The 57,671-nt window shown below is 25.6% G+C and carries 42 protein-coding genes (2 of these 42 running past the window's edge); 14 read left to right on the top strand and 28 right to left on the bottom strand.

From position 1 onward, the window contains the following. The 4 genes from BUB01_RS09410 to BUB01_RS09395 form a co-directional block, all read right to left on the bottom strand. Nucleotides 1–14, bottom strand: the 5' portion of a protein-coding gene (locus tag BUB01_RS09410) for an ABC transporter ATP-binding protein (protein ID WP_072986457.1). Its footprint begins 928 nt before the window's first position; only the first 14 of its 942 coding nucleotides appear in the window; the start codon lies at nucleotides 12–14; its stop codon lies beyond the left edge, outside the window. 271 nt (nucleotides 15–285) lie between these two features. Next, nucleotides 286–1,536, bottom strand: a complete 1,251-nt coding sequence (locus BUB01_RS09405; protein ID WP_072986456.1) for a sensor histidine kinase — start codon at nucleotides 1,534–1,536, stop codon at nucleotides 286–288. Continuing rightward, nucleotides 1,533–2,264: a LytR/AlgR family response regulator transcription factor gene (locus tag BUB01_RS09400; protein WP_072986455.1), complete on the bottom strand. Its 732-nt coding sequence runs from the start codon at nucleotides 2,262–2,264 to the stop codon at nucleotides 1,533–1,535. The genes BUB01_RS09405 and BUB01_RS09400 overlap by 4 nt, the downstream gene beginning before the upstream one ends. A gap of 102 nt (nucleotides 2,265–2,366) precedes the next feature. Beyond that, on the bottom strand, nucleotides 2,367–3,074 hold the full coding sequence (locus BUB01_RS09395; protein ID WP_072986454.1) for an accessory gene regulator B family protein: 708 nt from the start codon (nucleotides 3,072–3,074) through the stop codon (nucleotides 2,367–2,369). Nucleotides 3,075–3,322: 248 nt separating this feature from the next. Between BUB01_RS09395 and BUB01_RS09390 the strand changes: the two genes are divergently transcribed. Then, nucleotides 3,323–3,586 carry a hypothetical protein gene (locus BUB01_RS09390; RefSeq protein WP_072986453.1) on the top strand — a complete coding sequence of 88 codons (264 nt, stop codon included), beginning with the start codon at nucleotides 3,323–3,325 and terminating at the stop codon, nucleotides 3,584–3,586. 159 nt (nucleotides 3,587–3,745) lie between these two features. On the opposite strand, the gene BUB01_RS09385 is transcribed toward BUB01_RS09390, so the two are convergent. After that, a complete protein-coding gene (locus tag BUB01_RS09385; protein WP_072986452.1) occupies nucleotides 3,746–4,447 on the bottom strand; it encodes a DUF1361 domain-containing protein in 702 nt (233 codons plus the stop codon). A gap of 450 nt (nucleotides 4,448–4,897) precedes the next feature. On the opposite strand from BUB01_RS09385, the gene BUB01_RS09380 reads away from it, so the two are divergent. Continuing rightward, entirely contained in the window at nucleotides 4,898–5,449 is a 552-nt protein-coding gene (locus BUB01_RS09380) for a Uma2 family endonuclease (protein WP_072986451.1), read from the top strand. Nucleotides 5,450–5,652: 203 nt separating this feature from the next. Here BUB01_RS09380 and BUB01_RS09375 read toward each other — a convergent pair whose 3' ends face one another. The 12 genes from BUB01_RS09375 to BUB01_RS09320 all read right to left on the bottom strand — a co-directional run bounded on the left by BUB01_RS09375 (nucleotide 5,653) and on the right by BUB01_RS09320 (nucleotide 25,468). Further along, a complete protein-coding gene (locus BUB01_RS09375; protein WP_072986450.1) occupies nucleotides 5,653–8,208 on the bottom strand; it encodes a hypothetical protein in 2,556 nt (851 codons plus the stop codon). Nucleotides 8,209–8,341: 133 nt separating this feature from the next. Next, a complete protein-coding gene (locus BUB01_RS09370) occupies nucleotides 8,342–10,027 on the bottom strand; it encodes a M56 family metallopeptidase (RefSeq protein WP_072986449.1) in 1,686 nt (561 codons plus the stop codon). A 15-nt stretch (nucleotides 10,028–10,042) separates the two neighbouring features. Then, complete coding sequence (locus BUB01_RS09365; RefSeq protein ID WP_072986448.1) at nucleotides 10,043–10,417, bottom strand: BlaI/MecI/CopY family transcriptional regulator; 375 nt, start codon at nucleotides 10,415–10,417, stop codon at nucleotides 10,043–10,045. A 150-nt stretch (nucleotides 10,418–10,567) separates the two neighbouring features. Further along, nucleotides 10,568–11,542 carry a Kelch repeat-containing protein gene (locus BUB01_RS09360; protein WP_072986447.1) on the bottom strand — a complete coding sequence of 325 codons (975 nt, stop codon included), beginning with the start codon at nucleotides 11,540–11,542 and terminating at the stop codon, nucleotides 10,568–10,570. A 487-nt stretch (nucleotides 11,543–12,029) separates the two neighbouring features. After that, on the bottom strand, nucleotides 12,030–12,560 hold the full coding sequence (locus BUB01_RS09355; RefSeq protein WP_072986446.1) for a CDP-alcohol phosphatidyltransferase family protein: 531 nt from the start codon (nucleotides 12,558–12,560) through the stop codon (nucleotides 12,030–12,032). Nucleotides 12,561–12,763: 203 nt separating this feature from the next. After that, nucleotides 12,764–15,316: an ABC transporter permease gene (locus BUB01_RS09350; RefSeq protein WP_072986445.1), complete on the bottom strand. Its 2,553-nt coding sequence runs from the start codon at nucleotides 15,314–15,316 to the stop codon at nucleotides 12,764–12,766. Nucleotides 15,317–15,328: 12 nt separating this feature from the next. After that, the gene (locus BUB01_RS09345; RefSeq protein ID WP_072986444.1) at nucleotides 15,329–16,009 is read right to left on the bottom strand and encodes an ABC transporter ATP-binding protein; all 681 of its coding nucleotides are present in this window, start codon (nucleotides 16,007–16,009) and stop codon (nucleotides 15,329–15,331) included. 452 nt (nucleotides 16,010–16,461) lie between these two features. After that, entirely contained in the window at nucleotides 16,462–16,653 is a 192-nt protein-coding gene (locus BUB01_RS09340; protein WP_072986443.1) for a hypothetical protein, read from the bottom strand. Between the two features lie 207 nt (nucleotides 16,654–16,860). Then, nucleotides 16,861–19,404: an ABC transporter permease gene (locus tag BUB01_RS09335; protein WP_072986442.1), complete on the bottom strand. Its 2,544-nt coding sequence runs from the start codon at nucleotides 19,402–19,404 to the stop codon at nucleotides 16,861–16,863. A 12-nt stretch (nucleotides 19,405–19,416) separates the two neighbouring features. Next, entirely contained in the window at nucleotides 19,417–20,097 is a 681-nt protein-coding gene (locus BUB01_RS09330; RefSeq protein WP_072986441.1) for an ABC transporter ATP-binding protein, read from the bottom strand. A gap of 320 nt (nucleotides 20,098–20,417) precedes the next feature. Further along, the gene (locus BUB01_RS09325) at nucleotides 20,418–22,943 is read right to left on the bottom strand and encodes an ABC transporter permease (RefSeq protein ID WP_072986440.1); all 2,526 of its coding nucleotides are present in this window, start codon (nucleotides 22,941–22,943) and stop codon (nucleotides 20,418–20,420) included. A 1,295-nt stretch (nucleotides 22,944–24,238) separates the two neighbouring features. Further along, a complete protein-coding gene (locus BUB01_RS09320; protein ID WP_072986439.1) occupies nucleotides 24,239–25,468 on the bottom strand; it encodes a hypothetical protein in 1,230 nt (409 codons plus the stop codon). A gap of 978 nt (nucleotides 25,469–26,446) precedes the next feature. Between BUB01_RS09320 and BUB01_RS09315 the strand changes: the two genes are divergently transcribed. Both BUB01_RS09315 and BUB01_RS09310 read left to right on the top strand, forming a co-directional pair. Beyond that, nucleotides 26,447–27,589 carry a DUF6688 domain-containing protein gene (locus BUB01_RS09315; RefSeq protein WP_084108589.1) on the top strand — a complete coding sequence of 381 codons (1,143 nt, stop codon included), beginning with the start codon at nucleotides 26,447–26,449 and terminating at the stop codon, nucleotides 27,587–27,589. Nucleotides 27,590–28,584: 995 nt separating this feature from the next. Next, a complete protein-coding gene (locus BUB01_RS09310) occupies nucleotides 28,585–28,911 on the top strand; it encodes a hypothetical protein (RefSeq protein ID WP_072986438.1) in 327 nt (108 codons plus the stop codon). Between the two features lie 392 nt (nucleotides 28,912–29,303). Here the strand turns inward: BUB01_RS09310 and BUB01_RS09305 are convergent, their stop codons facing one another. From BUB01_RS09305 to BUB01_RS09295, 3 genes are all read right to left on the bottom strand, one after another. Then, nucleotides 29,304–30,788: a glycosyltransferase gene (locus tag BUB01_RS09305; RefSeq protein ID WP_072986437.1), complete on the bottom strand. Its 1,485-nt coding sequence runs from the start codon at nucleotides 30,786–30,788 to the stop codon at nucleotides 29,304–29,306. 242 nt (nucleotides 30,789–31,030) lie between these two features. Then, on the bottom strand, nucleotides 31,031–31,258 hold the full coding sequence (locus BUB01_RS09300) for a DUF2922 domain-containing protein (RefSeq protein ID WP_072986436.1): 228 nt from the start codon (nucleotides 31,256–31,258) through the stop codon (nucleotides 31,031–31,033). Between the two features lie 120 nt (nucleotides 31,259–31,378). Further along, a complete protein-coding gene (locus BUB01_RS09295) occupies nucleotides 31,379–31,597 on the bottom strand; it encodes a DUF1659 domain-containing protein (protein ID WP_072986435.1) in 219 nt (72 codons plus the stop codon). Between the two features lie 229 nt (nucleotides 31,598–31,826). Between BUB01_RS09295 and BUB01_RS09290 the strand changes: the two genes are divergently transcribed. After that, entirely contained in the window at nucleotides 31,827–32,828 is a 1,002-nt protein-coding gene (locus BUB01_RS09290) for an acyltransferase (protein ID WP_072986434.1), read from the top strand. Between the two features lie 433 nt (nucleotides 32,829–33,261). Here the strand turns inward: BUB01_RS09290 and BUB01_RS09285 are convergent, their stop codons facing one another. The 4 genes from BUB01_RS09285 to BUB01_RS09270 all read right to left on the bottom strand — a co-directional run bounded on the left by BUB01_RS09285 (nucleotide 33,262) and on the right by BUB01_RS09270 (nucleotide 35,951). Beyond that, nucleotides 33,262–34,173: a TraB/GumN family protein gene (locus tag BUB01_RS09285; protein WP_072986433.1), complete on the bottom strand. Its 912-nt coding sequence runs from the start codon at nucleotides 34,171–34,173 to the stop codon at nucleotides 33,262–33,264. A gap of 218 nt (nucleotides 34,174–34,391) precedes the next feature. Continuing rightward, the gene (locus tag BUB01_RS09280) at nucleotides 34,392–34,925 is read right to left on the bottom strand and encodes a DUF2812 domain-containing protein (RefSeq protein ID WP_072986432.1); all 534 of its coding nucleotides are present in this window, start codon (nucleotides 34,923–34,925) and stop codon (nucleotides 34,392–34,394) included. Nucleotides 34,926–35,073: 148 nt separating this feature from the next. Next, nucleotides 35,074–35,604: a DUF2812 domain-containing protein gene (locus BUB01_RS09275; protein ID WP_072986431.1), complete on the bottom strand. Its 531-nt coding sequence runs from the start codon at nucleotides 35,602–35,604 to the stop codon at nucleotides 35,074–35,076. A gap of 20 nt (nucleotides 35,605–35,624) precedes the next feature. Next, a complete protein-coding gene (locus BUB01_RS09270) occupies nucleotides 35,625–35,951 on the bottom strand; it encodes a PadR family transcriptional regulator (protein ID WP_072986430.1) in 327 nt (108 codons plus the stop codon). Nucleotides 35,952–36,200: 249 nt separating this feature from the next. Between BUB01_RS09270 and BUB01_RS09265 the strand changes: the two genes are divergently transcribed. Together BUB01_RS09265 and BUB01_RS09260 are read left to right on the top strand one after the other, a co-directional pair. Then, a complete protein-coding gene (locus BUB01_RS09265; protein WP_072986429.1) occupies nucleotides 36,201–36,680 on the top strand; it encodes an SPOCS domain-containing protein in 480 nt (159 codons plus the stop codon). Next, nucleotides 36,674–37,600, top strand: coding sequence for a DUF11 domain-containing protein (locus tag BUB01_RS09260; RefSeq protein ID WP_072986428.1), 927 nt, complete (start codon nucleotides 36,674–36,676; stop codon nucleotides 37,598–37,600). The genes BUB01_RS09265 and BUB01_RS09260 overlap by 7 nt, the downstream gene beginning before the upstream one ends. Before the next feature lie 226 nt (nucleotides 37,601–37,826). On the opposite strand, the gene BUB01_RS09255 is transcribed toward BUB01_RS09260, so the two are convergent. After that, nucleotides 37,827–41,246, bottom strand: coding sequence for a hypothetical protein (locus BUB01_RS09255; RefSeq protein WP_072986427.1), 3,420 nt, complete (start codon nucleotides 41,244–41,246; stop codon nucleotides 37,827–37,829). Nucleotides 41,247–41,658: 412 nt separating this feature from the next. On the opposite strand from BUB01_RS09255, the gene BUB01_RS09250 reads away from it, so the two are divergent. Then, on the top strand, nucleotides 41,659–49,734 hold the full coding sequence (locus tag BUB01_RS09250; protein ID WP_072986426.1) for a DUF7507 domain-containing protein: 8,076 nt from the start codon (nucleotides 41,659–41,661) through the stop codon (nucleotides 49,732–49,734). A gap of 166 nt (nucleotides 49,735–49,900) precedes the next feature. On the opposite strand, the gene BUB01_RS09245 is transcribed toward BUB01_RS09250, so the two are convergent. Beyond that, nucleotides 49,901–50,458, bottom strand: coding sequence for a nucleoside 2-deoxyribosyltransferase (locus BUB01_RS09245; RefSeq protein WP_072986425.1), 558 nt, complete (start codon nucleotides 50,456–50,458; stop codon nucleotides 49,901–49,903). A gap of 353 nt (nucleotides 50,459–50,811) precedes the next feature. On the opposite strand from BUB01_RS09245, the gene BUB01_RS09240 reads away from it, so the two are divergent. From BUB01_RS09240 to BUB01_RS09215, 6 genes are all read left to right on the top strand, one after another. Beyond that, on the top strand, nucleotides 50,812–51,552 hold the full coding sequence (locus BUB01_RS09240; RefSeq protein ID WP_072986424.1) for an ABC transporter ATP-binding protein: 741 nt from the start codon (nucleotides 50,812–50,814) through the stop codon (nucleotides 51,550–51,552). A gap of 34 nt (nucleotides 51,553–51,586) precedes the next feature. Then, nucleotides 51,587–52,411, top strand: coding sequence for an ABC transporter permease (locus BUB01_RS09235; protein ID WP_072986423.1), 825 nt, complete (start codon nucleotides 51,587–51,589; stop codon nucleotides 52,409–52,411). Between the two features lie 23 nt (nucleotides 52,412–52,434). Further along, nucleotides 52,435–53,202, top strand: a complete 768-nt coding sequence (locus tag BUB01_RS09230) for an ABC transporter permease (protein ID WP_072986422.1) — start codon at nucleotides 52,435–52,437, stop codon at nucleotides 53,200–53,202. Between the two features lie 26 nt (nucleotides 53,203–53,228). After that, the gene (locus tag BUB01_RS09225; RefSeq protein WP_072986421.1) at nucleotides 53,229–53,912 is read left to right on the top strand and encodes a response regulator transcription factor; all 684 of its coding nucleotides are present in this window, start codon (nucleotides 53,229–53,231) and stop codon (nucleotides 53,910–53,912) included. A gap of 19 nt (nucleotides 53,913–53,931) precedes the next feature. After that, nucleotides 53,932–55,362 (top strand): HAMP domain-containing sensor histidine kinase, encoded by a 1,431-nt coding sequence (locus BUB01_RS09220; RefSeq protein ID WP_072986420.1) that lies wholly within the window; start codon nucleotides 53,932–53,934, stop codon nucleotides 55,360–55,362. 243 nt (nucleotides 55,363–55,605) lie between these two features. Beyond that, a complete protein-coding gene (locus tag BUB01_RS09215; RefSeq protein ID WP_072986419.1) occupies nucleotides 55,606–56,475 on the top strand; it encodes an AraC family transcriptional regulator in 870 nt (289 codons plus the stop codon). Nucleotides 56,476–56,755: 280 nt separating this feature from the next. On the opposite strand, the gene BUB01_RS09210 is transcribed toward BUB01_RS09215, so the two are convergent. Beyond that, nucleotides 56,756–57,562 carry a hypothetical protein gene (locus BUB01_RS09210; protein ID WP_072986418.1) on the bottom strand — a complete coding sequence of 269 codons (807 nt, stop codon included), beginning with the start codon at nucleotides 57,560–57,562 and terminating at the stop codon, nucleotides 56,756–56,758. A 13-nt stretch (nucleotides 57,563–57,575) separates the two neighbouring features. After that, nucleotides 57,576–57,671: the 3' portion of a prenyltransferase/squalene oxidase repeat-containing protein gene (locus BUB01_RS09205; RefSeq protein ID WP_072986417.1), read on the bottom strand. 1,647 nt of this gene lie beyond the right edge of the window; 96 of the gene's 1,743 nt are visible here — the last part of the coding sequence; its start codon lies off the right edge, out of view; it ends in the stop codon at nucleotides 57,576–57,578.

Here is a 57,671-nt window from a genome sequence, read left to right as displayed (position 1 = left end):
TTTACAACTTTCATAATCTATATCCTCCTGATTTTCACCAAGCTTTGGTGTTAATTTCATCTTCCATGATTTTATTATATAAAAAACCTTCTCCACTATTTAGTGGAGAAGGTAATATGTTTTATATTACTTTAGTCATATATCAGTTTAATTTAAGTTACTTTTTACAATATAACCTATTTTTACTTATCTTTTAAATCTGTTTATATTTATATTTTTGCCTTTCATAATTTATAATATTCTTCCATTAATTAATATAAATTTATACCTATTAGTTAAATTTCTTTACATAATTATTTCAATAATAATAACATCTTCATCTATTTCAATAGTGATATCACCATTCAATCTTTTAATAAGCTTTTGTACATTATATAACCCAAACCCCCTATTTTTTCCCTTTGTTGAATACCCTTTTGCAAATATTTCCGATACATTTAAAATCTTTATATCTTTAACTGTGTTTTTAACTGTTATTCTATATTTTTCTTTACCACTTAACATTATTTCTTCAATTGATAAATTAACTCGCTTTCTTTCACTAACCTCTGCTGCTTCAATAGCATTATTAAGTAAATTACTAAGCAAAATAACAAGCTCTGTATTATCAAGCTTTAAGTTTTTGATATTTGTATTTATACTATACTCAAACTTAATACCTTTAACATCAGCTTCGCAAGTTTTACTATAGATTAAAGATTTTAAAACATGATTATCTAAATACATTAACTTAGCCAAATGATCATGATTTTTTGTATTCTTTATATATCCTTTTACCAAATCTCTAATTTCATCATCAGCTGAAACCTCAAGCATTGTATATATAATGTTTAAATGATTTTTGTACTCATGTTCTGTAGCTTTTAAGCTTTCAAAATACTGCTCTAAAATAGGATTGTACTGATTTTCGATTTCTAAAGCCTTTTTTAACCTAATTTCTTTTGTTATATAACTTGTTGCAATAATATTTATAACTATTATTGATAAAGCTGCAAAAAATAAACATGTCATTTCTATATTCTCAAAATTTATTTTTTTACTTATATATTGAAAAATAAATAATAATAATAAAAAATTAAAAATAGGCAGTGAATATATTTTTATATTATCTAAAATTTTATACTCTAATTCTACTATAAAATCTTTAATAAATAATTCTGTAATTATGCCAATAATTGTAAGAGATAAAATTAAAATCAAAGTTAATCCATAACCTGAAGTATCAATTTTAAAAACCCCTGCTATTATCCCTACACCCGCTTCTGCTACCAGCATAATTACAACACAAATAAGAAGTCTAATTATTGTCTCATTAATATTAGCTTTATATATAAGCTTAAATATAAGTATTATAATAATTATTGATGTTACTAAATTAATTATATTAGAATCTACAAAACTAATATACTCACTTTTTATAGAGCAAATTATTGCTATTATCAAGTTTATAATACAACTTCTTACATTTACTTTTTTAGATATAATACTATAAATCATCACCATAGCAAATATTTCAATATAAGAATTTATATTCACGCTTTTTTCTCCCAGGCATTAAAGACATTCTCAATATAATTTGCAGAAGCTTGCGCTACCTTTTCTATTCCTGAAAAAGTAATATCCCAACTTCTTGTATAATTTTTTTCTATTTTATTTATATATTTTGTATTTACTATGTATGATTTATGAGACTGAAGAATTGTATCTGATTTTATTTCATTTAATATCTTACCTAAAGATAATCTTTTACATATTATTTCACCCTTGGTAGTGTGTATTACACATTGTCTACAATAATATTCTACAAATATAATATCATCATGATAAACTTTAAAGCTTAAATTATTGTCTATAGGAATTATAGTATAAGCTTTATTATCTTTAGAAGCTTGTATACCATCACTCTTATAAAAAGTATTTATAATCTTTTTTATATCATTTACATCATAAGGCTTTATTAAAAAATCATAACAATGAGTGCTCTTAAACGCATCTACTATTTGAAACATTTGACTTGTTATAAATACTACTCCTTTTAGTTCGTATCCATGTATTTTCCTTATCTCTTTTACTAAATCAACACCTGACCCATCAGGTAAATTTACATCTACAAAAAACAAATCAATTTCATTTTCTTTTATTATTTTCCTAGTGTCTTTACAACTATATCCACTTAATACACTAAGATTAGGATAATTTTTCTTAATTATTTTTACAAGATTTTCATTTTGTATAATTTCATCTTCTATTATCAAAATTCTCATTATATCACCCTAAAATATTATAGCATGGTAAGCCAAAATAGTATATATTTCTATTTTAAGATTAAAAAGGTATTTCTAAATATTTTTAGAAATACCTTTTTATTATTTATCTTCTCTTACATCTAATGGTAATTCGATTTCTTCCCACCATATTTCACACTTTACATTTAAAGAGGCAGCACCTACAATTAATGCCAGTGTCATCAAATGATTAGTAAGTCTTTTTTTACAACCTAAAAGTCTCATTTTAATAACCACTCCTTCTTTTTTAATATATTCATAAATTATATAAAGCGAAGTTAATAATGTAGTATTAATATAGGAATCATTATTACTCTGTACTGTAATAGCTAGAACAAGTATATATATTAATATTACCTTTAATTTTATTTTAAAATTTTGATTTCTATTTCCTTCTGCCACCAATTTTGTTTTATACTTTACAGTTAATAAAACATATATTGTTATTAGGCTAATAACAACTTGTCCAATAATGTTTATCCTTGAAATATTAGATGATATTAAAAATATACTTATATAAAATATGCTAGTTTTGACAAAACAACTAACAAAACCTTTACAATGTCCTCCACCTATTCGTCTTCTTATTCCAACTATTAAAGCTGTTATAATAATAAACTCTGGAACTTTGTGAAATAAGATTGAAATTAACAATAAAGAGGTAAATTTTATTCCTTCTTTAACTATGACTTCTATCCCATACCTAATTCTATCAATTTTATATTCATCTGTTATATTATTTGCTTTGGCTATAAAATCTGTTATCTTTCTTACAATTTTAAGTATCAAAATTTTCTCCCCTTTTATCTACTTACATATACCATACTATATTTTATCCACAAAATGTAAACTTTTGTATGAAAGTGTTTATTTCGTGTATGAAATTGCTTTATTATGTATAGTTATATATAAAACATTGAATAACGTTAATTTCATACATTAAATTGTAGCTTTTATACATTTTGTAACTCAAATTATATTTATAGAGTTATACTTGTCTTGTTTAAGTCAATTATCTTATTTAGGGGAGTTCATCTATGTGTGTTGATAAAATTAAAATTGAAGAGAAGTATTATTTAATGTTATATCCAAAAGATTACTCAAAAATTATAAATAGATTATCCCTAACTCTAGATAGTTTAATTTTTGTGGAAACCTATCCCAAAGCGTATCTTGAAGATATAATCTCAAACATTAAATTTCTTTTCAAAAACACACTTCAAATTACTTCTGAACTCTTCTTTATTGAGACTGTAGATAATACTATAAATATATATAAGTATTCTCTACATAAAAAATAATTACTTTTTCTCAAAATATCCCCGTGAAAAAGACTAAAAGAACTTTTAAAGTTTCTTTTAGTCTTTTCATATTATAATAATCAATTTTCAAAATAGTTCTTTAACAAATCCAAAACATAAAATAGCTAACAAATTTACAAAAAATTAAGCCAGTCTTATCTAATTGTCTTCATCCCTTATCATATAATGAGCTAAATAAAACATTAAACATATGAATATACTTAATGCTGCAAAAAATATGGTAAACTGAAATGCCCTTAAATTTAAATTTGATATAACAAACTTTATTAACCCAAAAGGATTTGTAACTATATCCCAAGAGTTAAACCTTATAAACCTTCCTAGGTAAATAGCATATCCAGCTAGTATATTAACCACTATAGCAAAAATTATAGACACCTTTTTACCAATTTTATCTTTTATCCATCTATAGATAAGCATTAATGAAATAAAGCCTAAAGCTGTACTTAAAAATGTAGCCATAGATATAGTTAGAAATTGATTCCAATCTTTAAAATCATAATTATAAATTACTTTTTCAAAGTCATAACTAGAGGAACTTGGATCAAAACTATAAAACTTTGCTAAGCTTAAATGTATATAATCTGTAATAACATATATTGAATTTGGATAAAATATCATCCATAAAAAGCCTTCTATGTAAGAAAAAATCCTTACTACTCTTTTCTTGCTAGAGTTTCTCTTTAAAAATCCTATTGCAAATAAAAGAGGTATCCAAGCTAATATAACATTCCATATTAAATAAACTGTCTTATTATCTTCAATTAATAATTGAACTCCAAAATATAATAGAGTTATCAATGCTAAAATATTTCTTCCGTTTTTTATATTCTTATTCATAAACTCTCTCTTTCTTATAAAATTAACTTGTCTATAATTTTATCGTAAATTAACTTCTATTAATTTAATTATTTTTAAACATAACAAACATTATTAAAGTATTACAAATATTTGTGTAAACATTTTTACAAATATAATTAAAAATATTTAAATGTAATAACTATGAGTATATAACTTTTCCAAAACACCAATATAACCTTATATATTTACATTAAGTAAACCTACAAATTTTAAATTTAGTTAATGTGAACTTAAGTGGAATTCTAAATCTTTGATTTAATTAATTGAACTTACTTATTCGAATACACATGAAAAGGAGTTTCCCTAAAATCTATTTCTTACTTAGATTAAATCTCCTGGTTTTATCATAATACCTATTATTAAATGTTTCTTATTTGTCAATAATATTATATAATATTATTAAAATATATTAGATTTAGGAGGTTATGTATGGAACCTATAAGAAATGTCTTTATTACACCAGACGAATTTGAAGAAATTCAAAGTAAATATGATGGTATTTGTGAATACTTAAATGGAGAAATTTTATTTAGTTCAAGAACCTCCCAAAATCATAACAGAATAGTTAGAAGAATCTTATCAAAGCTTGATATATTTTTTGATGGAAGTAAATGTGAGCCCTTCGCCGAACAAATAGAAGTTATATTTAAAAATGAATCAGAACAATATAGATTTCTTCCAGATATTTTTGTTATGTGCGAAGATGCTAAAACACTAGGCGAAAGTTTTATTTCATCCCCTAAAATAATTTTTGAAGTAGTTTCAGAAAAATATTCTGATAATGATTATTTTATTAAAGCTCGTATATATCAGAAATTTAAAGTGCTTGAATATAATATAGTTGAACCAAATGGTTCTATAACTCAATACAGCTTAATAGATAATGTATATAAAACACCTAAAGTATTTAATAAAGAAGATACCTACATTAGTACAGTTTTTGAAAATTTAAAATTTAATCTTTCAGATATATTCAAATAAGGGGCTGTATCAAATTGAACATTTTTGTTCAATCTGATTAGCCCTATTTTTTTATTTTAGATTATTTTATTTAAACAAATTTATGTAATTATTGTTAAACAATTTATTTTAAATCAACTATAATTTTATATTTTTTATTGAATATAATGAAAAAGATGATCTAAGACCTAATCCTTAAATCATCCTTTAAATTTATTTTTATCCTATTTTATATTTAAAACTTTTACTTCATTTGTAGGTTCACCAGCTCCAACATCAATAGATCCTCCAATTAAAAATACCTTGTTATTTAAAATTGTTACAGAATAATCAGAATATCTTAACATATCATAATAAACAACTTCCCATTTATCTTTGGTCTTATCATAAAGTTCTATGGTATTCCCAATCTTATATAATTTATTATTTAAATTTACTAATGAATTGTCAAAATAGTATCTATTGTGTGCAATTTTTTGATTTAGAAGTCCTTTATCCTCTAATTTATTGGTTACTACATTGTATGCTTTAGTAACTTGTGAATCTACTCCAAAACCTTGTAAATCTCCAATTATATATATTTCATCATCTAAGGTTTCAATCGATTTTAAAGGCCCTATTTTAGGTATTTCAAGTTTAGTCTTTATCTCCTTTTTTATTGGATTATATTCTTGTATAATACCTTTTTCTGTTTCTACTGTACCTCCACTCATTAAATAAATTTTATCTTTGTAACTTATTGCTTTAAGAGCAATTGCTGGTTCTAATTTGTCATATTGTAGTTTAAAACTATTATCTATAGGATTATATATATATATTTTCCCAGCTGTTTGGTCAATTGCATATATTTTTTTCTCATGCCAAACAGTTACTGAAATATCTATTCCTGAAGGAATGTTACCTTTAATTGTCCATTTATCAGTATCAGGATCATATACTTCTATTGAGTGTGTATCTCCAGTATCGCCTCCCATAGCATAGATCTTATTATTAAAAGTAAATACTATAGGATTAGCTCTCTTAACTTGCATTGTTTGTTTATTCTCAAAAGTAGCCCCTTCTATATTTTTTGTATAATTAGAAGTCTTATAATTGGCATATAATGTAATGCTGCTATTATCTACTGGCTTACTTGGTAAACTATTTACACATTTAGCTAATTTTTTCCCATTTTCATCTACCAAACTAAAATCCTTAACAACTAATGGATTTCCAACTTTATTATCTTTTACTGTAATATAAAATTTCTTACCTTTATCTAAATTAATATTACTATATAAATTTAAAATATTGTCATAATCTATAGTAAAGGTTGCATCTACAGCATCATATCCTCCATCAAATGCAACTCTACTTTCACTAGTTAGTGCATCTATTTTATAAATTTGCTGTGGATTTGAAGATTCTAAGTCAGAAATCCCTAATTCAATATTAATTTGTGACCTATCACTATGATTTAATGTAAATTGGGCCATAACTTTTGGTGTTGTTTGATTTCTAACTGTAATAAAAATAAAACTATTATCAAAAATACTTTCTCTACCCTCACTATTTACTACTCCTTTTACTGAAGAAACTTTATTAAAAGCATCATATGAAACCCAATAAAATCCGTCTTTCCCAAATTTCTTGCCCCTACAATTTGCTACTTTAAATGCACCTTTTTCACCTTCTTGAACCTTATTATCGTTATTAATATCTACCCAAATATTATCATCATATCCTACTAATATCATAGAGTTAATTCCATCAACACCATTCATACTAGTTGCAAGCTTCATCCCTACATATTTATTATCCTTATCAGTAGTTTTATCATCCTTAGCTTTAGCATAGTTCCAAGAATAAATATGAGTACCTACATTAATGACGTATCCATTATTTAATAATTGTTTTACATTATTTAAACTAGAATCTTTAGGTCCTTTTATAGCCGTCTTATCAGATCCCTTTCCAATTGTAGCTATTCCAACTTTATCTATTCTATACTTTGTTGCATTTCTCCAAATATCTCCATTAGTACACCACTCTAAATAATTTTTACTATCTAAAATATCACCATCATAAGGAAAATCACTCCATAATGCACACCCATGTTCTTTTAATATTCTATAGTTATCTATATAACTTGATTGTAATGTACTACCTCCATTAGATAAATTATATGTCCATCTTGGTGACATTTTATTATTATTTAATGAATTTTTTGTGTTCCAACCATTCTGCAATGCCTCCATATATGTCATTTGATAATAAGTTGTAGCAAAAGAATAACTTGAACTTATAAAACCTTGAGATCTTATCTCAGGAAACGCATCCCTTTGACTATTATCTACAAAATCTGGAAGCTCTTCACTTTCTAATGGTTGTATACTTGCATAATTATTAGAAATACTTCTTTTATTATCTCCTTTGTAATCAGTATATTCAACAATATCATTCCCTATATTAGGCAAATTTTCATCCTTATTATCATTTCCCTTATAATACTTATTAGGAACTATTTTAGTTGGCACTATTACATTTTGTTCCATCCACTTTTTCTCTTCAGGTTTTAATTCTTTATTTTCTTTTTCTTTAAAACCTGTCCTATTTATATTCTTCTTAACTATTGATATAGGGTTGTCATCATCTTCTCCCTTATTCTCGCTTGTAATAAATTTTCTATTACTTATATTCTTATTCTCCATTGTTTTTATATAATTTGAAATAAATATATTAGTTACTATAAAACTACAACCAATTAAAACAATGAAAAGTATTTTATTTAATCTTTTCATTTTTTTCCTCCACAAGATATAAGTTATTGACTCTACTATTTAAAATTTCATCAGATTGATTTTTCTTAATTCTTTTCTAATTAGTAATTAAAAATTGTCCTCAATGATAACTTTCCAAAAATTAAAAGTTACTTTAACGTAAAATTTCCAGTGTTTCTATAACATTTTCTGCTTCACCAACCATCTTATTAAATTCCTTAAAATCTGGACTATTCTTAGTTGGACCCTCACCTTTATTTCTACCTATAATATATCTTATATCTCTAGCTTCAAAAGTATTATTTATTCTTTTAGATACATTTTCAACATTTTCTTCATCAATATCATCATTTTTTTCAGTTATATAAAAAATACATTCTTTTTTATCGCTATTTTTTGATTTAAAATATACCTTTACACCATAAGGATAATCTTTATTCTGTTCTTCTATTACATATTTATCTTTCCATTCACTTGGAAATCTCATTATAAAGCCTAACTTTCCATTTGAATAAAACATATTTTGACTACTTTTATTAGTATTAGAGTCATCATTATTTGATATCTTATTGTCTTCTTTTAAATCTGCTTTATTAGTATCTGTGTTAGGTTTTTCATCTTTTATTTTAATAGATTTTTTTGTTTTATCTTTTATATCTATATTTGCATTAGAAGGTTTCTTATCCTCCTTAAGTGCTTCTTTTAATTCATCATCATATAACTCTGAAGCTCTTGCTATTTGCTTATCTGAAATTCCACTTTGGGTAACTTTTTTATCCGTTAAAAGAATAAGAAGTGTAGCTACAGTTACTAAAATTATTAAACAAATAGTTCTTTTTCTTGTATTTTGAAATCTAGGTATCATTATTATTCTTCTTTTTAAAGCATTTTTGTTAACAATAGAAGCCATACCAGGTGTCGTTAATTCTTTTCTGTTATTTGAACAAAATTCTGCTAACTTTATTAGTATTTCACCATACTCTATACGTTCATTTTGTTTAAGATGTTTCATAGCAAAGAAATCACAACATAATTCACAGTCTTTTTTCATTAAGAAAAAGCATAGCCAGACTATAGGATTAAACCAATGCATAATCACTACCAAAGTAAAAACCCAATTAAATATTAAATCTTTTTTATTATAATGAATTAATTCATGTAAAAATATATATTTAAATTCATTATTTGAAACAGTATTCTTATAGTCTTTTGGAATTAATATTTTAGGTTTTATCACAGAAATTATGCATGGTGTATTTATTAGGTTTGTAAAGTAAATAGGTATACTTCTTTTAATTTTAAGTTCATCTTTTACTACCTGTAAAATTGGTAGTAATTCATCATCTGACTCTTTGCAATAAGCCTTTATTTTATGAAGAAATATAACATAAGAAAATACTATATAACTTAATAAACTTAAGCCAATAATTAACCAAGTTATCGCAAACAAATTAGCACCTTTAAAAAACTTTATAAAAATAGATTTACTCTTAATAATTTCTTTATATTTTTCTTTCGTATCTTCTGAATTTGCATTATTAATGGTAGTTGGTTGATCCCCACTTTTATTAATATTTGAGATTTCATCTTTAACCTCTTTAAATACTGGTTTATTTGAAATTGTAGATACATGCTTATTATAATCCAAATTAAATATACTAAAACTACTCGAAAATGAAACTGGAACTATAAGTCTAATAATTATTAAAAGCCAAACATAGTAATGCCAAGAAGCTGGCAATTTGTTTTTAAAGAGTAGCTTTATTACTATTACTATTAAAGCAACTAATGCTGCTGTAACAGAAATATTTGTAATAAAGTTAAAAATAACTTGAAGCATTCTCCTATACCTTTCCTATTCTTTTTTTTCTTTTAATATTTGTTTAAGTTCATCGATTTCCTTTGAGTTTAATTTCTCTTCTTTAAGAAAATTAGAAAGTAGCATATTTATTGATCCATTATAAATTTTTTGTAAAAATGACTTTGTTTCATAATTACTAAGCTCTTCCTTAGTATAATTAGGATAATAACTATAAAAGTTTCCTACTTTTTCAGCAGTAATTGCTTGCTTTTTAACAAGTCTACTTATAAGCGTATGCACAGTCTTTGGATTCCAATCATTTGTTTTAGATACTTCCTCTATAATTTCAGTGGATGTCAAAGGATTTCTGCTCCACAGGACATCTATAACAATCCATTCAGCGTCAGAAATACTAGGATAATTTTTCATAAAAAGCCTCCTTAAAATTTATATTACATCTGTAGTATATTACAAATACAGGTAATTTACAATTGAAATCCTCTAATATTTGTATATAACTTCATTAAAAAAATGATCTAAGCTATAAAACTTAAATCATCTATTGTACATATTTTATTTCTATTTCAAATTTAAAGCTTTTACATCATTTGTTGCACCACCTGCACCAATATTATTAGTTCCCCCAATAAAAAACACCTTATTTTTAACTGCTGTTAGTGAATAACCAGAATATTTTATTACATCAGAATAAGTAGTTTTCCATTTATTGTTGATACTATCATAAACCTCTACATTTTCACCAATTTTATATAGCTTATTATTTATTGTCATTAGACCTCCATCATTAAGAGGTTTAGTTAATGATGCTTTATCCTTTAATATATTTTTTATTGGATTATATGCCTTAACAACTGTTTTATCTGTACCAAAACCATTGAATTCTCCAGTCATATATATATCATCCCCTAAAGTTGCAACTGATGCTATATATCCTACATTAGATACTTCAAGTTTTGTTTTTATATTTTTATTTATAGGATCATATTCTTGTATAGTACACTTTGTTACTTCTACTGAACCCCCTCTTATTAAATAAATTTTATTGTTGTAACTTGTAGCTTTAATATCATTATACTCCATCTTATCTAATTTATCATATTCTACTTTAAAACTACCATCTTTAGGATTATATAAATATACCTTGCCTTGAGTAGCATTGAAAATATAAACTTTATTGTTTTGGCAAACTGATGTTAAAATATCGCTGCCTTTAAAAGGTGCCTTTCCTTTAACTACCCATTTATTAGTTTTTACATTATATTCTTCTATAGTATCGATATTCTTTTCAGTTGTATAGTCTACTCCCGCCATTGCATATATCCTATTATTATAAGTAAATACCAATGGATTAGTTCTTTTTTCCTTCATTGATTGTCTAGTTTCCAAAATAGATGCTTTTTTAACTTGATTATAATTAACTGTAACTGCTTTATTATTTTCTATTGTTTTTGCATAAGTTGGAATGCTTAAACCACCTCCTATAACACTAAAAGTAATCACAGCAATAGCAACTTTTTTTGGAATATTTTTCATAATATTAACCCCCATATTTTTTTAATTTATATGACTTTTTGACGCCGAATTCATCCTACAAGTGTAGGATACTACAAATGTAGGATGAATGTCAACTATTTTTATACATTTTTTAAAAAATATACAAAATATCTTTAATTACTTTTTTAAACCAATATATTGAATACATTTTTGATTAATAAGTTTAATTTAAAATTACAATAATATTATTAAATTAACAAAAAATATAAGGCCATTGGTAAACTTTAAATACCAATAGCCTGTTTTTCTTTTGTGTTTCAAATCACTATTTTACAAAAAAATAGTTTTGATACGGCCCCTTATTTTCTTAAGTTAAATATTAAGTTAATATGTTTTCTAATTAACAAATATTTGTGTAAACATATTAGTAAATATTTTAGTCTTTCTCTAGTTTAATTATTTATTAAAAAATTAAGCTCTATCAATATAAAGTCTCTTATTTAAAATTTCATTTTTAGAATACCACTCATTTTAGTAACAAACTTTTTTTATCTATTCTCAATTCTTTAGAAAATACGTTAATTAATAATTCTTCAATAGCAGAAATACCAGCAATAATACAAGTTATATATATAAGTACATCTAATTTGAAAAAAGCAAGTAATATTGGAAATATAAACAATATAAATCCTGTAATCTTATTTGCATAAGTATGAAGCATCTCAAAAGTTTTATATTTTATTAATATCAATATAACTGATGCTATTTTTATTATTGCTATTATTACTATCCAAATAATAATTTCTAATGTTGGATTTATTATTGGATACAACTTAATAATTAGTACAACTATTATCACAAAATCTGCAATAGAGTCTATATTATCACCTAATTTGCTTACAGAGTTGGTTTTTCTTGCTATATATCCATCAATAACATCGCTAATTCCACTAAGAATATATATTGTAAAAAATAATATACTTAATGGCTTTACCCAATACAATATAAATGCAAAAACAATTCTCGAAATTGATATACAATTTGCTATTGACTTCATTATATCACCTCTAAAAATATAACCTTCTTATTCTATATAAGATTAGTATTACATGCCATCATCAAACTATTATAATATAATTTTATTCATAGTATTAATCTTTTAAAAATGCTTATTGATTTTTTGATTTTATTATTAACAAACTTATTATAAAAATAAAAACAATAATGTAAACAGTATAGTATACACTATTGTTTTCTTTATTAATTTTCTCTTATAGCATCTATAATACTATCTTTCTTAAGCCTTCCAAGCGGTATTAATGCTGATATATAACCTATAAGCATAACAGCTACTAATGATATTATTATATATTTAATTGGGAAAGTATAACTAAAACCTATCATTACTGTCATTGCTTTATATAATAGATAGCTTAATATTGTTCCTATTATTGATCCTATTACTCCACCATATACACCAAATAGCATACCTTCAAGTGTTATCATATTTTTAACTTCTTTATCTGTCATACCAATTGCTTTAAGTCCTGCAAGCTCTCTTCTTCTTAATATTATATTTGTAGAAACCGTATTTACTATATTTACTGAACTTATTAATGATATTACTGTAATAAAGCCCATTAAAAGTATTTGCATTTGAAGATTTGCACTTTCTCTGTTTTTAGACTCTGCAATTTTATTTGTATATCTTATTCCAGAATTTTGTTCTTCTATAGCTTTAAGCTTTGTGTCTACAGTACTTTCGGATGTTTTATCCTTTAAGATTATAGATAACTTATCTACATATATGTCATCTTTATTATCTTTGTTAGCTTTTAAAATCTTATCCTTATCCTCTAATCTAGATATTACCTTCATATCATCAAATCCTAAAAAGTTTTCAAATGGAGTTACATCCATAATTGCCTTAACCTTAAGTTTTATTACATCTGAATCTTTAAAATTGTCTTTTTTATTAACCTTTTTTTCTCCTTCAATATTCTTATTTGCATTTTCAGGATTTCCAACTTTAGGTATATTTATAGAACTAGAATCTACTACTATTTCATCTCCAACACCTAACTTACTAATTGGACTATTTATAACTTTTCCTTTCTTATCAATAAAGAACGTATCTCTAATTATAATAACCTCGTTTTCTCCTAAATTATCTATACTTCCTTGTTTTACATAAGCTTTACTTGCACTCATTTTATCTTTATTATAAAAATCAATATCTAAATCAACTAACTTTTTGTCTTCATTATTTAACTTCGCATTTTCAAATTTTTTATTTGTGTTTTTTACAATTTCAGGTATATCAGAATCTTTAACTAATGCTTTTGATTTTATGATTGGTGTATAAGCTGTATAAACCTTAGAAACTTCATCTATATTATTTACTTCCTTTATTACATTTTCATTTATACCCTTCTCTCCATAAATTTCAAAGTTAACTTTAGTATCTTCATTGTCCGCACCTCTAAAGTTTTTTGTAAAATCCATAAATGATGAAAATGTTACAAATAAAATAACACTTATAGCCATAGATATTGTACTTAAATAAAATCTCTTCTTACTTCTCTTTACATTTTTAATTGCCATTACCTTGTGAATTTTAAATACTTTGCTAAGCCACTTCTTACCTTTCTTCCCTTTTTCCTTATTTATTAAAGTACTATTGCTTATAGCAAGTAATGGTGATATCTTACCTGCTGCTCTTGCAGGTAAAAATGCAGATATATATATTGTTGCTAATGAAACTACTGTACTTATTATTATAACCTTTGGTTCTATTATAACTTGTAGTCTATTAAATCCATCTGTACCTGGCATTTTAGAAAATATAAAAGCTACTATATAAAGAGCTAATGCTCCACAAACTAAGCCTATTGGAACTGATATAATTGACATAACACTAGCTTCTCTAAACACAAGACTTCTCATTTGCTTTTTAGTTGTCCCAATTGCCCTTAAAAGTCCAAATTGTGTCATTCTATCAGCAATACTTATATTAAAGGCATTATAAATTACAAATATAGTTGCTATAACTACTATTCCTATAATTATTCCAGCCACAATACTAATAGCATTATTAATATCATCCTTATCTAAGCCACCTGTAAGTACTAATAAATGATTATTAGTTTGTATATTTTCTTTTCCATACGAGTCTCTAGCATCTTTTATGAACTTTTTAATATCTGCACTATCTTTAAGTTTAATAAGAATTTTTGATTTTTCGCTAGGATTAGATATATAAGTATATGCATTTGCACATCCACTAACTTGAGCATCTCGTCTATTTTCAAGTATACCGCTTAATCTATATTTTTTAGTAGTATTGTCCTTATCTGTTACACTTATTTCATCTCCAATCTTTACAGGCTTTTCTAAAAACTTTAAAACCCATTTTTCAATAGCTATCTCATCATCTTTAGTAGGAAAATTCCCCTCTAAAAGCTTAGACATTAAAATCTTAAAACTTTCATTATCAGATTTTATTACTTTTATTTCCTTATCTTTTATAAATGGAACGCCTTCCTCTGGCTTATCTAAAAGTCCATAACTATCTATCATAGACTTATCTTTAATATTATCTATGTTGTATTTTCTAGCATTTACTATAGCAACATGGTAATCTCCATATATATTTTTTGTATCTTCAATCATTGAATGCCTAATAGTTGATATAAACATACCTATACAAGATATAAGTGCAACTGATAGTATTATTCCTATCATAGTAAGTATTGTTCTTTTTTTATTTTTCTTTAAATACCTTGAACTTAAGGTTTTATAACTACTTATCAAAATAATTCCCTCCTATGCCATATATTTATCACTAAGGATTTGTCCATCACATATTGTAATAACTCTATCTGCTTGCTCTGCTACTTTTAAATCATGTGTTATAAGTATAAGAGTTTGATTATACTTTTTAGCTGTAACCTTTAAAAGCTCTACAACCTCTCTTGAATTCTTACTATCAAGATTTCCTGTCGGCTCATCAGCTAATACTATTGAAGGCTTGTTTATAAGTGCTCTTGCAATAGAAACTCTTTGTTGTTGACCTCCTGAAAGTTCTGAAGGTATATGATTTTTCCTATCCTCTAATCCAAGCATCATGATTATTCCTGCTAAATACTCTTTATCAACCTTTTCATTATCTAAAAGTGATGGTAATGCAATATTCTCTTCTACATCAAGTACAGGAATTAAGTTAAAGAACTGAAATATAAAACCTATATTTCTTCTTCTAAATATACTTAATTGATTGTCATTAAGCTTATAGATACTATCATTATTTATTGTTACAGATCCTTCTGTTGGTCTATCAAGTCCTCCTATAAGATGAAGTAAAGTAGATTTACCAGAACCAGAAGCCCCTACTATAGCTACAAATTCTCCCTTATTTACTGAAAAGCTAACATCATCTAATGCTTTAACTAAATTGTCACCTTTTCCATAATATTTTTTTAAACCTTCTACTTTTAATATTTCCATATATTAAATCCTCCTTATAACTCATAATTGTAATTAACCTTTTTAAAGCACTCATCAAGCTATACTTAAATTATAAATATAATAATATAAACAAACCATTACCACACTCTTACAATTAAAGTAGTTATCTTACAATTTAGTCATAAAAGTCTTTTGTTATTTTATCATCACTTTACTCACCTAAATAGATAAAAATAGAAACAACAATGTAAACATATTAGTATACATTATTGTTTCTATTTTGGTTTTTATATTTATTTCACAATAACCTTTTATAAACTTTATAATAACATTCATTATCAAGCTTTTGTTATAACTGGCTTTCCTTCTGAATCCAGCTATTAAATATAAAAGATCTCATAGTAAACAAAAGAGGTAAGCAGGCTAATATAACATTCCATATTAAATAAACTGTTTTATAAACATTAATATAAACATATTAGTAAATAAATTTATTTTTGCTTTAATTGGACTTTCTGTTTTTTACTTACCTCATAAAAAGCAATTATAGGTATCATCATTAAACAAAATTTTCCTATTGGTTCTGATAAATTCATATTAATAGATTTCTCTACTGTACAAGCTAAAACTTGAGTTAAAATTCCTCCTAAAAATAATCCTCCATAAACTACACCTTTTTTCATAATTAAAATCTCCTATCTATCATTTATTTTTGTTTTCCTTAACCTTATGTCTTTATTATAAGAGACCTAGCTTAATTTATTATTTTATTAACCTTAATTCTAGTTTAATTATTTTGTGAAATTAATGAAGTATGTTACTAATAACCAACTACAAAAACAAAAACAATAATGTAAACATCTAAGTATACATTATTGTTTCTAATTTTATTAATCTTCTCTTATGGCTTCTATAATATTATCTTTTTTAAGTCTTCCAAGAGGTATTAATGCTGATATATATCCTATAAAAATAACAGCTATTATTGCTATAACTATATATTTTATTGGGAAAATATAATCAAATCCGAGAAGCCCTGACATCTGTTTATATAATAAGTAGCTTAATATACTTCCTATTATTGATCCTACTATTCCTCCATACACTCCAAATAACATTCCCTCAAGGGTTATCATATTCTTAACTTCTTTATCAGTCATACCAATTGCCTTAAGTCCTGCAAGTTCTTTTCTTCTTAATATTATGTTAGTAGACACTGTATTAACTATATTTACTGAACCTATAAGCGCTATTACTGTGGTAAATCCCATTAAAAGTATTTTCATTTGAAGCTCTGAACTTTGCCTAGCCTTATCTTCTGCAATTTTATTAGTATATCTTAAACCAGTATTTGCTTCTTCAATCGCCTTAAGCTTTGAATCTACACTACTTTCATAAGATTTATCCTTTAATACTATAGCTAGTCTGTTTACAGATATATCATTCTTATTAGCTTTATTTGCCTTTAAAATTTTATCCTTATCTTCTAATCTAGATATTACCTTTATATTATATGGAATCATACCATCTTCAAATGGACTTACATCCATAACAGCCTTAACCTTAAGTTTTATTACTTCAGAATCATTAAACTGCTCCTTTTTAGTCTCTTTCTCCTTATTTTCTTCACCTGTCATACTAGGTACTTTTATAGAATTAGAAGCTATTACTATTTCATCACCAACTTTTAAATCAGTTACTGCTCCTTTAAATAACTTACCTTTTTCATTAAAAAATATGTTATCTCTAGCTATGATAACTTCATTTTCTTTTAAATCCGCTATACTTCCTTCTTTAACATAACTCTTACTATCACTCATCTTATCTTTATCATAAAAATTCATGGATAAAGCAACATTTTTCCTATTTTCTCCATTAAACTTTACATCTTCAAAAGTTCTATCAGCTTTTTTTAATAAATCTGATATTTTATTTTCTTTTATTAAAGCATTAGAATCTACTGTTGTATAACTTTTATTAATCTTAGAAATACCATCTATATTATTTACTTCTTTTATTATATCTTCACTTATTCCCTTATCAGAAATTGCTCCAAGTTCAAAATTAACTTTGTTTTCTTCATTAGTAGGTCCTACAAATGTATTTGTAAGATCCATAAAAGATGTAAAGGTTACAAATAAGGTAACACTTATAGCCATAGAAATTGTACTTAAATAAAATCTCTTCTTACTTCTTTTTACATTCTTAATTGCCATTACTCTATTAACTTTAAATATTTTATTTAGCCATTTTTTGCTTCTCTTATTCTTTTCCTTAGTTATTAGAGTACCATTATTTATTGCAACTAAAGGCGATATCTTTCCTGCTGCTCTAGCTGGTAGAAATGCTGATATATATATTGATACTAACCCAACTAGTGTACTTATAATTATAACCTTAGGTTCTACTATAACAGCTAACTTACCAAGTCCTTCTGAGCCTGGCATTTTAGAAAATATAAATGCTACTATGTAAATAGCTATTACCCCACATAATAATCCTATAGGTATTGCTATAATTGACATTACTGTAGCCTCTCTAAGAACAAGATTCATCATTTGCTTTTTAGTAGTTCCAATTGCTCTCAAAAGTCCAAATTGTTTCATTCTTTCAGCAATACTTATATTAAAAGCATTGTAAATTACAAATACAGTAGCTATAGCAACTATTCCTATAATTATACAAGTTGCAGTAATAAGCGCATTATTTGTGTTATCATTTTCTGATTCCCCTGTAAATCTTAATAAACTATTATTAGCTCCTACATTGTCTTTTCCATATTCATCTTTAAGCTCTTTTATAAATGCTTTTTTATCTACATTGTCCTTAAGCTTAATCATTATTTTTGTTTTTTCACTTGGCTTATCTATAAGCTTATATGCATTTACAGTTCCGCTACCCTGTGCATTATTTCTGTTTTCAAGTATTCCTTTTAATATATAAGTTTTAGTATTTTTATTTTCATCTGGTATACTTATTTCATCTCCAAGCTTTACAGGTTTATCTAAAAACTTTAAAACCCATTTTTCAATAGCTATTTCATTATCTTTAGTAGGAAAAGTTCCCTCTAAAACCTTAACCCTTGATAGCTTAAAGCTTTCAGCATCTTCTTTTATTAATTTTATTTCCTTGTCTTTTATAAAAGGTATACCTGGTTCATTTTGTTCTGGCTTTTCTACTAGTCCAACAGTATCTACCTTAGGATTACTTTTAAACTTGTCTATACTGTTTTTCTTAGCATTTAATATAGCAACATGATAATCTCCAAGTCTATTTTTAGTTTCTTCTAATTGTGTATTTTGTACAGTTGAAATAAATATTCCTATACAAGATATTAATGCTACTGATAGTATTATCCCTATCATAGTTAATATTGTTCTTTTTTTATTTTTCTTTAAGTATCTTGAACTTAAAGTTTTATAATTATTTATCAAGTTAAATCACCCCTATGCCATATATTTATCACTAAGAATCTTTCCATCTGATATTGTAACAACTCTATCTGCTTGCTCTGCTACCTTTAAATCATGTGTTATAAGGATAAGAGTTTGATTATATTTTTTAGCTGTTACCTTTAAAAGTTCTACAACTTCTCTTGAATTTTTACTATCAAGATTTCCTGTTGGTTCATCAGCTAGTACTATTGAAGGCTTGTTTATAAGTGCTCTTGCAATAGAAACCCTCTGTTGCTGTCCTCCTGAAAGTTCAGAAGGTATGTGATTTTTTCTTTCCTCTAATCCAAGCATCTTTATTATTCCTGCTAAATACTCTTTATCAACTTTTTCATTATCTAAAAGTGATGGTAATGCAATATTTTCTTCTACATCAAGTACAGGAATTAAATTAAAGAACTGAAATATAAATCCTATATTTCTTCTTCTAAATATACTTAATTGGTTATCATTAAGATTATAAATACTATCATTATTTATGGTTACAGATCCTTCTGTCGGTCTATCAAGTCCTCCTATAAGATGAAGTAAAGTAGATTTACCAGAACCAGAGGCACCTACTATAGCTACAAATTCTCCCTTATTTACTGAAAAGCTAACATCATCTAATGCCTTAACTAAATTATCACCTTTTCCATAATATTTTTTTAAACCTTCTACCTTTAATATTTCCATATGTTAAATCCTCCTTATGTTTTCAAACTCTACTCTCTGTCTTAGAGCTTGTTCCCAAGCTATATTTAGATTATATCCATTCTTTATGGTTCAAACCATTAATATTAACTTACAAATATAATTATTATCTTACAGTTTAGTCATAAAAGTATTTTATCACCACTTTACTCAATAAAGTTTATCAAAATAAAAACAATAACGTAAACATTTAAGTATACATTATTGTTTTTATTTTGATTTTACTGAGATTATTTCTTTACTATAAAAAGTTATACTTTAACTTGTTACTTTTTAGCCTCAAATTTAGTTACATTGTTTTATTAAATGTCTTTTATAGTTTCTATAATATTATCATTTTTAAGTCTTCTAAGAGGTATTAAAGCTGATATATAACCAATCAAAATAACACTTATCATTGCTATAACTATATATTTAACTGGAATACTATAATTAAAAACAACCATTCTATTCATTTGCTTATAAAGTAAATAGCTAAATATACCCCCAAGAATAGATCCAATTATACCTCCATAAATTCCAAATAACATTCCTTCAAGTGTTATCATCTTTTTTAATTCCCTACTTGTCATTCCTATAGCTTTTAAACTTGCAAGTTCTCTCCTTCTCAAAATTATATTAGTTGAAACTGTATTTACTATGTTTAATGAGCTTATTAATGTTATTACAGTTATAAATCCCATTAAAAGTATTTTAATTTGAAGGCTAAAACTCTCATTTGCTTTAGTCTCTTGTAATTTATTTGCATATCTTATTTTTGAATTGCTAGCTGTTATATCACTTAATTTTTCATCAACTTGCTTTTCAAACGATGTATCTTTTAAAACTATAGATATTCCTTGTAGCTTAATTTTTTCGTTAGCTAATTTTTTTCCTAACATCTTATCCTTATCTTCTAATCTAGCTAAAATCAATATTGAATCTATATTCATATTATCACCAAAAGGCAAAGTATCTGTAATTGCTCTAACTTTAAGTTTTTTTATGTCCTTATCACCAAAATCTACTTTGTTGCTTTCAGTTTTTAATTTATCTAAATATAATGGTTCAAAATTTATATTTATATACTCACCTATATTAAATTCTTCTATTGGTGTTTTGTTAAGTATTCCATTCTTATCATAAAACGTATTATTACGAACTAGTATAACTTCACCTTCCTTTAAACCATCTATATTTCCTTGTTTTATATAACTTTTTGTAGTTTGCATCTTATTCTTATCATAAAATTCAACTATAGCATTCATCTGCTTTATATCTTTACCATTTAGTTTTACTGTGTTTATATTATATTGTGAATTTTTAAAGCGTTCTGGTATTTTATTATCTTGTACTAAAGCATTAATATACAAATCTGAATAGTTATTTGTTATTTCTAAAATGCCATCCATGTTTTTAACTTGATTTATTACATCAGTACTTAAATCTTTAGAATTATCAATTGACTTAATCTCAAAATGATAATTTTTATCTTCATTTTCTTGATTCATCAACTTTTCAGTCATATTTATAAATGAAGCAAAAGTAATAAATAATGTGACACTTATTGTCATTGATATTGTACTTATATAAAACCTTTTTTTATTTCTTCTTACATTTTTTATAGCTAATACTTTATAAACCTTAATAACCTTACTTAACCATTTTTTTCTCCTTTTATTTTTTTCTTTAGTTAGCAAATTGTCATTATTTATGGCAACTAATGGAGATACTTTTCCTGCAGCTAAGCTTGGTAAAAAGGCTGATATATATACAGCTATAAAACCTATAATAAAACTTACAGCCAAAACTCTCCAATCTATTATTAATTTAATCTTAGCAAACTCAGTAGCACCTGGCATTTTTGAAAATATAAAGATTACTGTATAAATAGCAACTACTCCACAAACAAGTCCTATTGGTATTGCTATAATAGACATTATCCTAGCTTCCCTGATTACAAGTTTCCTCATCTGTTTTTGTGTAGTTCCAACTGCTCTCAAAAGTCCAAGATCCTTCATTCTTTCAGCTATACTTATATTAAAAGCGTTATAGATAACGAATATTGTTGCTATTATTATTATAGCTATTACCATACTAGCTACGATGGTAATAGCATTGTTAATAGTACCACTACTAGAATTTCCTGTTACCGCTAATAAATTTTCATTCAATCTTATATTGTCATTTCCATAAACATCTCTTAACTCTTTTATAAATTTTTTCTTATCTACGTTATCTCTAAATTTAACCATTATTTTTGTATTTTCAGTAGATGTTTTTATATAAGTAAATGCCTTAATTCTTCCATTTATCTGACTATACTCTTGATTTTCAATTATCCCCTTTATTGTAAAAAACTCATCAACACCCTTTTCATTTTTTATAACTACTTTAGAACCTAGCTTTGTATCTTTTCCGAAAGCTTTTAATACCCATTTTTCTAAAGCTATTTCTCCTTCACTTGAAGGAAAGGTTCCATCTAAAAAATTCACCTTAAAAAGTTTAAAACTTTCTGAATCTCCACGTACTATACTAATTTCCTTATCACCTATAGAATACAATTCTTCTCTTTTTTGATCTACTCCTTCTATTAAACCACAAGTTTCTACCTTTGGATTAAACCTAAGCTTATTTATATCATTCTTTTTAGCATCTAATATAACTACATGATAATCACCATATCGATTTTTAGCCTGTTCTATCATAGAATACCGTATATTTAATATAAAAATTCCTATACAAGATATTAACGCAACGGAAAGTATTATTCCTATAATAGTTAATATTGTTCGTTTTTTATTCTTTTTTAAATATTTTTTACTTAGTATCTTATAACTATCTATCAAAATAACTCCTCCTAGTTATTTATAAAACTATTTAAAACTTCATTTTGGAGCTTAACTATATATATTATAAATAATAATAAGAATTAAAACCATTAATTCTCTATTACAAATATTCTAGATTTATTACAATTCTGTAATAATAATTTACTTTCAGATATTTTCGTAAATGTTTGTGTAAACATTTTTGTATGTATTAAATTCATCATTAACTAAATAACTATATCTAACTAGTATATTATTTTATTATAGGTTTTCATTTATATAATTTAGTAAAATACTTTTTTAAACATCTTAAAAATATAATACCCCTTTTAATAAAAAATTTTATTATTATATAAGTCTATTTAATCTACATAAATAGAAACATTTTTGTTTACATTATAGTAAATAAAGTTATAAATAAATTTGTTTTTATTATATAAATCAAATTTATTTATAATAATAATTTCAAATTTATTTAAATATAAATAAATAATATAGTTTACTTATTGTAAAATAAATTTGTATGTATATATGAAATTAAAAAAACAAATAATTTTATCATTACTTTACTCACTAATTTTATTTTAAAAATTGTAATTATTTTAATTACTTCTTTATAAACATAATATTAAAAAAATTTTTATCTCTTTAATTTATTAAAATCAAATTATCATTAGATTACTCATATTATAAAAATCAACTTTTAAGAGGTTCATATCTAAATTATAAGATTAGAATATTATTAATAATTAACCTAAATAAAATAAGTTTCAAACTTAAAATTCTATAAAATTCAAGTTTACAAAAAAGTAACCATATACATATCAAATACTGTAAATAATTTTATCATCACTTTACTCATATTATCTATTTAATAAGACTTGATAGACATTTTATCACTAGATTACTCATAGTTGATTATGATATTATCCCATTTTCTCCCCTAATAACAGTTATTAATAATATAACACTAAACTTCAAAGTTTTATAAATTATCACTAGATTACTCATACCTTTATCGAATATTTGTAAACATTAGCGTAAACATTATCGTATTCTTTTTATTTTCCTAATTTTTTATATAATTATCATCAAATTACTCATTATTCTTAATATTTTTTTGTAATATGCTTCTTAAAATATAGTTTTGTAAAGCAAATTTTTATATTTTTAAATATAATTAAAAATATAATTAAAAATTATCACCAGATTACTCAGAAACTAATGTTGTTTTACATTTTTTATATAAAAAAAGAGATAAATTAGTATTAACTACTAATTTACCTCTTTATATTTGAGTAATCTAATGATAATTAAATATTATTGTAATATTTTTTATCTATATTTTCATATTCATCAATTAATCCTTTAAGTACATAGCTCTTCACATTATCTATTTTATCTATTTTATCTTCTACAAGTCTAAGCAAAGCTTGATAATAAGGTATTTGGTGTAGCTTTAAATACTTAGCTATAGATTTATCATCAATTCCGTGAGTCTTAAATCCATTTAAAAGTTCTTCATAACTATTATATTTTGAAAGTATGTCATTTTTAGGAGCAATAAACCTTTTTTCTTCTTGGTTAAAAATTATATTTACTCCTTCTTTTCTTTTTTCATAATCAGCTATAAATCCTTTATTTTTCAGCTCTTCTAAGCTATCCATAACTCTACGTTTTCTATAGTAATCCGATTTTTCGTTATTAAGAGGAATTCTATGATATAATGTTTCAAATTTTAAAAACATTTCACTTCTATTATTTCTCCATTTATTAAGTATAAGATATACCTTTCTTGCTACATCATTTTTAAGTGATAACCTGAGATTCTTATCTGATATTTTCCCATTACCATAATAAAGATTCTTTAAGAAAAATCTATCTATTCTAACAGCACATTTATCCTTAATGCTATTTTTATCAAGCTTCATTATTGGCTGACCATTTTCATCTAAAACCACATTTCCATGCTCATCTTTTAAAGTAATATAATTATAAGTCTTATAACCATCTAAAATTCCAACTTGAAATTTAGAATCAGTGATATATTCTTTAGTAAATGGATTATAAAGACCACCTCTAGCAGTATTATAAATATTAGTATCACAAAGAGTTTCTATAGCTTTTTCAACCTTTGTTTTTAATACATTTGAATAAGACTTATAGCCCATTTCTTTAATAAGTTCTCTATAACTGAAACTTACCGTATTATCAAGTGCATCAAATTCACTAGTATCCTCCTCAGATATACATATGATCTTATTGTTATGCTGTTTGATATATAATCTAAATAAAGCTAACAAAACATCATATTCATATGGCGTTGGTATACCATATTTACTACTTCTAACTTCAACAGCTCTATTAGTTCCATCTGAAGTGGTCCAATTATATGTTATAGCTGTTATTGGCTCCTTACTTTTGTAATAATAAATAAATGGCAAATCTATAAGATTATTTTCTATAAAATCTTCATCTATTTTAATACTAATTACTTTTACACCTTTAGATATAATGCCACTTTTTGTAGTAGTTAAAGCCACTTTTCCACAGCTCCCTTCTGTAAATAAAAATAAAAAAACTCTAATGAGTAATCCTATGATAATTATAATCTAATAAAAATTGTTAATCAACACTTTATCAACAAATTTATCAACAAGAAAAACATAGGAAATATCTATGTTAGCTAACGTTATTAACATTATCCACAGTTTTTATTATGTTAATAAGTCTCTTCATTTTGCAATTTTATAAATCACTGAGTAATCTAGTGATAATATAGTGAGTAACCTAATTATAAACTTTGAGTAATCCTATGTCAATCCACAGGAGCTAATGAGTAATCTAAATCTAAACACTGAGTAATCTAATGATAATTTGTACTCTACAAACTAGTAATATCAAGGCTTAACAAATCCTATAAGCTTCTTATAAGCAGAATAATATAAGCTATTTATAAGCTTAGGAAGAATAAGAGTGGTTAACACCACTTCTTAACCTAACCTAACCTAATCTATTCTATCCTTTTCTTTTTAACAAAAGAATTAATATAAAAATTATTCTTATAAATTTTAATTAACAAGAATCTTCTTTGATATTAATATTATAACTTAATATTATATGCTTAATAAACTCTCTAGAATCTCTTTTAACAAGTAATCTTTATAATAACTATTATTTATATAAGAAATTAAATATTTTGCTTACAATTGATTATAGGGCAAATTTTAGTGATGATAAATGCTTTTTATTTTAAATTTAACTTAATAAATAAAAATATTCTTTGGAAAATGATTTTCTTATTTATTAAAAAATTACTTAGTTAAAGAATATAACAAAATATAAAAAATGAGTAATCTAGTGATAATATTAAGCTCATTAACATTATTAAATAAGTTAATATTATTAATTACAATATTGTTTATAAGTTATTTTTTATTGTTATTTAATAAAAAAATATTGATTAATAAATAATATGTTGTTATTATATAAATAAAAAAACTTATAAAGGAGTAATTAATATGGAAGGTATAGTTTTTATATTGGCTGCACTGATAATAATATCACCACCTATTTATCTAATTTCTAGACTTTTAAAGTGTATTTTTTACGAAAAGATAAACCTTAATATAATAAATTTTTTTAACAATAAGATAGTTATGTTTATTTTTGATACATTAATTTACTTAATGACTATCTTAGGATTTGTATTTATTAGTGAAGGAGGTATAGAAGGGGGAAGTCCTTTATCAAAGTATGAATATGGAGGTGAATATTTAAATTTTTATGTTCCTTTAGCATCAAAACATATATATACGGTTTTAACACTTTTTGTATTAGGTATAATAGCATATATAACAATAAAACTATATTCAAATATATTGTCACCTATAGTATACACTTTAGCTACAGCTATAATAATAATTAATATAGGTTTAGGAATTACATTTTTTATTCATACAAATGTAAATAATATAGAGATTCCAGTAATTATGTTAAAAATAGGCCTTTTATTAATTAGTATATTGTATTCTATACAATTAAAGTTTTCATTGGATGAGTTTATTAAAGATCAAAGAAAGGAAAACAAAAAATATAAGAATAAACTATTAAACATAATATATAAGTTTTGTATAAATTATAGAGATATGTCTATTTTTATTATAGCAATATCTTTTCCTATACTAATATTAATCCAATTAATATTAGTAATCTTTGGTCAACACCCTGATAGTTTTATAAGGGCGTTTTTGGATACTAGTAGTTATAATTTTTCTAAAATGGAAGTACCAGAACCTATATTAGTACATGGAGATGGACATTATCTATGTACAGTAGCTGTAAAAGGTCATAGAGGCTTTGTTAAACCTATAAGATATGGTATAAGACATGGAAATAAGATTGTAGTAAATAGACAACTTCTAGTAGCAAATGCTTTTGAAAATATATTAGAAGAGTATACACCTAAGCTTCATAAAATAATAAGATATATTTATGATAAATATGGATATCCTATAAGCAAACACATTAATACAAGCTTTTCAGCTGATATGATCTATATAGTTATGAAACCTTTAGAATGGTTTTTCCTTTTAGTTTTATATATAGTAGACAAAAATCCAGAAAATAGAATAAATATACAATATAGTGACTTGAGAAAGTAAATTTTTAGGTTTGTTTAATTACAAACAATATACAAATAAATTTACAATTAATATGTTTACTATTATGTTTACATATTTGTACTTGTAGTAGTTTGTACTTTTTTTAATGTAAAGGCTAATTTTTAGTATATTATTTTGAAGAATAATATTTAGATATGAGTAAGGTGGAGAAAAAAATATATTGTGAGTAATCTAATGATAATATTAAATAAATTTAAAAATCTAGATTTTATATAAAATAATTGTAATTAAAAGTATTCCTAGTGATAACTATAATAATTATAGATTAAATTTAATAGTTATCACTAGGAATTTATTATTTAAAAGATCTTTGTAGATAAAATTAATTTAGTATATATTGCAATTTTAAATCTACATTTATTTAAATAAAGTCTGTATAGCTTATTTAAAGGTAATATTAAATTTAATTTGTAGAAATCATATTACAACATATATATTAATATTTAAATACAACATATATGTAATCAATAGGTAAATATTTTAATTACATATATGTTTACATTTTGTAAATTAATTATTTAAAGGTAGAAAGATTATATAAAAATACTATATTTTTATAAATTAAATTTTGAGATTAGGAATGTTTTTTATTATCACTAGATTACTCATTTTTTATGAGTAATCTAGTGATAACTATATAGTATTTAAAATATAGAAAGTGTTTTAAATTATGGCTTTATTAAAGGATTGTGTTGAAATTATTATAACTTGATATAAAATTAAAGAATTTCAAACTTAGGCAGGCAATTTATGAGCATGGTTTATTGAATTTAAACTTTTTTAATTTTTGTATTATAGTACTAACTTGTGTGAGTAAAGTAATGATAAAAAAGTAAATGTATATGCAATAAAATATACATACATTATGTAAACATAAATAAAAACATGTTGCAAATGGTAATTAAAAGAAAGTTTGATATTTTATGTATATTAGATGTATAACTTGTCCATAATGCTTAAGGGAGGGATGTATTATGGAAGAATGTAGTTTAGTTAATATGAATTCAAATAATGAAAGGTATAAAGTGACGGAGGCTTCTTTTAAAAGTGCCATGCAAAGAATTAATACATTTAATAATACTAAAGCTACTATTTATTTTTTTAATAGCATGAATAGGTATATTCTAGAGTCTAATAATAGTGAGTTAAAATATATATTAAGATTTTTAGAGATTAAAAGGAAGATAGAGAGAGCAAAGAACTTAAGTAAAAGAATTAAAAATAAAAGAAAGTATTTAGGAAAAAATAGTCCACTTATTAATGAAATATATAATGATTTATTATTTAGTATTAGAATATAATTGGATAAAAATATATTTATAAAAAGTTAATTAAAATATGAAAATATTTTTATTTATAAAGATACAAACAAAAAAGTAAACAAATTTAGCGAGAAAATATTTATGTACAAATTTTTTATCACCATATTACTCATGCTGAGTAATATGGTGATAATTTTATAAACTAAAAAGTATACAAAATTATTTTTAAATAAAATTATATAATTACAAACATTTTTTAAATAAATTTATTTACTAATATAAAAATAAATAGTAAACATATAATATTATAATAATGTAAACAAAAATAAAAACATATAAGTTTGTTTAAAAGTTTTCTCTAAAAATAAAAAAGTAGGTAATTAAAGAATATACCTACTTTTAATAAAAATTTTCAATCTTGTAATTGAAATCTAACTTTCAATTATACACCCAGAGCTAGTATTTATTGATTTTTGAAGAGAAATGGAGTCTTCAAATTTATTAAGAGAACTATACTTTTTATATTCAGAACCTTTGAATAATCTAAATTCCGTAGTTTTAATTTTTGAAGTTGAAGAATTTATTATAGGAACATAAAATCCGACAGAAGAGTTTGAATTAATATCTTTTGAAATAAGCTTAGCTTCATTTAAGCCTAAACTTTCTCCTGATTTTAAAATTAGGACCCATGGAGTAGTGATTCTTTTAAGGAGTACATTAAGAGTTTTAGATAATCCTTTTTTATTATAATTATAGATTTTTACTAAGTAATGTTGAAGCTCTTTAACTCCAAAAGTTTTGTTATCATCATAAACTAATATAATTTCCTTACTTAATTCATTTACACTTTTTATAGTCTGTTCTAAATGTGGGGAGTCTTTATCTATTATAATTATTGTAGTAAGTGCATTTCCTTTTGTATCTATACTTTTTGTAGAAAGTTCTTTTAAAAAGGCAATTATATCAGTGGAAGCATCAAACTTAAATTCAGGATACCCAACTACTTTATCCTTAGAAGCTAAGTATTGAAGTATAGAAGCCTTTGTGTTGGAAAATTTCCCAATCTCATAATAACAAATAGCTTTTAAAAAAATTAGATCAGAAAAGTATTCATATTCAGTTATAAATTTATCAGCATAATATAATGCTTCTTTATATCTTTTTAAATCAAATAAAGATTTTACAAGGTATATAGATAAAAATATTCTAAAACCATTATCAAAACTAGGAATATTAAAAGCTTTAATATAATTTTTTATAGCAGCTTCTAAATCATTTAGTCTAAGGTATTCGTTACCTAGATTGTAATAATAAAATCCATCTTTTTCATTTTCATCATATTCTCTAAATATTGAAAGGTTTCGTTGAATTTTTTTTTGGATATCAGCCTTATTAATATCATAACCATAGTGATAAAGATTAATCTTATCTAAGAGTTCTACGCAATCATCACCATAGATTTCACATATTGAAGGAAAAATTTGTTCGTGAATCTTACCCTTAAATCTAAATTCAGGTCTATTTTTAAAAATTCTTAAGCTTTGAATACTCATATTTTTCTTACCATTTACAATATTTATAAGGTTTATACAATAGCATTCTATATTATCTTTTGTTCCAAGACTTTTCTTAAGTAGCATTCCATTAGAGGTATCAAGCTCTTCATCGCAATCAATATATAAAATGTAATCCATAATAGCATTATCTAAAGCTAAATTCCTGGCGTTAGAAAAATCATTATTCCAATTAGATTTTATTATTTTAGCATTAAAGTTTTTTGCTATATCAATAGTTTTATCTGTTGATCCTGTATCTACAATTATTATTTCATCAGCTATGTTAGATATACTTCTCAAACATCTGCCTATGTTCTTTTCTTCATTTTTAGATATAATACAAACACTCAAAGTAATCATAAATAACCCTCTTTCTAAGTTAAGATTTTAATTTAAAGTGATATATGCATTTAAGAAGTGGAGTAACTTTAAATTAATGTTCATTTTAAATATATTCTTAGGATAGTAATAAGTTACTCATTGAAAAAATATAATATTTACTTATAAGTTTTCAAGAATGTAAACAAATATATTTACGTAAATGTATTTGTTTCTAAAATTAAAAATAAAAATGGTGACTCTTACGTCACCATTTTTATAAACTATTTAAATTCAAAGGTAGATGTAGTTTTATCAACTATATCTGCTTTAAGCTTAGCTACTAGATTTCCACCTTTAGATGTGAAAACATTCTTAGCTATAATGGTATCCATAACACCATTAATATCAGCTTCAGTAAGATTTTCTTTAACCCCATTTATAGAAATGTTTGAATGATTTCCAGCTGAATTTTTAAAAGTCATAACTAGTGTTAAGTTTCTTTTACTCATTTTTTACCTCCCTTTTTTATTAAAGATTAATTCTAATAATTTAGAATTAAGGGCAAAATTTAAAATTAATTTTAAATTTTAAGCGCTTAATTCATTTGTTTAAATACTATAAATAGCTTTTTATGCTATAACAAGTATTTGCTCTTTCTGAACAGTTACGTTTTGAGAATCAATAAGCTTTGTAATTTCTTTAGAAACTAAGCTGAAATCTTCATCTGTTAAAGCAAAGTTAAGTTTACTTAATTTTTGAGATTTGAACTTAGGTTTTCCTTTCCCATCTACCCCGTTTTGATATTTAACAAGCATTGAAACTTTAACTGGTACTGCTGATACTGCCATATTATCAACTCCTTTCGCTTTATATATATACAAAGAAAAGAAGATTTACTGAAATTAAAAAAATTTTCTAAATTAGTTAATTTAAAAATTGCAAGTTTATTTACAAATAAAGTTATTAATGGTAAAATATAATTGTCACGGAATAGTGACTAAGAAGTAAAAATTAACTATACAAAATGTAAAATTATAATCAAAATATTATAATAATTTATTAAAAAGGAGATAAATTATGAATAAAAGAGAAGAAAACATAGACTCTTTAAGAGTGATAGCAGCTATATTAGTTATTATTACTCATGTCTCAGCTGTATATATATTGCAGAATATGAATACATTTAATTTAACTTTTGCAACATCATCAACAATATCTATTTTTACTAGATGTGCAGTTCCTATATTTTTAATGATTAGTGGACGATATTTATTGAGCAATTGGGATGGGAATGACGTAAAGGGTTTTTATAAGAAAAAGCTTCCTAGAGTAATTATACCGTGTATAGCTTGGAATATAATTTATACAGTTTTAATTCTTTTAACAGATCCTAAAACATCAATTTATAAGATAGGGAGTAATATAATTAATGAAGGTGCTTCAATTCATTTATGGTTTTTTTATCTAATAATTGAATTGTATATTTTGACACCTGTATTTTATAAAATCAAAAATGGTGTAAGTAGGAAAGCCTTTAGAAATATAAGTTGCTTAATATTGTTTATAGGATTTGTTGCAGAAATATCTAGATGTATGATAGGTTTTAAAAATATTCCGTTATATTATCCTGTAGAATTTATGGGATATTTCTTAATAGGATATGTTTTGAAAGATTATAAACCTAAGCTTAATTTTAGATTCTTTTTAATTTTTTATATATTACTTTGTAGTTTGGGAGCTTCAAGTGCAATGTTTGTTCAATACAAAGGGAGTATGGCTTGGCAATATTTTCATACAAGTCTAAATCCTCTTACATTACTTGAAGGTATTTCTTTATATATTTTCTTTAGTAATTTAAATTTTAAAAAGTACAAATTAGCATCATTAGCAAAATATAGTTTAGGTATATATGGAGTGCACATAGCCTTTTTAACAGGAATCATTGGTGCTACAAAATCTGTGCTAACAGGGTTTGTGTTTTTCGATATAATTATATATGTAGTTATTATTTTTATTTTATCTTTATTAACATCAATATTATTATATAAATTTAAATTTACAAGGAAGATTGTAAATTGATCAAATTTTAAAATAAGCGTGTAAGTAGTAATAAAAAAACTACCTACACGTCTTTTTGTTATATAAGTATATTATTAAATGTATATTTTATGAAGGAAATATATTTTTCAGAGAATTGTAATAATAAAATTTTATTTATAAAGTTAAGTTAAAAATAGTTAAAACAAATATATTTACTTAAATGTAAACATATTTGTTTTTATAATATTTGTACTAAGATTTTCAAAAATGTAATTTTTGAATTATTGAGTTATTTACATGGTGATTTATAGCCTTCAAGTTGCATAAATGTGCTATATGGATTAGGTATAATGGTGCATAGTCAAATTATTTTTATATAAGTTCCAATTAACTTTTTACATTCAAATTACTCGAAATCGTAGACTGCTCTAAAAATTCTGGATGTAGGTTATATATTAGAACCTATATATAATTACTCAAAGGGTAGTAATCTTTCAATTTTATATCCTTTTTCTTTAAGATGCTCTATAATACTATCTTCCCCAACATAGTGCTTGTACCCAACAGCAACCATATATACTTTTCCACTATTTAAAAGATTTTCTATCTTAGAAGTCATATTTATATTTCTATCATAAACAAGTAATTTATAATATTCAGGATTTTTTTTATCTTCTCTAATACTTTCTTCAGGATATGAAAGGGAGCCATCTTTAAAAGCATCAAATAGTTTAATTACATTTTCCTTATCAATATTATTACTTTTATTATTATCTTCATTTAAACATTTTTTTAGGGTATCTATATTGTAGATTTTAGATGATAAATCAAGTTGAAAGTCAACAGATTCAAGTTCAACAATTTCTTTTTTCTTTCCATTAAATTCATTAATTAATAATGAGTCAAAACTTGGCCCAGTAAAGTCAATTTTATTTAAAAGTTTGTTTTGAAATGTTTGCAATATTCCGAGAGGACTAAGTTTCTTTATGTCATCATAATTAATATCATTATCTTTACAAAGTTGTTTTAATTTGCTGATTTCATCTTTTGTTAATGAATCCTCTATTGTTCCTTTAGATAAATTAATTAAAGATAGGGCCTTGCTTTGAAAGTTATTATCTTTTTTCATATTACATTCTACAGCAATACCTGAACTTTCATCTATTATTTTGTTTATACTTTCATTAAAGAAATTACAATCTTTGGGTGAAGGATGCATAGTTCCAACTAGGTACAAATGCTTATCATTTGATGTAACTTTCCATATAAAGCCTTTAGTAGTTGTGGCAGTTTCAGTTTTTTTAGGTTTTTCACAACCAAGAAAAGAAATTGAAAATGATAAAAGTAAAATTGATATTAGAGTTTTAGATAATATTTTTTTCATTTTTTATCTCCTAACATTGTGATAAATTTTTTAATATTAATTTAATCTTATTATAGGTAATTAAAATTTTATAATAATATACTTTGTATAATGTACAGTTTTTGATATTTAAGATATAAATTTGTTTTAACAATAGTAAATAGTATTAATTACAATAATGTAAACATAATTACAAACTATATTATAATTAATTTGTAATTATAATATTTTAATCAAATTTAATAAGTTTCCTTCTTTAATTTGATATAGTTTTTTAGTATATTGAAGATACAGACTAAATAAAAAACAATAAAAATTCCCCAAACTAAAAAGAAATCCCAGTTATCTAAATTAAATGTAGGAAATGGATATAAAAAAGTTGATAATATTAGTAAAGTAAATACTAAGCCAAGACTGTAATCTTTAAGTATTCTTTTTAAGAGTTGAATTTGGGAGTGTTTATCTGAAAAAAAATCCAAATTATTATCTTTTAAAATTTTAAAGTAATGGCGTCCGTTAGAATCTGTTATGTTTATAACTTCTAATTCTTTTAGAAATTTGTAATAATTTAAGTATCCTTGACCATCTCTACTAAATTGTCTATAGTCTATTTTAAAAGTTCCATTAGGTTTATTTACTTTTTTAAATTTGTATATAAAAAAACATCTTTTAATAAATTCATAACCATTTTGGTTCATTTTGTTAAGATAGTCCTCCTCTTTCTTTAAATTCCAAGGACTAAAATATTTAATTTTTGTAATTATTTCTTTCATAAAAATCCCACCCTTTTTATGCAAATAAATTTATTTTTATTATAGAAAACAATTTGTAAACATAATTACAAACTATTAAATAAAATGTTTTAAGCTTATTTTTTGATTGATTTATAAATATATTATTTGAATTCAATTATAATTAAAGTTAATAAATCTCTTTTTTTAATCTTAAATACTTCTTTATGATATTAAATATATTATATAAAGTTAAAGCACAGAAAAATCCCCAATATAGAAGTGAGGACCAATCTAGTGCAATTGGAACGCTCCAAAGTATAAAAGGAGAAATATAACATAGTAAAATGATTATTAAAGTACGTGTATTAATTTTAAAAAGTTTTTTCAGTATGTCAATTTTGGATTGGGGTTCTGATAAAAAATGAATATTTGTATTATTTAGAGTTTTAAAATAATACAAGTCATTATAACGATCTATTTTTTCATAATCTAATTCATTTAAGAATCTAATATAATCTATATAGGATTTATAATCATTAAAAGTTCTATAATCTATTCTAAAAGTTCCACCAGGACCATTTAGTTTTTTAAATTTATATATAAAATTACATCTTTCAATAAATTCAAAACCATTTTGGCTCATTTTATTAAGATAAGCTTCTTCCTTTTCTAAATCACACAAACCAAAGTATTTAAATTTTTTGATTACACCTTTCATAAAATCTCCACCCTTTTAAATTATTTTAATAAGTCTTTTAAAATATTTTTACCATTTAAGTTCATTCTTTGAATTCTTTCATATTCAGCTAGAAGAAGTTCAAGTCCTAAGTCTGTTAAAGCATAGAGCTTTTTTCTTCCTTCTTCACCAGCTTCAATTATAGCTTTATCATTTAAGAGCTTTGAGATAGCCCCATATAAAGTACCAGCCCCTATTTTGACTTCACCATTTGTAAGTTCTTCGACGCCTTTCATAATACCGTAACCATGATTGGGAGTATAAAGGCTTAGGAGAATATAGTAAGTACTTTCGGAAAGTGGTAAATATTTTTTTATTTCCTTTTTCAAAAATTATCATCTCCATATATCAAAAACTGTTATATCAGAAATTGTTATATCGTTAACTGATATATCATTTAACTATATAATAATACCAAAATTTACATGAGTCAACATGTATTTGAATTAATGTAAAAATAAAATTCTAATAACTTAAATTGTATATGTTGTTAAATTAGAGAGTATTTTTTACTAATATGCTTATATATTTTTTCAGTACATATATTAATAGTGGTATATAAATATAAGGGGTATAATATGGCTAAATTTAAATTAAGTGAAATAACATCACTTTTTATTCATGGTGAGGATGATAATAATTTAGATGAGTTTATACAATTTAATATATATAAAAATATAAAATTAACTTGCAAACAAGGAAGTGACTACGAAATAAAGGCTATTTCAGGTTCTTTAGAGGTAGAGAGCTGTAAAATAGTTTATGGAATGAAAGGAAGATCTATTGAGGGACAAAACTTAACTGGGTGTAATTTAGTTATTATAGGAAGGTTAAATGTAAAGATAACATACGTTGCTTGTAAAATATGTAAAAACGTATGTTTATTAGAAGATTTTATACCCTTTAGTACGTTTATAGTAATAGATGGAGAAATATGTGAAGTAGGACCAATTAATTTAAAATATCTTATAGAGGATTTGGAAGCTATTATAATAGATAAAAATAATATATTGGTTACTTCTACATTATTAATTAAGTATGATAGGGAGTATTGTTAAGTATAAAAGTTATGAGAGTAATTAATGAATGTAGAATAGATTTTAATTATAAGATGACTCCTTTAAGTCCTATTATAGCTAAGACTATATTTAGTAATAAAACAGAAACTATTGTGGCAGATGATATGCTTAAGGTAGAAAAGAAGGTTGATAAAGAGTATGCATCTAGCTTTGATATTTTAAGATACACTATTATAATCTCCAATATAAGCGATAAAATTGTTACCAATATATTTTTTCAAGACTTTTTACCTAGAGAAGTAAGATTTATTAAAAATTCAGTGAGAATAAATGGAGTAAAGCATAATTGTATTAGTGTTATTAAAGGTTTTTTCATAGATAATCTTAAGATTAGTGAAACGACAGAGATATGTTTTAAGGCTATTGTGATGCCGTATCATTGTAACATAGCTATTAAAAATCAAGGGAATTTTAAATATGATTATATTTATAACGTAGAAAAACCACCAGTTAGATTAGACAAAGAAACTAATGAAACTTCTACTAATATTAGAGATAATTTATTTAAACAATTTAATATTACTGATATTTTTTCTTTTAAGTGTTTTAAAAATGAAAAAGTATATATAGAAAAATTAAGTGTAGATGTTAATGTAATAAAGACAAAGTTAGTTAATACTCCAGTTACTAATACAAAAGAACATGAGGAAAAAACATTAAATAATCTTGTAGTTATAGGTACTATTGAGTATAACATAGAATTTATAGTGAATAGCATGTGTTATAGAAGATGTGAAAAGTTAAATGATATTAGGGGGTTTTCTACTAATATATTAGTTCCTTATGGAATAGAATTTTGCTCACATAAAGATTTAGATGTAGGTATAGAACATTATTCTGAGATTGCTTGGTTAGAGGATGAATTATTAATATATACAATAGCATTAATAGACATATAAAAAATGCTAGTATGAAATTTATAAATTCTTGAAAATATAAAATGTAGTAATAGAATAGTATATGATATTAATTATATATAATTAATAAAAAGAAACACTATCGAAACCTAATAATAGATTTTGATAGTGTTTTTATATATACGAAATTATTTATAGTTATAGCAATACTTTATATTATTATAGATAAAATAAGGATTATGAGAACAATTTTTAAAAATCTACTTTTTTAATGAGGATCTATATTCAAAACTGTTTTTTTAGGATAAGGAGAAGTTTTTGATTTAGTAGTTACAATAAAGTCAAACCTAAATCCAAGAGGTGTTGTTATAGGAATAAGAGATTCTATTTTTATTACTCTAGTATCATTTGGAGCTAGATTTTTCATTATATCTAAATCAGCTTGATAAAGAGTGTTTTTACTTACATCTGCTATTTTGATATCATCAATATACAAGGTGTAGTCAATACCTACAGGATCTATTTTTAGATTATAACTATCATAACCACCACCAGTATTTTGAAAATAATTGATTATTGTGGCTACAGAACCCGGCTGAGTTATTCTAAATGATGTTGAGTCATTTACTTTATCTATAGGGTTTGGTAATAAAGAAACTCCAGGTGGTAATGAACAAGTTATAATATTACTAGTTTCCCCTCCATAAATCTTTGTTGATACGTCATTATAATACTTAGTTGCAGTAGCTTGAACTTGCATAGAAGAACCAGAGTTAAGATTTGGTTTAGGAGTTAAAATAAAAGTTAAATATCCTGTCATATTAACATCTAGTGAAGGGATACTAATAACTATCTTTTTGTTTATAGAATCATAATTTGCAGAGCAGCTAGTGGTAACATTAATTGAAGTAAATATAAAGTTATCGTTTATTGGAATTTCAACTGTACCATTTATAAGTTTTATATAACTATTATTTAGAAAATCTAGTTTGAATAACATAATAGAATTTGTATTTATAACTGCAGTTTGAGTATATATAGTAGAAGTTGTAGTATCTGTTGCAGTAAGAGCTAAAACAATATTAGGATGATTAATAGTTATAATTAGATTTTTACTAATAGAATAACTTGTTCCTGTAGCAGTTTGTTTATAAAAAACTTGGCAAGTATTTGTTTGAGTTGATGTTAATGTGTTTACAGTTTTAGTTGCATTTGTAATCTTGCAATTTAGAGTATAGATTATGGTTTGAGAAGATAATCTAGCATCTATAGTTCCTTCATTTGGGAAAGTAATAATATTATTACTAACAGATGGTGTTATAGGAAGATTATTTCTAAATGCAGAGCCTTCATAAGATTGATTTCCACTTGGTAGAGTATCTTTTATATATACACCATAAACTATGGTTCCTTGAGGAATAGTTAAGGTTATAGTATATGATATATCAGAACCAACTTTTAATAGAGTATTATTTGTAGTTTTTGCAAGAGAAATAGAAGCTGAATTTATACTAACAGAAGCTGTTTTATTTAAGTTTGAATATCTAAAATTATCTAAAGCAGCATCATAAAGTTGTGAATAAGGATTAGTATTAGTAGCTGTTGTTGTTATTGTTAAATTTGGAGGAATATAGTCACTAAGAGTTACGCTATAAAATAGAGTTAATGACTGTCCTGGAGCTAGTTTATTGATAGGAAGCTTAATATTTGTAGAATCATAAGTTACAGAGCCATATAAACCAGTTCCTGTAACTTGTATTGTGTTTGGCATAATGGTGAACCAAGATGACAAGGTATCATTTAACTCAAAACTAAAGGCATCAGTTTCTGTTCCTAGGGTATTGGTGTTTGTAATTTTTACAGTATAAGAATATATTTCAGAAGATTTTATTGTAGTTTTATTAGGGCCACTTACTGATTTTGTTAATTGTAAGTTGGGAGTACCTATATTAATTAATACCTGAGTTCTATTACTATAAGCTACATTGTAAGTGTTTATTCCCTTTATCTTTAATAGGTTCATATTTTGTCCTGAAGAACCTAGGAGTTTAATTGGTACTTTAAAAACTATAACTGAAGATGATGAGCCTGGTATATCTCCATAATAAAAATCTTGGCCATGAGGATCTATTGGAAGTGGTGTTGTGGAAGTTGGAAGATAACCTGTAATATTATAAGTTAAATTATCAATAGGATCAGCTGATAGTGGGAAAAAGTCATCTAAATAAATCTGTTTTTGAATTGCTTTTAAAGTACTTGCATCGTAAGTTAGTCTATACTCAGCTAAATCTCCTGGGGCTAAGGTTGAGATTGTTTTTACAGTACCATTTCTATAGTATCCATTCAAAAATTCTTTTTTTATACTAGGAAGAGTTATGCTACAAGAAGTAGTAGCAGAGTCTGAAACATTTAGTTGTAATTCTATAGTTATTCCACTAATGCTAGCTATAGCTATGAAATCATCAAAGCTTACAACTGGTAACTTAGGGTCAGGAGCTATATTTTTATATCTATAGTAACTATCTATCTTTGTATAGATGGTTATAGTTGTAGTTGAATTTTTTATTGCTATAGGTCTATTGTAAGTTAGATAGTATCCTTTTAAAGTAGGATCGTCTACTACTGAAGTTGGAGTAACAGAGCTAGAAGTATACAAAATACCATCAGGGATGAAATAATTTACAACTATATTTTGAATATCGAAATATTGTCCTACAGAGTAGGTATAACTAAAATTTACTAGAGATTGAACATCTACAGATGTTTTATTTACTGTTGTTGTAATTATTAAATCCATAGCATAAAAATATATACTTGTATCATAACTATCATCAATAGAGCTCATATTCATAAGCATATTTAACTTTGTACCATGATATATTAAATTACCTTGATTATTATTATATTTATTCCAAACAGCATAATTAAAAACTAAAGTAGTATTACTGTTTTTAGAGAGTAGTACACTTCCATAATATAGCTGTATATAATTTTTTCCGTTTATAGTTACAGTGGAGATTATTGGAGATGAAAAACTACTAGAATCTGTACCAGAAGTTGAGAATATTCCAAGATATCTGATACCATCCTCAAGTAATATGGTTATATTAACTGTAGAAGTAGAAAGTGAATTATTAAAAAATTTGCAGGTTGAAGTATAAACCTTTGTATAATCTGTTAAATTAGGAGCTGTACCAGCTCCTTTTAATACTTTACCAGAGGTTGAAATAGTTGAGTAGTATCTACAACTCTTAAATGTCATGTTAGCTTGTTGTAAATATTTTTCATTACCAGTATCGTAATTACCTCTAGGTTTTGTATCAACTTCACACTTTACTATTATTCCTGAAAATACATATCCAAAAGGAATAGATGTACCATTTTTAAAGGTTGAGGCACATTTTAGCGTAATGTCAAATACATAAGGGGCTTCTAGTGGTGCAAGATCTTTTAAATTTATCCATGAATTAAGAGATGTTCCATCTGTATTTGAAATAGTTGATGTTACTGGTAATGTAGAGCTAGAAAGTGTAAGACCATCAGGAAGAGATAAATATATATTTAAGTTATAAAGTCTAATAGATGAACTAAGATTTCTTACACTTAAGGTAAAGCTACTAGTACCACCAACCATAATTAAAATATTGTTGGTTTTATTAAGAGTTAGACTTAAAATTTCAGAACCCATATTTTTCTCCTTTATATTAATAAAAGTTTAAATTATATATTTAGGCTTATTTTTTTTATAAAGCATCTATTTAAGTAGACGCATAGAAATTTTCATTTGTAATAAGTTAAAATGATTAAATTTAAAGGTTTGATAAATATTAAGATAGATTTTTACTCACATACGTTAATATGAGTAAGTTTGTTGGTAGCCGAATTAGAAATTTGGATATTCACTTATAGTATATTCAGCTGATTCAATAGGAGTTCAATATATAATTGATTATAAAATTGATAATCTATAGTTAACAATGAAAAGATTTATCCATTTTCATATAATCTATACAATTAATAATGTGGCAAAGAAAAATTCTCTACATAAAATATAAGTAATGCAAAATATTTTTAATTCACAAGTTAAGGAGGATAGAAACGTGACTCTAATTAATAGATTTTCATGTATTGATAAAGCAATTATAGTTTCTACAGGAAATAGTTTAGTAGTATGTGGTGATACTATTACATTAAATGCTAACACATCAGATATGATAACTACCGCAGGTACAGCTACTAGAGATTATACAAAGGCAGGTTCGTCTGCAAGTATAAATATATTACCTAATAGTACTATTTTGTATGCAGAATTAATTTGGTATTCAACTGTTACAAGCAATGATCCTTCAGCTCTTAATGTTATAAGTACAGCAAATGCACCTATAAATCTAATGACACCTATAAATTCTATAACTATAACCCCACAAAATACAGAAGATTATACTGCACCATCTGGATCTATTGAAAGATTTAGATCTGCAAATGTTACAAATATAATAGCAAATTCATTAAGTGGAAGTTATACTGTATCAAATGTTCCAACAAGTATTCCTACTACTGGATTAAGTGATACTAGAGCAGGATGGACTCTTGCTGTAGTGTATAGAAATACAAGTTTTAGACCTAATAAGATTAATTTTTCATCTGGTATATCTTATATAGATCAAAGTACGCCAATTCAAACAACTTTAACAGGATTTACAACTGAAAATGATACTATGGGATTAAAAGGTAATATAGTTTTAGCTGCAGCAAATGGAAATCCTCGCATAATATCAGGAAGTTTAAAGGCTGGAGCATCTTTTGCAAGTTTAGTTCAGCTTGGTAATTCTGTTGGAGCTCCAAATGCAAATCCGGGAACAACTCCTAATAACCCTTATAATAATCTATTTGCAGGTCAAATAAATGTTTGTGATCCTTTAGATAGTAGTGTTGGACTTATCAATATAAATGGTACAAATGGAAGTAAAAATCATGATGCTTTTGTGCCAACCCAAGTATTAAATGCAAGGAATAAATGGGATTTAACTAATATAAGTTTAAATTCAGCATTATCACAAAACCAAAATCAAGTAGCTATACAAATATCTCAAAATAATACAAATTCAGAATTAGAACTTTTAGGCTTAGGTACCCAAGTAAGAGCTTTGGCTCCTAATATAATTACAACATTAGATGCTTTTGATTCTGATGGAGATAGTGAATATAACGTTGAAGTTGGAGAACAATTAATATATCATGTACAAATAAAAAATAATGGAGAAGGACCAGCAAATAATGTAACAGTGACATGTCCCATAGCTTCTTGTTGTTCATTTATACCAAATTCAGTGAAAATAAATAGTGTAACTATGATAGGTGCGAATATTGCAAATGGAGTAAATGTTGGAACCATAGACCCATCTGGAGTAACTAATATATTTTTCTCTGTTAGAGTTAATTCACAACCACAGAATGGAAAATTCAGCTCTATAGCAAGTTATCATTATGAATTCATATCAGGTTCTGGTTCACCAAATTATATAAATTATGATAATACTAACACAATCACGATAATAGTCCAATCAGGAAATTTAGAAGTTACAAAATCAGTTTCTGCATTAAATGCAAATATTTCGGATAATTTATTATATACAATTAATATCAAGAATATAGGGTCTGAAACGGCTCAAAATATACTTTTCCAGGATGTTATAGGAAGTTACTCCACTTTTGTTACAGGGAGTGTAACAATTGATGGTGTTAATAAGCCTACTTTAAATCCAAGTCAAGGATTTAGCTTAGAAAACTTATTAAAAGATGCTTCTACAGAAATAAAATTCTCAGTAACTGTAAATTCACTTCCTCCATCAACTAAAATAGAAAATTCATCTTTGGTAACTTTTAATTATATGTTTAATCAATATCCAGCGTTAATAGAAAAAACAATAATGAGTAATGTGACTTCAGTGCAAGTAAACTATGTTGATATAGTAGGAAATAGGACTAATAATAATAATTATCCAAATGTAGGGGATCAAGTAACTTACACTTTAACATTAACTAACGTAGGAAATATAAATGCTACAGATGTACAAGTAAAAGAGCCAGATATTCCAGGAGCAAGTTTTGTTAGTGGAAGTGTAACTATTGATGGACAAAGTAAACCTCTATTAAATCCATTTGAAGGTTTTTCAGTTGCTACAATAACACCTCAGCAAACTGTAACTATAACTTATAAGGTATTAGTAAATGAAATTCAACCAGGAGAAACAGTTGAAAATATAGCAAAGGTTCCTTTTAAATATCAAATAAGTTCTGAAGGTCCAGTTATATCTACAGAGAAGGATTCTAATAAGGTTATTACAAGGTCTAACTTTGTAGTTATGACTAATCCTGAAACTGTAGATAAAGCGTATGCAACTATTGAAGATATATTATACTATTCAGTAAATTTGACTAATTCAGGAAATATAGATGCAGTAAATACAACATTTTTGTCAGATATTCAATCAGATACAACTTTTGTAGCAGGTTCAGTTAAGATTAATGGTGTATCTTATCCAGGATATAATCCTAATCTAGGATTTAGTGTAGGAACTATTTCACCTGGAGTAACTATTAATGTTAGTTATCAAGCTAAGGTAATAGCAGTTCCAAATCCTAATGTAGTCTATAATAATTCTAAATTAATATACAGTTATAAACCAGGTCCAAGTAGTGTTTATATAGTAGATACAATTACTAGCAACACAGTTCAAACAATAATAAATAAAAAGAGTATGACTATAAATAAAGAAGTAGATAAAGCTTATGCTCAATTAGGAGATTCTTTAGTTTATAAAACAATTATAAATAACAATGGAACAGTACCTTTAACAAATGTAACTTTTGTAGATAATTTGCCGGTATATTTAAGTTTTATACAAGGGTATGTAGTTATAGATGGAGTAATTTATACAGATATCAATCCTAATAATGGTTTTAGTTTGCCAGATATTTATCCAAATGAAACTCATGAAATAGTGTTTATAGCAAAGGTAATTACAGCACCACCACCAGCTTATGTTGTAAATATGTCACAAATAAGTTATAGCTATAAAGTAAATCCTTCTTCACCAACCATAACAGAAACAACTTATTCTAATGAAGCAAGGACTGATATTATAAATGGTGTTTTAACAATTACAAAATCAGCAAGTAAAGCGTATGCAACTATAGGTGATACAATAAATTATTCATTTAATGTATCTAATATAGGAAATACAACAGTTAAAAATACTAATTTTAAGGATATAGTACCTCAGGGAGCTACTTTTGTAGCAGGTTCAGTATTTATAAATGGAACTAGTAAGCCTAGTTTTAATCCAAATACAGGTTTTACTATAGGAGATTTAAATGTAGGTCAAGTTGTTAGAGTTAGTTTTAGTGTTACAGTAAATAGTGTTCCTAATCCAAATGTTTTAAATAATACAGCTTCAACATCATTTGAATTTAAAGTAGATCCAAGTAATCCTGTTATAAGTAAAACCGCTACAAGTAATACAGCTTCAACAGTTATAAATATAGGTTCAGCTACACTAACAAAACAGGTAGACAAAGATTATGCTACAATTAATGATATATTAACTTATACAGTAACAGCTACAAACACTGGAACTACAGATTTAACCAATGTAAATTTCTTAGATTTAGTTCCAAATGGAACATCCTTTGTAGAGGGGTCAGTAGTTATAGATGGTGTAAGTAAGCCAAGTTATGATCCTAGTGTAGGATTTAACTTAAGTAATATGATAACAGGAACTTTTATTGTAGTATCATTTAAGGTTAAGGTAATAAATGTTCCAACACCTCCAGTAATAAGCAACTTTGCTACTATAAATTATAATTATAAGATAGATCCATCTGGTGCAACTTTTAATGGAAATAAAACTAGTAATACCGTAACAACCAATATAAATAAAGCTGCAGCAACTAATGTAAAAACTGTAGATAAGTCATATGCAACAATAGATGATGAATTAGTTTATACTTCAGTTATAACCAATACAGGTAATATAGATTTAACTAATACTAAATTTGTAGATGTTATTCCTTTTAATACAAGTTTTGTTTCTGGTTCGGTTATAGTAAATGGGGTGTCAAAGCCGGAGTATAATCCAAACACAGGATTTACTTTAGATACAATAAGTAAGGATAATTCAGTAACTGTTATTTTCAAGGTTAAAGTAGACAGTCTACCAGATGATTGGAAAGTAGTTAATACTTCTAATGTATCATATGAGTATAAAATAAATCCAAATGAGACACCTATAATAGGAAATGTTACAAGTAATTTAGTAACTACAAATATTAACGTAGGAAGTTTAACAATAGCTAAAACTGCGGACAGAGATTACGCTAGATTAACAGATGTAGTTATTTATAATTTTGTAATAACTAATACAGGAAATACACTTTTAAGTAACTTCATGTTCCAAGATATTATTCAAGTTGAATCTTCTTTTAATTCAGGATCAGTTTATGTAAATGGAGTCAATAAGCCAAGTTTCAATCCAAATACAGGATTTGCTTTAGATAATATACCAATTGGTAGCTATGTAACTGTAAAATTTAGTGTAACAGTAAATTCAGTTCCAACATCAGGAAAACTATATAATACAGGTAATGTTAATTTTTCATATTATGTAAATCCCAATGGAACTCCAGTATCTAAAAAAGTAACATCAAATCAAACTACAGTTAATGTAAATGCTGCTATTATATCTGCAAATAAATCAGTAAATAAATCAATAGCTAAAATAGGAGATACTTTAACATTCACAGTAATCTTAAATAATGCTGGGAATATTGCAGCTCAAAGAGTATATTTTGAAGATATATTAGACACTAATATAAGTTTTGATTCTGGTTCTGTTATAGTAAATGGAGTTTCTAAACCAACCTATGATCCTAATAATGGATTTAGTTTAGATGATATAGCAGGATTAACATCTACCACGGTGATATTTACAGCAACAGTTATGACTAGACCAAGTGACAATATAGTTGAGAACTTTGCAACTATTGAATATGAATACAAACCAGATCCAGGTAAACCTGCTGTTCCAGTAACAATAACAACTAATATAACAACAACCTATATAGCTTATGGTGAACTTACACTTACTAAAGCTGTAGATAAGTCATATGCAACCATTGATGATGCTATAACCTATACAGTATATGTAAAAAATACTGGGTCAGTAAATGCTACAGGATTATCATTTAAAGATATTGTTCCAAATGCAACTTCTTTTAAGGAAGGAACAGTAATAGTAAATACTGTAAATCAGACTAGTTATAATCCTAATACAGGTTTTAGTTTACCTGATTTAGTTCCAAATCAAATAAATGTGGTTTCTTTTGTTGTAAATGTAGATTCTGTACCTGTTTCAGGAAAGGCTGAAAACACTGGAGATGTTACCTTTAGTTATAAATTAACACCTACAGAAACTATAGAAACAACAGTAACCTCTAATAAAGTAACGACTTATATTAATTTAGGACACTTGAATGTCAATAAAGCTGTAGATAAGGATTATGCTACAATTGGAGATAATTTAAGTTATACAGTAACAGTTAAAAACACTGGTAATGTGGAATGCTCAAGTGTGTTATTTCAAGATATGATTCAAGCAGAAGGTAGCTTTGTTAGTGGATCAGTCAAAGTTAATAATGTTAGTAAGCCTTCGTTTAATCCAAATACCGGGTTTAATTTAGATAATATAGCTCCAAATTCTATTGTTACTATTACTTTCTTAGTAAAGGTAAATTTACTTCCAAGTAATTATATTATCTACAATACTTCAAATGTTGGTTATGCTTATTATGTAAATCCTAATAATCCTGCTATTTTAGCTACAACAATAAGCAACACTGTACAAACTAGAATTAATATAGGAAAATTATCAGCACAAAAGGAAGTCAGTTTAGCTTATGCAACAATTGGTGATACAGTAAGTTATACTATTACAGTATTTAATGAAGGAAATGTAAATTTAACAAGTGTTAACTTTAGAGATGTTATTCCAAGCGGGTTAAATTTTGTCACTGATTCTGTAACGATAAATGGAGTTTCTAAACCAGGATATGACCCATATCAAAGTTTTACCTTAGGTACTGTAATTTTAGGAGAGTCAGTAGTTGTTAAATTTGATACTTTAGTAACTAGCCTTCCAACTCCTTCTTTAGTATCAAATACAGCAAATTTAACTTTTGCTTATAAGATAGATCCATCAGGTCAAGAAATAATTTCAGAAATTACTAGCAATACTGTTACAACTCAGATAAACAAAGGTGAGATGACTCTTACTAAACAAGTAGATAAGGCTTGGGCAACTATAGGAGATATATTAACCTATACTGTAGTAGTTAATAATACAGGAAATATAGATAATACTAATGTAATATTCTTAGATGGATTACAAAGTGAAGTATCATTTAATGCCGGTTCAGTTATAGTAAATGGTGAAAGTAAGCCAGATTTTAATCCACAAACAGGCTTTAGTCTAGGAACAATACAGGCATTAGGAAGTAGTACAGTATCATTTAAGGTAACAGTCAATTCTCTTCCCGCAGAATATGCAGTTAAAAATTTTGCAAATGCAACCTTCTCTTATAAGATAAATCCAAACGGAGCCACCTATACTAAGACTGCTCAATCTAATAATGTAGCAACAGTAATAATAGTAGGTGGATTAAGTGCAGCTAAGGTGGTAGATTTAGCTTATGCAACAATAAATGATATTCTAAATTATACTATTACAGTTAAGAATACTGGAAATGGTGTTGAAACATCTATATTCTTTATAGATACACTATCAAATGGAGCTAATTTTATAAATGGAAGTGTACTTGTAAATGATGTTTCCTATCCAAATTATAATCCAATAACAGGATTTTCATTAGGTAATATACTAGCTGGTAATACTGTTGTTGTAAAATTCCAGGTTAAGGATAATTCAGTTCCAGTTCCACCTCAAGTAACAAACTATGCTGCAGTTAATGGTTTCTACAGAGTAGATCCACAAGGACCAGACATTCCTGTAAGTGCAACTTCTAATACAGTTTCAACTCAAATAAATGTTGGAAGTATAGCAGTTAATAAATCTGTAGATAAGGATTATGCAAAGGTAGATGATACTTTAATATACACTTCAGTAATCACAAATGTAGGAAATGTAAATGCTACTAATGTAAGTTTTTATGATACACTTCAAGCTGAGCTTATGTATATTTCAGGAACAGTTTCTATAAATGGAGTTGTTTATCCAAATCTAAATCCAACTACAGGATTTAGTCTAGGAGATCTTGCTCCAAATCAATCAGTAACTGTTATATTTGATGTTAAGATAAATGCTCTACCAGTTCCGCCTCAAATATTAAATAAATCTCAAGTAGAATTTAGTTATAAGATAGATCCAAGCGGATCAATAATAACTAAGACAACATTTAGTAATACTGCAACTACAAATGTTGTAAAAGGACAGCTTACTACTACAAAGACAGTTGATAAAACAATAGCTACAATAGGGGACGTTCTAGTCTATACAGTTAATATAACAAACACAGGAAATTCTATTGCTACTAACGTTTTATTCCAAGATACTCCTTCAGTAGGAGCAACTTTTAAAGCTGGTTCTGTATTAGTAAATGGAGTAAGCAAGCCTAGCTTTGATCCTACAGTAGGATTTTCTTTAGATGATATAGGTATAGGTAATGTAGTAACAGTTCAGTTTAGTGCAGATGTATTATCAGTTCCACCTACTAATAAGGTGACAAATCAAGCTGTTATAAATTATAAGTATATTGTAAATCCAAAAGAATCTCCTATTAATGGAACTTCTAATTCTAACACTGTAACTACTAATATTGCTTTAGGTAATTTATCTGTAACTAAGGTAGTAGATAAACAATTTGCAACGATAGGAGAAAACTTAACCTATACAGTTACAATAACAAATACAGGTAATATAAATGCAACTAATGTTGTATTCCTAGATCCTACACCTCAAAATTCAGTATTTGTTACAGGCTCTGTAACTATAAATGGATTAAGTTATCCAGCACTTAACCCTGAAGCTGGATTCCCTCTAAACACAATGCTACCTGGTGAAATAATTGTTGTTGTATACAAGGTTAAGGTAATTAGCTAATTACTTTAATTTAAAATCTAAGGAGGCTATATCTAATTGATTTGAAAATCAACATTGATATGCCTCTTTTTAATATAAGTTATTATGTTTTATTTTTGGAATTAAGATAGTAATATCTATTAAATATTTAATTATAGGATAATTATAGAGACATTTTAAAGAGGTTTTATATATTTTTTACAATTTCATCTATTGCTTCTTCTACATGTTTCAATATTTTTCCATGTTCATTGAATTCAATTCCGCCAACTACAAATTGATTTATTCCCCAAGGGGCATCTTTGCTACCAAGTCTATCTTGTCTAATATCAGACATATGTGCATAAATATCTTTTTTTGGAATCGCTTTCATGATTTGGTCCATTGTATAACCTTCTTTTAGTAAATCATAAATTAAATTGATTCCTGTAACTATACCAAGTTCATACATTGTACCAGAATCTTCATCATCAAGTTCTGCAAGTACAACGTTTGATTTTGCTAAACTATTTAAATCACCCATAAAAATTTTATTTGCATTTGTATTAGAATCAAAGGTAATTTCATCATTATTAATAGGATTGTAAATATTAATTTCTTTGCCTGCTTGGTTACATTTTTCATTAATAAGCTTTTCTTCATATAATCTTTGGTTAATATCAGCATCTTTAAATAGTTTTCCTGCCAGATATAGTAGCTTTTGTTCATTCTCATTTAGTTCTAAAGTTACTTTTGTTTTTTCCATAATTAACTCCCCCATAAATATTTTTTTGTATAGTTTTACATTTACAGTATTATAAAAAATAATATGTAATGTTTAAATATTACTATATATTATTGCTATATTACTGTCAATTAAAAAATTTAAAGGTTTACATAAAAAAGATAAAAGATATTAGTCATTCATATATAATCCTGTTACTTAGTTTAATATTGCTACAGTTTTAATATGCTAAACATAATATCAATAGTAATTATTTTACTAAGTATGTATTTAATAAAAAGGTATTTCTTTATAAAATCTTTAAAAATATCTTTTATTATAACCTTGAAAGAAGAAACAGCTTATTAAAATAAGGATATTGGAGGTAAATATTTATGAATAAAGTTATGGAAGTTAAAAATGTATCAAAAAATCTAAAAGGAAGAAAAGTTTCTAATAATATAAGCTTTAATTTATTTGAAGGTGATATTTGTGGGTTTATCGGTCCAAATGGAGCTGGTAAAACTACCATGATAAGACTTATTACAGGACTTATATCACCAAACTCTGGGCAAATATTGCTTAATGATATAGATGTTCATAGAGACAGAATAAGTGCTCTTCAAAATTTAGGAGCTATAGTAGAGAGTCCTATATTTTTTCCTTATTTAACAGGAAGAAGATTACTTAAAAATCTTGCAAGACTTAATCCTAATATGAGTAAGGAAGAACAAAGAAAAAAGGTTTCAGAAGTTTTAGAGATAGTTTCTTTAGAATCAAGGGCTGATGACAAGGTTTCTACCTATTCTTTAGGAATGAAGCAAAGACTTGGGATAGCTCAAGCACTTTTAAACAACCCTAAGATAATAATTTTAGATGAACCAGCTAATGGTTTAGATCCTATGGGAATGATTGAACTTAGGAATCTTATACTAAAGCTTAATAAGGAAATGAAAATAACATTTTTTATTTCTAGTCACCTTTTAGATGAGCTTCAAAAAATATGTAATAGGCTTATTGTAATAAAGGAAGGTAGCTTAGTTTGGAGTGGTAATACTAGAGATTTACTAGCTAAATCCAGTAAAGGTGAAAGTTTAGAAGATGTGTTTATAGACTTAATGTGTGGTAATTTCTAAATTTGCAGAAGACTTTGTTAGGAGTGATTTATAAATGAAGAATTTGTTTTTATGTGAATGGAAAAGACTTTGGTGTAGGAAAACTATTTGGATTTGTTTTTTTTCTATTCCAATTATTTTATATGCATCAGCAAAATATTACCTAAGAGTAAATCAGAAAGTAATATTTGATAGTCCTCAGTTTACTTCTTTTGGAAACTTTCCAACTGCAGCTATACAAGAACAACTTGTATTAGCCTTTAATTTGATTGTTATATTAATAGCTGTTATGAGTATCACAGAAGAATATAGAAGTGGTCAGTTAAGAATGATTATGATAAGACCAATTAAATTTTCAGAGATATTTATAGCTAAATTTCTAGTTTTAATAGTAACTATAGCATTATACAGTTTGATTTATTTTTTGTTTAGTTTAATTTTAGGATACTTTTTGTTTCCTAAGATTAATGATATATCAATATTTTATCATGTAAAAGTTTTTGGAATTTCAGCTAGTTTAATGTATTCTGTAAAATATTATCTTTTGGCGTTATTAACACTTATAGCTATTTCATCAGTAGTGTTTTTTATTTCAATTATAAGTAAGTCAGTAATTATTGCATTAGGTGTAAATGTAGGTTTTATATTAATATCTATGACTTATCCTATAATATTGCAAGCATTTTTTAGAGGTGGAGGCTTATTAATAAATAAAATAATGTTATTGTCACTTACACATATTCAACATATGGGAATAGCTTTTATGCTTGGTCAAAAACATACTTTATTTTTATACATTTCATTTGTGCTACTAGCTTATACATTAATATTTTCAACCTTAAGTTATTTTGTATTTTCAAAGCAGGATCAATTAATATAAAGATTTATCTGGGAGGAATGAGAATGAAAAATTTGATAGGTAGTGAATTAGAAAGGATTTTTAGCAGTAAGAAAACTAAAGTAACTTTTATAGTAAGTATGATTTTACTTATTCTTATATTATTTTTTGTAAAAATTGGTGAGACAGGATTTTATGATCCAAAGATAAGTGTAAAACTTAATTCATTAAATTTTGCTCCATTTATATTAAGGGAATTTCATATGGTTTTAGCTATTATTATATGTCCTATGCTATTTACAGAAAGTTTTAATAGTGAAAGAACCAATGGTTATTATAGGATGATAATGATAAGACCTTACAGCAAATTGCAGATGTTTTTATCAAAATGGATTTCACAGGCAATAACATTTGGTATACTTATTTTAATAACTTTTATAATAACAATAGTTTTTGGTTATTTGGCACTACCTGAAGCATCTGAAGCTAATTTTTTTAATATAGCAGGTAGTTTTTCAAAAGTAGGTGCATTACTTTTTAATTTTAAGTTTTATTTATGTGAATATCTTGTTATATTAGCCATATTAAGTATAAATGCTTTAATGGGAGTACTTATGCCAAACTCTGTACTAGCGTTTATTGGAAGTGTAGGAGTATGTCTTGGTTCATTATATATAGTAGACAAATTAGAATTTCTCATATTTTCTACTAAAGGTATTTTCGATATATTGTCAGGAATAAGTATGTCTGTACTTTTATATAGTCTTTTAATAATAATAATAGGATTCTTGAGTAGTATGGTATTATTTGTAAATAAAGACTATAAATGCTAGAATATATCCTAAAGAGGTGAGGCATAATGTATGAAAAGATACTTGTGATAGATGATGAGAAAGATATAGTATCCTTAATAAAAGATGCTTTGGAGGATGAAAATTATATTGTTTATGAAGCTTTTAATGGAAATCAAGCTATAGAAAAACTTAAACTAAATCCTGAACTTATTCTTTTAGATGTAATGATGCCTGGTAGAGATGGATTTGAAGTCTGCAATAATATAAGGGATTTAGTTTCCTGCCCTATAATCTTTTTAACTGCTAAAAGTGAAGAAGACGCTATGATTAAGGGGTTATCCGTTGGAGGTGATGATTATATTACAAAGCCATTTAGTATAAAGCAACTAAAAATGAGGGTAGTAGCTCATATAAGAAGAGAAAAAAGAAAATCAGATATAAATTATAGAAATTATTTAAGTTTTGATGGGCTTTCAATAGATCTTAAAGCAAGAGAGATAAAGTTTAAAGGAGTGCCTATTTCCTTTACAAAAAGAGAGTTTGATATTATTGAAATGTTAGCATTAAATGCAGGACAAGTTTTTTCTAAGGAACAAATATATGAAAAGGTTTGGGGATACTATGCAGAAGGTGATTCATCTACAGTAGCTGAACATGTAAAAAAAGCTAGAGCTAAGCTTTTAGGCATAAATACAAATAAAGAATATATAAAAACTGTATGGGGTGTTGGCTACAGATGGGAGAAATAAAGTTGGGCTGGTGAAAATCATGTTTCAAAAGTTAAGATTAAAAAAGCAATTGATATATACATTTATAGTTGTTTTAGTATGTAGTATTGTATCTGTATTGATTGTTATTGAGGGTTTATTTTATTTATTGACAAAGAACCATGTTTTATATAAAGCAAATTATCATGAGCAGAATAGTACTATAGTGCAAGACTATATACAAACAAGGAGTAAAGAAGTTTTAGATTCATCATTTAAAAATACTTTGGAAAAAGATACTCCAATAAGTGGTATTAAATATCAAGTTATAGATAATTCAGGAAGTATATTATATGGAAACATGAATGAGAAAATCATAGCTAATAAAAAGGAGTTACTATCAAAGATAAATACTTTTGATAGTAATAAAAATATAATAACAAGGTATGCTCCTATTTTAGATAATGAAGGGAGTTTACAAGGTTCTATAATATTTAAGTATCCAATAAGAGTAACTCCAGTAGAAGATTCAAAGCTTACTTCCTTTATAATAATATTAATGTTTTTAATAGGTCCATTTATTTTTATAATACTTTATACTTTTATATTTGGAAGTAAGCTTGCAAAAAACATAAACAAGCCGTTAAAATTACTTATAGACGCTTCAAATAATATTAAAAATAACGATTTGGACTTTGATATATATTATCCATTTAATAATGAGCTTGGTAGTGTTATAAGCTCATTTAATTCTATGAAAAATGAACTTAAAAATACTTTAAATAAGAAGTGGCAGCTTGAACAAGATAGAAAAGATATGGTATCAGCATTATCTCATGATTTAAAAACTCCATTAACAATAATTAAGGGACATGTTGAGCTTCTACAAGAAGGTGCTTATAAAAAGCCAGAGAGATTAGAGCGTTATCTAGAAATTATAGAAAATAATACAGATAGATCTATATCATTAGTTCAAGATTTAAATACTTTATCAAAAATTGAAAGACCAGATTTTAGATTAATTCCTGTTAAGTTGAATTTGTCTGCATTTATAAACGAGAAAGAGTTAGAATACACTACTCTTTGTAAAGAAAAAAATGTTGAGTTAATTTTAAATAAAGATAATATAGAAAGTGATATTATAATCATGGATAGTCTAAGGATTTCTGAGGTTATGGACAATTTATTCTCAAATAGTTTAAGGTTTACACCTAAAAATGGGAAAATAGAAATGAATATATCATCTTTAAAAGATAAAATAAATTTTTCAATTAACGATTCAGGTAAAGGATTTAATAATGAGGAATTAAACAATGTATTTAAAAAATTTTATCAGGGTGATAAATCAAGGTCGGAAGAAAAGGGACATTCAGGACTTGGACTTTATATATGTAAGTTGTTAATTGAAAAGCATGGTGGAGAGATAGTGGCTTCTAACAATAATGATGGAGGGGCTCTAATAAGTTTTTATATTAAAAGTTTAAGTATATAATAAAAGATACATTCTTATTTTAAAGATTAATAGCTATGAAATATATGATTATATCATGTTTCATAGCTATTATAACCGTAATTTGTTTATAAATCATTTATTTCTTTTAAAAAATCAATAATACTAGCAACTTTTAATGATATCTTATTCCAAGTGATTTTACAGTACTTCTCTAAATTGTGCAGAAAATGATAAGTTTTATATTTTATATGATGCTACACTTTAATTGAAAGGATGGTAGTGATGGACTGGGTTAATAGAATGAAAAATGCATTAGATTATATAGAAAATAATCTTACAGGAGATATTTGTTATGAAGAAGCAGCTAAAATAGCGTATTGTTCAACATATCAATTTCAAAGGATGTTTTCTTATATAACAGATGTTTCGCTAGCAGAATATATAAGACGTAGAAGATTAACGCTTGCTGCTTTTGAGATTAGACAGACAGATGCTAAAATTATTGATATAGCTTTAAAATATGGTTATGATTCGCCGACTGCATTTACACGTGCTTTTCAATCTCTACATGGAATAACACCAAAACTTGCTCGAAGTAAAGGAGTTTCATTAAAAGCTTATCCACGTATTTCCTTTCAAATTCAAATTAAAGGGGCTGTAGAAATGAATTATAGGATTGAGGAAAAAGATAGATTTAGAGTGGTAGGGATAAAAGAAAAAATTAGCACCGTAGATGATCAAAACTTTATTAAAGTTCCTAAGTTATGGAGAGAAGTTTTTTCAAGTGGAAAGTGTGAAGAGATTGTTTCACTTATGAATAAAGGAGAAAATTCCGATATTTATGGTATTTGTGCTAATTATTCTGAAAAAGATAAGGCATTTGATTATTTTATTGCTAGTATAACTGATAAAGATGTTCCTAAAGATATGGAAGAGCTTATTATACCCAAAAGCACATGGGCTATTTTTGAATGTACTGGGCCTATGCCAGATTCAATGAAAAGTCTATTGAAGAGAATTTATACAGAGTGGTTTCCATCTTCAGGGTATGAGCATGGAAATACACCAGAATTAGAACGCTATCCAGCTGGAGATTCTTCGTTAGAGGATTATAAGAGTGAAATCTGGATACCTATAATACCTAAAAAATAATAAAAGTTATATTTGAAAAGTAAGGTTAAGTTATGATTGTTACAGCTTTTAAAGTTTATTTAATTTTAAGAGCTGTATTTTAATGAGTTAAAAAAGATTATATATTTAGATGTGACATTATTTTGTAATTAAAATTCTATATTTAAGTTCCACTAACTAAGTCTTAATTTTAGTTAATAGAACTTATTCATATGAAAGATAGTGAAAAAAATAAGACTGCATCATACTTGCTTTAAAAAGCTATATGATACAGCCGATTGAAAGTTGTGACTTAGCGTTTTTAATTATTTACACCATCACTTAAATATTTCCAAACTACAATATCCCCTTTATTAAAAGTAGATTGTCCTGCTGAAACATTTGGTTTAATAAAGCTATTGCTTCCTTTCCTTTTTATATAATAACACCAACCACTTAGAGAGCCTGCTTCCTTTTCTCTAAGTCCTGCAATCATAGCAAAATAGGTTGTTGCATCACTTATACCAGTACATTCATAAGAAATTCCTGATTTGTTTAAAAGCGTTTTTGTTAGCTTAGCAATATTAACCCCATTATAATCACCTTTTGCTTTTGAGATAGTTTTATTATTTACAGTGTCATAAAATAATATAGTTCCTTCAGGTAAATTATCCCACGGGTTACTAGTTTCATTTTGGTGTTGTTTTTTTTCTATGGTAGCAGTAGTATTATAAGAACTATTACTATCAGTAGTATTTGTATTATCAGAAGTTACCTGTTTTTTTTCCTTACTATTAATATCACTTGAGGCTAAGTTTTCTCCATTATCTGTTTTAGCTATTTTTTCTTCATTAGATTGTGATCTTTCATTTGAGTTATTTTGATTAGCTTCATTTTCTTTATTAACCTTTTCGTTATCATTTTTATCTTCTTTAATAGTTGCTTTTTCTTCACTTGCTTTATCAGTATTTGATATTGCTATTTTTTCTTTATTAATATCTTGAGTATTTTCTGATTTAGCTACTTTAGAGGCAGTAAAGATCTCATTTCCTTTTACCGCTCCTATAAACATTAAAATGCAAATTATAAGTGATGATATTATTATACCAATCTTCTTTTTTTTATTCATTTATATACCTTCTTTATTTAGCACTTTTTCTTATTAACATAATACAGCCAGCTAATAGGAATAATGATCCTAGTGCAATTGTTGAATCAGGATTTACCACAGATCCTGT

Origin of the sequence: Clostridium cavendishii DSM 21758 (genome assembly GCF_900141845.1) — a bacterium.
Classification (GTDB): Bacteria; Bacillota; Clostridia; order Clostridiales; family Clostridiaceae; genus Clostridium_AG; species Clostridium_AG cavendishii.
Note: the sequence above shows the minus strand (reverse complement) of the source record. Positions and strands in the feature narration are given on the sequence as shown.

Coding starts and splice junctions, on each gene's coding strand:
- BUB01_RS09375 (WP_072986450.1), bottom strand. CDS start 8,208: ATGAAAAGATTAAATAAAATACTTTTCATTGTTTTAATTGGTTGTAGT.
- BUB01_RS09215 (WP_072986419.1), top strand. CDS start 55,606: ATGGACTGGGTTAATAGAATGAAAAATGCATTAGATTATATAGAAAAT.
- BUB01_RS09360 (WP_072986447.1), bottom strand. CDS start 11,542: ATGAAAAATATTCCAAAAAAAGTTGCTATTGCTGTGATTACTTTTAGT.
- BUB01_RS09245 (WP_072986425.1), bottom strand. CDS start 50,458: ATGGAAAAAACAAAAGTAACTTTAGAACTAAATGAGAATGAACAAAAG.
- BUB01_RS09355 (WP_072986446.1), bottom strand. CDS start 12,560: ATGAAGTCAATAGCAAATTGTATATCAATTTCGAGAATTGTTTTTGCA.
- BUB01_RS09280 (WP_072986432.1), bottom strand. CDS start 34,925: ATGAAAGAAATAATTACAAAAATTAAATATTTTAGTCCTTGGAATTTA.
- BUB01_RS09225 (WP_072986421.1), top strand. CDS start 53,229: ATGTATGAAAAGATACTTGTGATAGATGATGAGAAAGATATAGTATCC.
- BUB01_RS09300 (WP_072986436.1), bottom strand. CDS start 31,258: ATGAGTAAAAGAAACTTAACACTAGTTATGACTTTTAAAAATTCAGCT.
- BUB01_RS09385 (WP_072986452.1), bottom strand. CDS start 4,447: ATGAATAAGAATATAAAAAACGGAAGAAATATTTTAGCATTGATAACT.
- BUB01_RS09390 (WP_072986453.1), top strand. CDS start 3,323: ATGTGTGTTGATAAAATTAAAATTGAAGAGAAGTATTATTTAATGTTA.
- BUB01_RS09240 (WP_072986424.1), top strand. CDS start 50,812: ATGAATAAAGTTATGGAAGTTAAAAATGTATCAAAAAATCTAAAAGGA.
- BUB01_RS09345 (WP_072986444.1), bottom strand. CDS start 16,009: ATGGAAATATTAAAAGTAGAAGGTTTAAAAAAATATTATGGAAAAGGT.
- BUB01_RS09340 (WP_072986443.1), bottom strand. CDS start 16,653: ATGAAAAAAGGTGTAGTTTATGGAGGATTATTTTTAGGAGGAATTTTA.
- BUB01_RS09380 (WP_072986451.1), top strand. CDS start 4,898: ATGGAACCTATAAGAAATGTCTTTATTACACCAGACGAATTTGAAGAA.
- BUB01_RS09255 (WP_072986427.1), bottom strand. CDS start 41,246: ATGGGTTCTGAAATTTTAAGTCTAACTCTTAATAAAACCAACAATATT.
- BUB01_RS09330 (WP_072986441.1), bottom strand. CDS start 20,097: ATGGAAATATTAAAGGTAGAAGGTTTAAAAAAATATTATGGAAAAGGT.
- BUB01_RS09265 (WP_072986429.1), top strand. CDS start 36,201: ATGGCTAAATTTAAATTAAGTGAAATAACATCACTTTTTATTCATGGT.
- BUB01_RS09230 (WP_072986422.1), top strand. CDS start 52,435: ATGAAAAATTTGATAGGTAGTGAATTAGAAAGGATTTTTAGCAGTAAG.
- BUB01_RS09275 (WP_072986431.1), bottom strand. CDS start 35,604: ATGAAAGGTGTAATCAAAAAATTTAAATACTTTGGTTTGTGTGATTTA.
- BUB01_RS09315 (WP_084108589.1), top strand. CDS start 26,447: ATGGAAGGTATAGTTTTTATATTGGCTGCACTGATAATAATATCACCA.
- BUB01_RS09220 (WP_072986420.1), top strand. CDS start 53,932: ATGTTTCAAAAGTTAAGATTAAAAAAGCAATTGATATATACATTTATA.
- BUB01_RS09295 (WP_072986435.1), bottom strand. CDS start 31,597: ATGGCAGTATCAGCAGTACCAGTTAAAGTTTCAATGCTTGTTAAATAT.
- BUB01_RS09365 (WP_072986448.1), bottom strand. CDS start 10,417: ATGAAAAATTATCCTAGTATTTCTGACGCTGAATGGATTGTTATAGAT.
- BUB01_RS09400 (WP_072986455.1), bottom strand. CDS start 2,264: ATGAGAATTTTGATAATAGAAGATGAAATTATACAAAATGAAAATCTT.
- BUB01_RS09310 (WP_072986438.1), top strand. CDS start 28,585: ATGGAAGAATGTAGTTTAGTTAATATGAATTCAAATAATGAAAGGTAT.
- BUB01_RS09285 (WP_072986433.1), bottom strand. CDS start 34,173: ATGAAAAAAATATTATCTAAAACTCTAATATCAATTTTACTTTTATCA.
- BUB01_RS09290 (WP_072986434.1), top strand. CDS start 31,827: ATGAATAAAAGAGAAGAAAACATAGACTCTTTAAGAGTGATAGCAGCT.
- BUB01_RS09305 (WP_072986437.1), bottom strand. CDS start 30,788: ATGATTACTTTGAGTGTTTGTATTATATCTAAAAATGAAGAAAAGAAC.
- BUB01_RS09370 (WP_072986449.1), bottom strand. CDS start 10,027: ATGCTTCAAGTTATTTTTAACTTTATTACAAATATTTCTGTTACAGCA.
- BUB01_RS09210 (WP_072986418.1), bottom strand. CDS start 57,562: ATGAATAAAAAAAAGAAGATTGGTATAATAATATCATCACTTATAATT.
- BUB01_RS09235 (WP_072986423.1), top strand. CDS start 51,587: ATGAAGAATTTGTTTTTATGTGAATGGAAAAGACTTTGGTGTAGGAAA.